The sequence below is a fragment of the Streptomyces sp. 2-1 genome (genome assembly GCF_048564895.1).
GTDB lineage: Bacteria > Actinomycetota > Actinomycetes > Streptomycetales > Streptomycetaceae > Streptomyces > Streptomyces phaeochromogenes.
On record NZ_CP183383.1, the window covers coordinates 1,252,708 to 1,309,216 of the forward strand.

At 70.2% G+C, this 56,509-nt stretch carries 51 protein-coding genes and 1 pseudogene (2 of these 52 running past the window's edge); 23 read left to right on the forward strand and 29 right to left on the reverse strand.

The genetic code is table 11. The features are described 5' to 3' along the window. The 7 genes from ACN20J_RS05650 to ACN20J_RS05680 form a co-directional block, all read left to right on the forward strand. Positions 1-691: the final stretch of a xanthine dehydrogenase family protein molybdopterin-binding subunit gene (locus ACN20J_RS05650; protein ID WP_419665393.1), read on the forward strand. It extends 1,673 nt beyond the left edge of the window; only the last 691 of its 2,364 coding nucleotides appear in the window; the start codon falls outside the window, past its left edge; it ends in the stop codon at positions 689-691. Further along, complete coding sequence (locus tag ACN20J_RS05655; RefSeq protein ID WP_419665394.1) at positions 688-1,233, forward strand: (2Fe-2S)-binding protein; 546 nt, start codon at positions 688-690, stop codon at positions 1,231-1,233. Before ACN20J_RS05650 ends, ACN20J_RS05655 begins: the two co-directional genes overlap by 4 nt. Positions 1,234-1,236: 3 nt before the next feature. Beyond that, positions 1,237-1,926: an SRPBCC family protein gene (locus tag ACN20J_RS05660; RefSeq protein ID WP_419665395.1), complete on the forward strand. Its 690-nt coding sequence runs from the start codon at positions 1,237-1,239 to the stop codon at positions 1,924-1,926. Further along, positions 1,923-2,585, forward strand: a complete 663-nt coding sequence (locus ACN20J_RS05665; RefSeq protein ID WP_419665396.1) for an isochorismatase family protein — start codon at positions 1,923-1,925, stop codon at positions 2,583-2,585. Before ACN20J_RS05660 ends, ACN20J_RS05665 begins: the two co-directional genes overlap by 4 nt. Positions 2,586-2,616: 31 nt before the next feature. Continuing rightward, positions 2,617-3,471 (forward strand): alpha/beta fold hydrolase, encoded by an 855-nt coding sequence (locus tag ACN20J_RS05670; RefSeq protein WP_419665397.1) that lies wholly within the window; start codon positions 2,617-2,619, stop codon positions 3,469-3,471. 92 nt (positions 3,472-3,563) lie between these two features. After that, positions 3,564-4,046, forward strand: a complete 483-nt coding sequence (locus ACN20J_RS05675; protein ID WP_189838973.1) for a MarR family winged helix-turn-helix transcriptional regulator — start codon at positions 3,564-3,566, stop codon at positions 4,044-4,046. 119 nt (positions 4,047-4,165) lie between these two features. Next, on the forward strand, positions 4,166-4,915 hold the full coding sequence (locus ACN20J_RS05680; RefSeq protein ID WP_419668835.1) for an Asp/Glu racemase: 750 nt from the start codon (positions 4,166-4,168) through the stop codon (positions 4,913-4,915). 376 nt (positions 4,916-5,291) lie between these two features. Here ACN20J_RS05680 and ACN20J_RS05685 read toward each other — a convergent pair whose 3' ends face one another. The 8 genes from ACN20J_RS05685 to ACN20J_RS05720 all read right to left on the reverse strand — a co-directional run bounded on the left by ACN20J_RS05685 (position 5,292) and on the right by ACN20J_RS05720 (position 14,243). After that, entirely contained in the window at positions 5,292-7,673 is a 2,382-nt protein-coding gene (locus ACN20J_RS05685) for a glycoside hydrolase family 65 protein (RefSeq protein ID WP_189838972.1), read from the reverse strand. After that, positions 7,670-8,446 carry an HAD family hydrolase gene (locus ACN20J_RS05690; protein WP_419665398.1) on the reverse strand — a complete coding sequence of 259 codons (777 nt, stop codon included), beginning with the start codon at positions 8,444-8,446 and terminating at the stop codon, positions 7,670-7,672. Before ACN20J_RS05690 ends, ACN20J_RS05685 begins: the two co-directional genes overlap by 4 nt. Further along, positions 8,443-8,757, reverse strand: a complete 315-nt coding sequence (locus ACN20J_RS05695) for an aldehyde dehydrogenase (RefSeq protein ID WP_189838971.1) — start codon at positions 8,755-8,757, stop codon at positions 8,443-8,445. Before ACN20J_RS05695 ends, ACN20J_RS05690 begins: the two co-directional genes overlap by 4 nt. 53 nt (positions 8,758-8,810) lie before the next feature. After that, complete coding sequence (locus tag ACN20J_RS05700) at positions 8,811-9,719, reverse strand: universal stress protein (RefSeq protein WP_419665399.1); 909 nt, start codon at positions 9,717-9,719, stop codon at positions 8,811-8,813. Between the two features lie 25 nt (positions 9,720-9,744). Then, complete coding sequence (locus ACN20J_RS05705) at positions 9,745-9,966, reverse strand: hypothetical protein (protein WP_189838970.1); 222 nt, start codon at positions 9,964-9,966, stop codon at positions 9,745-9,747. Positions 9,967-10,279: 313 nt separating this feature from the next. After that, positions 10,280-10,798, reverse strand: coding sequence for a flavodoxin domain-containing protein (locus ACN20J_RS05710; protein WP_419665400.1), 519 nt, complete (start codon positions 10,796-10,798; stop codon positions 10,280-10,282). A 16-nt stretch (positions 10,799-10,814) separates the two neighbouring features. Next, positions 10,815-11,537 (reverse strand): CBS domain-containing protein, encoded by a 723-nt coding sequence (locus ACN20J_RS05715; protein WP_419665401.1) that lies wholly within the window; start codon positions 11,535-11,537, stop codon positions 10,815-10,817. Positions 11,538-11,549: 12 nt separating this feature from the next. Next, a complete protein-coding gene (locus ACN20J_RS05720; RefSeq protein ID WP_419665402.1) occupies positions 11,550-14,243 on the reverse strand; it encodes a GNAT family N-acetyltransferase in 2,694 nt (897 codons plus the stop codon). A 227-nt stretch (positions 14,244-14,470) separates the two neighbouring features. Between ACN20J_RS05720 and ACN20J_RS05725 the strand changes: the two genes are divergently transcribed. Continuing rightward, on the forward strand, positions 14,471-15,301 hold the full coding sequence (locus ACN20J_RS05725) for a universal stress protein (RefSeq protein WP_361913276.1): 831 nt from the start codon (positions 14,471-14,473) through the stop codon (positions 15,299-15,301). A gap of 121 nt (positions 15,302-15,422) precedes the next feature. After that, positions 15,423-15,641: pseudogene (locus tag ACN20J_RS05730) on the forward strand (polyphosphate kinase 2); the annotation flags it as partial. A gap of 19 nt (positions 15,642-15,660) precedes the next feature. On the opposite strand, the gene ACN20J_RS05735 reads toward ACN20J_RS05730, so the two are convergent. The 13 genes from ACN20J_RS05735 to ACN20J_RS05795 all read right to left on the reverse strand — a co-directional run bounded on the left by ACN20J_RS05735 (position 15,661) and on the right by ACN20J_RS05795 (position 30,211). Next, entirely contained in the window at positions 15,661-16,542 is an 882-nt protein-coding gene (locus tag ACN20J_RS05735) for a universal stress protein (protein WP_189838965.1), read from the reverse strand. A gap of 5 nt (positions 16,543-16,547) precedes the next feature. Then, positions 16,548-17,570 (reverse strand): alcohol dehydrogenase AdhP, encoded by a 1,023-nt coding sequence (adhP, locus tag ACN20J_RS05740; protein WP_361915955.1) that lies wholly within the window; start codon positions 17,568-17,570, stop codon positions 16,548-16,550. 22 nt (positions 17,571-17,592) lie between these two features. Next, positions 17,593-18,498, reverse strand: a complete 906-nt coding sequence (locus ACN20J_RS05745) for a universal stress protein (RefSeq protein WP_361915958.1) — start codon at positions 18,496-18,498, stop codon at positions 17,593-17,595. A gap of 162 nt (positions 18,499-18,660) precedes the next feature. After that, positions 18,661-19,290: a DoxX family protein gene (locus ACN20J_RS05750; RefSeq protein WP_190228452.1), complete on the reverse strand. Its 630-nt coding sequence runs from the start codon at positions 19,288-19,290 to the stop codon at positions 18,661-18,663. Between the two features lie 207 nt (positions 19,291-19,497). Continuing rightward, entirely contained in the window at positions 19,498-20,226 is a 729-nt protein-coding gene (gene pflA / locus ACN20J_RS05755) for a pyruvate formate-lyase-activating protein (RefSeq protein ID WP_419668836.1), read from the reverse strand. A 14-nt stretch (positions 20,227-20,240) separates the two neighbouring features. Next, positions 20,241-22,502: a formate C-acetyltransferase gene (pflB, locus tag ACN20J_RS05760; protein WP_419665403.1), complete on the reverse strand. Its 2,262-nt coding sequence runs from the start codon at positions 22,500-22,502 to the stop codon at positions 20,241-20,243. Between the two features lie 298 nt (positions 22,503-22,800). Continuing rightward, entirely contained in the window at positions 22,801-23,724 is a 924-nt protein-coding gene (locus ACN20J_RS05765; protein ID WP_361915964.1) for a carbamate kinase, read from the reverse strand. A gap of 3 nt (positions 23,725-23,727) precedes the next feature. Continuing rightward, complete coding sequence (gene argF, locus ACN20J_RS05770) at positions 23,728-24,729, reverse strand: ornithine carbamoyltransferase (protein ID WP_190228455.1); 1,002 nt, start codon at positions 24,727-24,729, stop codon at positions 23,728-23,730. A gap of 36 nt (positions 24,730-24,765) precedes the next feature. Beyond that, positions 24,766-25,995 (reverse strand): arginine deiminase, encoded by a 1,230-nt coding sequence (locus ACN20J_RS05775; RefSeq protein WP_419665404.1) that lies wholly within the window; start codon positions 25,993-25,995, stop codon positions 24,766-24,768. 43 nt (positions 25,996-26,038) lie between these two features. Continuing rightward, positions 26,039-27,472, reverse strand: a complete 1,434-nt coding sequence (locus ACN20J_RS05780; RefSeq protein ID WP_419668837.1) for an APC family permease — start codon at positions 27,470-27,472, stop codon at positions 26,039-26,041. Between the two features lie 302 nt (positions 27,473-27,774). Continuing rightward, positions 27,775-28,215, reverse strand: coding sequence for a pyridoxamine 5'-phosphate oxidase family protein (locus ACN20J_RS05785; RefSeq protein WP_419665405.1), 441 nt, complete (start codon positions 28,213-28,215; stop codon positions 27,775-27,777). Between the two features lie 222 nt (positions 28,216-28,437). Beyond that, positions 28,438-29,124, reverse strand: a complete 687-nt coding sequence (locus tag ACN20J_RS05790; protein ID WP_419665406.1) for a helix-turn-helix domain-containing protein — start codon at positions 29,122-29,124, stop codon at positions 28,438-28,440. A 19-nt stretch (positions 29,125-29,143) separates the two neighbouring features. Continuing rightward, positions 29,144-30,211: a zinc-dependent alcohol dehydrogenase family protein gene (locus ACN20J_RS05795; RefSeq protein WP_361915977.1), complete on the reverse strand. Its 1,068-nt coding sequence runs from the start codon at positions 30,209-30,211 to the stop codon at positions 29,144-29,146. 273 nt (positions 30,212-30,484) lie between these two features. On the opposite strand from ACN20J_RS05795, the gene ACN20J_RS05800 reads away from it, so the two are divergent. The 3 genes from ACN20J_RS05800 to ACN20J_RS05810 all read left to right on the forward strand — a co-directional run bounded on the left by ACN20J_RS05800 (position 30,485) and on the right by ACN20J_RS05810 (position 32,843). Continuing rightward, positions 30,485-31,186, forward strand: coding sequence for a CBS domain-containing protein (locus ACN20J_RS05800; protein ID WP_419665407.1), 702 nt, complete (start codon positions 30,485-30,487; stop codon positions 31,184-31,186). Positions 31,187-31,327: 141 nt separating this feature from the next. Further along, entirely contained in the window at positions 31,328-31,723 is a 396-nt protein-coding gene (locus ACN20J_RS05805) for an STAS domain-containing protein (protein ID WP_419665408.1), read from the forward strand. A 484-nt stretch (positions 31,724-32,207) separates the two neighbouring features. Next, complete coding sequence (locus ACN20J_RS05810) at positions 32,208-32,843, forward strand: N-acetyltransferase family protein (protein WP_419665409.1); 636 nt, start codon at positions 32,208-32,210, stop codon at positions 32,841-32,843. 537 nt (positions 32,844-33,380) lie between these two features. Here the strand turns inward: ACN20J_RS05810 and gap are convergent. Further along, positions 33,381-34,409, reverse strand: a complete 1,029-nt coding sequence (gene gap, locus ACN20J_RS05815; protein WP_190228464.1) for a type I glyceraldehyde-3-phosphate dehydrogenase — start codon at positions 34,407-34,409, stop codon at positions 33,381-33,383. A 337-nt stretch (positions 34,410-34,746) separates the two neighbouring features. On the opposite strand from gap, the gene ACN20J_RS05820 reads away from it, so the two are divergent. The 7 genes from ACN20J_RS05820 to ACN20J_RS05850 all read left to right on the forward strand — a co-directional run bounded on the left by ACN20J_RS05820 (position 34,747) and on the right by ACN20J_RS05850 (position 44,206). Beyond that, positions 34,747-35,619 (forward strand): universal stress protein, encoded by an 873-nt coding sequence (locus tag ACN20J_RS05820; protein ID WP_419665410.1) that lies wholly within the window; start codon positions 34,747-34,749, stop codon positions 35,617-35,619. Between the two features lie 160 nt (positions 35,620-35,779). Next, a complete protein-coding gene (gene ppdK, locus ACN20J_RS05825; RefSeq protein ID WP_419665411.1) occupies positions 35,780-38,467 on the forward strand; it encodes a pyruvate, phosphate dikinase in 2,688 nt (895 codons plus the stop codon). 281 nt (positions 38,468-38,748) lie between these two features. Continuing rightward, entirely contained in the window at positions 38,749-39,474 is a 726-nt protein-coding gene (locus tag ACN20J_RS05830; protein WP_361915998.1) for a CBS domain-containing protein, read from the forward strand. Between the two features lie 214 nt (positions 39,475-39,688). Then, positions 39,689-42,391 carry a bifunctional acetaldehyde-CoA/alcohol dehydrogenase gene (gene adhE / locus ACN20J_RS05835; protein WP_419665412.1) on the forward strand — a complete coding sequence of 901 codons (2,703 nt, stop codon included), beginning with the start codon at positions 39,689-39,691 and terminating at the stop codon, positions 42,389-42,391. 165 nt (positions 42,392-42,556) lie between these two features. Next, a complete protein-coding gene (locus ACN20J_RS05840; protein WP_361916004.1) occupies positions 42,557-43,033 on the forward strand; it encodes a pyridoxamine 5'-phosphate oxidase family protein in 477 nt (158 codons plus the stop codon). A 130-nt stretch (positions 43,034-43,163) separates the two neighbouring features. Continuing rightward, a complete protein-coding gene (locus tag ACN20J_RS05845; protein ID WP_361916007.1) occupies positions 43,164-43,829 on the forward strand; it encodes a DUF4389 domain-containing protein in 666 nt (221 codons plus the stop codon). Then, positions 43,826-44,206: a hypothetical protein gene (locus tag ACN20J_RS05850; RefSeq protein ID WP_361916010.1), complete on the forward strand. Its 381-nt coding sequence runs from the start codon at positions 43,826-43,828 to the stop codon at positions 44,204-44,206. Before ACN20J_RS05845 ends, ACN20J_RS05850 begins: the two co-directional genes overlap by 4 nt. 44 nt (positions 44,207-44,250) lie before the next feature. Here the strand turns inward: ACN20J_RS05850 and ACN20J_RS05855 are convergent, their stop codons facing one another. From ACN20J_RS05855 to ACN20J_RS05880, 6 genes are all read right to left on the reverse strand, one after another. Continuing rightward, the gene (locus tag ACN20J_RS05855) at positions 44,251-46,041 is read right to left on the reverse strand and encodes a PAS domain S-box protein (protein ID WP_419665413.1); all 1,791 of its coding nucleotides are present in this window, start codon (positions 46,039-46,041) and stop codon (positions 44,251-44,253) included. A gap of 344 nt (positions 46,042-46,385) precedes the next feature. Further along, entirely contained in the window at positions 46,386-47,309 is a 924-nt protein-coding gene (locus ACN20J_RS05860) for a universal stress protein (RefSeq protein WP_419665414.1), read from the reverse strand. A gap of 161 nt (positions 47,310-47,470) precedes the next feature. Beyond that, entirely contained in the window at positions 47,471-48,088 is a 618-nt protein-coding gene (locus tag ACN20J_RS05865) for a DoxX family membrane protein (RefSeq protein ID WP_189838899.1), read from the reverse strand. Positions 48,089-48,229: 141 nt separating this feature from the next. Further along, positions 48,230-50,614, reverse strand: coding sequence for a phosphoketolase (locus ACN20J_RS05870; protein WP_419665415.1), 2,385 nt, complete (start codon positions 50,612-50,614; stop codon positions 48,230-48,232). A gap of 249 nt (positions 50,615-50,863) precedes the next feature. Continuing rightward, entirely contained in the window at positions 50,864-51,715 is an 852-nt protein-coding gene (locus tag ACN20J_RS05875; RefSeq protein WP_190228476.1) for a universal stress protein, read from the reverse strand. An 87-nt stretch (positions 51,716-51,802) separates the two neighbouring features. After that, positions 51,803-52,711 carry a universal stress protein gene (locus ACN20J_RS05880; protein WP_190228477.1) on the reverse strand — a complete coding sequence of 303 codons (909 nt, stop codon included), beginning with the start codon at positions 52,709-52,711 and terminating at the stop codon, positions 51,803-51,805. Between the two features lie 440 nt (positions 52,712-53,151). Between ACN20J_RS05880 and ACN20J_RS05885 the strand changes: the two genes are divergently transcribed. Next, positions 53,152-53,616 (forward strand): Crp/Fnr family transcriptional regulator, encoded by a 465-nt coding sequence (locus ACN20J_RS05885; protein WP_190228478.1) that lies wholly within the window; start codon positions 53,152-53,154, stop codon positions 53,614-53,616. A gap of 37 nt (positions 53,617-53,653) precedes the next feature. Then, complete coding sequence (locus tag ACN20J_RS05890; protein ID WP_419665416.1) at positions 53,654-54,328, forward strand: CBS domain-containing protein; 675 nt, start codon at positions 53,654-53,656, stop codon at positions 54,326-54,328. A gap of 116 nt (positions 54,329-54,444) precedes the next feature. Here ACN20J_RS05890 and ACN20J_RS05895 read toward each other — a convergent pair whose 3' ends face one another. Continuing rightward, positions 54,445-54,957, reverse strand: a complete 513-nt coding sequence (locus tag ACN20J_RS05895) for a hypothetical protein (RefSeq protein WP_246575066.1) — start codon at positions 54,955-54,957, stop codon at positions 54,445-54,447. A gap of 300 nt (positions 54,958-55,257) precedes the next feature. Between ACN20J_RS05895 and ACN20J_RS05900 the strand changes: the two genes are divergently transcribed. Then, positions 55,258-55,959, forward strand: coding sequence for a response regulator (locus ACN20J_RS05900; RefSeq protein WP_190228481.1), 702 nt, complete (start codon positions 55,258-55,260; stop codon positions 55,957-55,959). 133 nt (positions 55,960-56,092) lie between these two features. After that, positions 56,093-56,509, forward strand: the beginning of a protein-coding gene (locus ACN20J_RS05905) for an Acg family FMN-binding oxidoreductase (protein ID WP_190228482.1). The gene runs 579 nt beyond the window's last position; 417 of the gene's 996 nt are visible here — the first part of the coding sequence; its start codon is at positions 56,093-56,095; its stop codon lies off the right edge, out of view.

Sequence of the window (56,509 nt, forward strand, 5' to 3'; positions counted from 1 at the left end):
GCTCGGTGACAAGCTGCGGGCAATCGCCGCTTCCCGGTGGGGAGTTGCCCCGGACGGGGTGGAGTTGGCGGCAGGCGCCGCCCGTCGCCGTGACTCCCAAGACGTCCTCGGTTACGAGGAGATCGCCGACATCGCCTATCTCCAGGCGCACTTGCTGCCCAAGGACATCGAACCGGGGCTGTCGGCCACCGCCACCTTCGACGTCTTCAACGACGGCACGTTCTCCAACGCCACGCACGCCTGCGTCGTCGAACTCAACGCGGGCACCGGGCAGGTGGAGATCCTGCGGTACATGTGCGTCGAGGACTGCGGGGTCGCGATCAACCCGCAGATCGTGGAGGGGCAGTGCCGGGGCGGTATCGCACAGGGCATCGCGGGCGCACTGTTCGAGCAGGTGACGTACGACGCCCAGGGCGAACCGTCGGCGACCGGCTTCATGGACTACAAGGTGCCGACCGCGCACGAGATCCCCGACGTGCTGATCCATCACCTGGAGACGCCCTGCACGTTCACCGAGACCGGCGCCAAGGGTGCCGGCGAGGGCGGCACGATCGGGGCGCCCGCCGCCGTACTCAACGCCGTCAACGACGCCCTGCGCCCGACCGGCGTCGAACTCGACCACACCCCGATCACCCCCGAGACCGTGCACCGCGCGCTGAACGGCGCCCCGAGCCTGGAGTTGTCCTCATGAACACCGACCCCGTGGCGACGCATCCGGACCTCCAGCTCATCGCCCTCGATGTCAACGGCGAGCGGTACGACGTCGTCACCGAGCCCCGCCGCACCCTCGTCGACGTACTGCGCCACGAACTGGGGCTGACCGGTACGCACGTCGGGTGCGAGCACGGCATCTGCGGGGCCTGCACTGTGCTGGTCGACGAACAGCCCGTACGCGCCTGCCTGATGTTCGCGGCGCAGGCGGAAGGGGCGCGGATCCGCACTGTCGAGTCGCTGTCGGACGGCGACAGCGGGCTGAACGATCTGCAACGGGCGTTCACCGAGCACCACGCGCTGCAGTGCGGATTCTGTACGCCCGGGTTCCTGATGCTCGCCGAAGGGTTCCTCGGCGAGCGGCACGAGGCGAGCAAGGAGGAGATCCGCGAGGTGGTCGCCTCGAACCTGTGCCGGTGCACCGGCTACCAGACCATCGTCGAGGCGATCGACGCCTGCGCGACGGCTCGGCGCGGGGCGTGCGCCAACCCCTGCAACAGCCCTGCCGGCAAGGAGCACTGACTCATGCAACTCACCAACACCGTGCCGATCAAGGCCTCCCCCGACGACGTCTTCGCCCTGATGAACGATGTCGAACGGGTCGCCTCCTGCATGCCGGGCGCCGCGCTCGACGGGCAGGACGGTGACACCTGGCGGGGCCGGGTGAAGATCCGGGTGGGACCCATCAGCGCCTCCTACGCGGGCACCGTCCGCTTCCTGGAGATCGACGCCGAGAAGCGGCGCCTGCGGGTGCACGCGCGCGGTACCGACACCCACGGCAGCGGGGACGCGGAGGCGGAAGTCGCTCTCGAAATCCTCGCAGCGCCGGAGGGAGCGCTGCTCCAGCTCTCCACGGACCTGGTGATCCGGGGCAAGATCGTCCAGTTCGGCAAGGGCGCGATCGTCACGGTGTCGGACCGGATCCTCCAGCAGTTCGCGCGGAACCTGGGGAGCCTGCTGGACCAGGACCGGGGCGTCGGAGCCGCCTCACCAAGCGCCCCGCCCACGAATACATCTGCATCCGCTCCCGCCGCCGCACAGCCGGCCCTCGCGCAGGGTTCCGATCTCGACGGCCTGGCGATGCTGCTCGGCCCGCAGGCCGCCAAATACGGCCTGGTGGCAGGGGCGTTCGCCTTCGGTGTCCTGGAGGGCTGGCTGCTCGGCCGACTCACCGCCCAGGCACGGGAGTTGCGAACCCTTCGGAGGACGTCATGAGCGACGCTCAGTACGGGCGGGAGACCGAACGGACCTACGAGCAGGCCGGGTTCGGAGCACCCGTGCGTCGCGGGAGCCGTCCCGCGATCATCGTCGTCGACCTCACGCGCGGCTTCACCGAACCGGGGTTCCCCTCGGGAGCCGACCTCACCGAAGTCGTCGACTCCACGGGCGAGTTGATCGCGGCGGCGCGCCCTGCCGAGGTACCGGTGGTGTTCACCGCGATCTCCTACACACCGGCCGAGGCGACGGGCGACGCCGTCACCTGGCTGCAGAAGGCGCAGGGCATGCGGAGCCTCGTCGAAGGCAGCGAGGAGGTCGCGCTCGACCCGAGGCTGCCACGCGCACCGCAGGACCATCTGATCGTGAAGAAGGGCGCCTCCGCGTTCTTCGGTACGTCCCTGGCCGCCCTGCTGACCGGACTCGGCTGCGACACGGTACTGGTCTGCGGGGCGACAACCAGCGGCTGCGTACGGGCCACCGCCGTGGACGCCGTGCAGTCCGGTTTCTCGGTGCTGGTGCCGAGGGAGTGCGTCGGCGACCGCGCGCCGGGCCCGCACGAGGCGAACCTCTTCGACATCCAGGCCAAGTACGGCGACGTGATCGGCGTCAAGGAGGCCGTCGGGTACCTCGACGGCCTACCGAGGACAGCCCCGTAGCCCCATCCGCTCCGCACCATTGGAGAACCCCATGCCCCCACCCCCGCCCACCCGCCTGCTGGCGCAGTCCGCGCTGGCCGATCTCGCGGACGTTCCCGCCATCAGCCGCTGGGTCCGCTCCGGCGGCACGCGCCTGCACGTCCTGGACTACGGGGGTGACGGCGTGCCCCTCGTCGTGCTGCCCGGCATCACCAGCCCGGCCGTCACGATGGACTTCGTGGCCCGTGAACTGACCCCCCTGGTCCGGCCGTTGGTCGTCGACGTCCGCGGGCGCGGGCTGTCCGACGGCGGCGGATCGTACGGTCTTGAGGACTACGCCGAGGACACCGAGGCCGTCGTCGCGGGCCTCGGTCTCCACCGCCCGGTGCTCTTCGGGCACTCCATGGGCGCGCGGATCGCGGCCGTGACCGCCGTCCGGGCCAAGGTGGGACTGCGGGGCATCGTGCTGGGCGACCCGCCGATGAGCGGCCCGGGCCGCGGGCCCTACCCCACCCCCCTGGACGCCTTCCTCGACCAGCTGGCGCAGTCGCGGCGCGGCACCGACGCGGACGAGGTGGCCCGGTCCTGGCCTCGCTGGCCGCGCCGTGAGCAGGAGCTGCGGGCCCGCTGGCTGGCGAGTTGTGACACGGAGGCCGTCACGGCTACGCACCGCGGCTTCGAGAGCGAGGACTTCTTCGACTGGTGGCCGTCCGTTCCCGGGCCCACGGCACTCTTGTACGGCGCGGACAGCCCCGTAGTCACCACCGAGGGCGCGGCGGAGGCGGCCCGGCTGCTGCCGTCGGCCGTGCTTGCCGAGATCCCGGACGCCGGCCACATGCTGTTCTGGGACAACCCGCCCGCCGCGCTCAAGGCCCTGCGCGAGGCACTGCGTCCGATGCCGGCGTGACATCGGCGTGCGGGTTCACATCTGTGCGCGGCTTCCCGGAGATCGCCGGTCCGGCTGACGACACGATCAAGTGCCGTGCTTAAGTGGGCTCCATGGGTGACGAAACCTCAACCCCGACGTCCACGCCTCCTGGCCCGCCCCCCGCGCTCACCGCCGCGCCCGGCTACCAGGTCCGCCGGCTCTACCAGGCGTATCTCGCGGCCTGGATCCGTGCCGTCGACCCGACGCTCACGGGCCCGCAGTTCGCGGTGCTCCAGGCCGTCGAAGCGGCACCGGGGAGCGACCAGCGCTCCATGGCGTCCGCGGTGTCCCTGGACACGTCGACGATGGCGGACGTCGCGCGGCGGCTGGAGAACCGGGGCCTGATCGTACGCAGGACGGCCGCGGACGACGGTCGCCGCAAGCTGCTCCATCTGACGGAGGAGGGCGAGCTGGCCCTCCAGGGCGCGAACCGCCGCGCGCGCGAACTCGACGAACGGCTGCTCGGACCGTTCGACCCCGAGCGGCGCGAAGAAGTCATGCATCTGCTCACGTCCCTCGCCGACCACTGGGAGGGACTGGCCGAGGACTCGTAACCCACCGCGGAAGCGGATCCCCGGCCGCCGACCACCGTACGTATCCCACGTACGCCGGACACCCGGAGGATCCCGTGACCGAGACCGTGAACGCGACCACGACCGATCACCACATCGGCATGATCGTGCCCAGCTCGAACCTGACCATGGAGACGGAGCTGCCCCGCATGATGCGGCAGCGCGAGTCCCTGCTTCCGGAGGACCGGTTCGTCTTCCACAGCAGCCGCATGCGGATGCGGCACGTTACGCCCGAGCAGCTGCGCGCCATGAACGCGCAGACCGGGCGTGCGGCGCTGGAGCTCGCCGACGCCCGGCCCGACGTGGTCGCCACGGCCTGCCTCGTGGCGATCATGGCGCAGGGGCCTGGGTACCACTGCACCGCCGAGGACGAGATCACCGGTGTGCTGCGCGCCGAGGGCTCCCGGGCGCCCGTGATCTCGAGCGCCGGCGCCCTGCTCGACGGCATCAGGGCCCTGGGCGCCGGGCGGGTCGCGATCGTCACGCCGTACATGAAGCCGCTCACCCGGCTGGTCGCGGACTACATCGAGGACACAGGTGTCGAGGTCGTGGACGCGCTGAGTCTGGAGGTGCCGGACAACCTGGCCGTCGCCCGCCTCGACCCGGCCGATCTGCGCGAGCACTGGAAGCGGCTCGACCTGTCACGGGCCGACGCGCTCGTCCTGTCCGCCTGTGTCCAGATGCCTTCGCTGCCGTCGATCCAGCCGGTGGAGGAGGCGGCGGGGCTGCCGGTGCTCTCGGCGGCCACCGCCACGGCGTACCGCATCCTCGTCGAGCTGGGCCTGCCCACGGTCGTTCCCGGCGCGGGCAGCCTGCTCGGCGGCCAGGTCCCCAGCCCGGTGGGCGCCTGAGCCGATGCGGGACATCGTCCTCGCTCCTACTTGACCGCACCGGCCAGCCCGTTGATGAAGAACCGCTGGAGTGCGACGAAGATCAGGACGATGAACAGCCCGCCGATCGAAGCATTGCGCGAAGCTCAGCAAAGTCCCAAGCCCTTGGTCGCCGCCATCGGACAGTTGCAGACCCCCAGCAACCACAGAGGAGCCGGACTCCGTTTCCTTCAACGCATCAACGAATACGCCGATGGACTCCTAGCTTGGAGCAGATGTCTTTTCAGAAATCAGAGCGGCAGACCAGAAGAAGGAACCAGCGCTGACACCATCGTCAGTCCTGATGAGCCTGACCAAGGCTCTGGCCGGGTCTCCTGCAACTCTTCCCGCACAGCTGTCAGTCGGGCAGTACCAGTTGGCACGTCTCCCCCGGCTGCACGGAAACCACACGATCGCGCAGCCGGACATCGATGGCCGACAGGTCGGACGAGGGCACCTCGATCTCCAGGCTCCCTTGCACCATTCGCAGCCGCACTCCCCAGTGCCCCTGGTAGCGAAGGGCGAACCCGTAGGAGGACAGCTCGGGCAGGGGCACCGGGTCCAGCCACAGGGCACCCTGGCGCGTTTCCAGTCCGGTCAGTCCGCGCTGGACCAGATCGAGAGTGCCGGCCATGGCGCCCAGGTGGATTCCCTCTCCGGTGGTCCCGCCCTGGAGATCGGCGATGTCGCCCTTGAGCGCCTCCTGGCAGAACGTCCACGCCTCGGCGCGCCGGGCCCGGGCCAGCACCCAGCCGTGGACCAGTCCGCTCAAGGTGGAGCCGTGGCTGGTGCGGCGCATGTAGTAGTCGACGGTGCGCCGCCAGGTGGCTTCGTCGAGGCGGTGGCCGAGTCTGCTGAACAGACCCTGGAGTTCGGCGGGTGAGAAGAGGTAGCCGAGCATGAGGACATCGGCCTGCTTGGACGCCTGGTAGCGGTTGACGGTATCGCCTTCCGCCTCCAGGATCCGGTCCAGCCGACGGATGTCGCCGTACCGGTCGCGGTAGGCGTCCCAGTCGAGTTCCTCCAGGTCGCCGTAGCCCTCGAACTGGCTGATGACGTCGTCGTGGAAGGGCACATGGAGCGTGCGGGACACGTCCTCCCAGAGTTCGAGTTCGCCGCCGTCCAGAGCCGTCCGTTCGACGAGTTCCCGTCGGCGCGGTTCGGGAAGTGCCTGGAGTACTTCGAGCGTGCGGGTCAGCACCCATGCGGCCGTGACGTTCGTGTAGGCGTTGTCGTCCAGGCCGGGCTTCTCGGCACCGGGGTAGGCGTCGTGGTACTCGTCGGGGCCGACCACGCCACGGATGCGGTGTCGTCCGAGGCTCTCGTCGTACGTGGCCGAGTCCGCCCAGAAGCGGGCGATCTGCAGGAGCATCTCGGCGCCCTTGGTGTGCAGGAACTCGGCGTCCCCGCTCGCCTCGCAGTACTGCCACACGTTGTAGGCGACGGCCGAGCCGACGTGGTGCTGAAGGCGTGAGTGGTCGGGCAGCCAGCGCCCGGAGCGTGGGTTGAGATGCAGCTCCTGTGTCTCCTCGCGGCCGTCGCTGCCGCTCTGCCATGGGTAGAGCGCACCTGTCCGGCCGACGGAACGGGCCGCGGAACGGGCCTGTTCGAGCCGACGGTGGCGGTAGCCCAGCATGGCGCGGGACACCTCGGGGAAGTGCAGGTTGAGATAGGGGAGGACGAACAGCTCGTCCCAGAAGACGTGACCCCGGTACGCCTCACCGTGCAGACCTCGGGCCGGTACGCCCACGTCGAGGTCGGCGGTGTGCGGGGAGAGGGTCTGCAGGACGTGGAAGAGGTGCAGCCGCAGGATGCTGCCCGCCTCGCCCGGCACGTCCAGTTCGGCCCGGCGCCACAGCTGGTCCCATGCCGTGATGTGCGACTCCAGCAGGTCGTCGAAGCCGGGTGCGGCGCTCACGCGGTCGATCGCCGCGCGCAGCGGGTCGCTGATCGCCGAGTCCCGCGAGGTGTGCAGAGTGACGGTCTTGTCGACGGTGACGGTGCGATCGGGGGCGAGGGGCAGGCGCGTGTGCTGGACGGCGCGCAGGGCCCCGTGATGGGTGGATACAGGTTCGTGCGCGGTGAGGCGGGCCGCCATGCCGACGCGGATGTCCGACGTACGGGTGCGGCAGCGCAGCCACACCGTGTCCGGGGCGGCGGTGTCGGTGTGCACGTGGGTCAGATGGCGGCCGTCCAGGTCCCGGTAGCGCGCCACGCCCGCGTTCGTGACGGCGCCGTCGAGGACCGCCTCGACGTCGAGTTCACCGGAGAAGTTCTCCGCCGTGAACTCGGTGCGCAGCGCGGCCAGATGGGGGTCGGCCATGTGCACGAGGCGCAGTTGGCGTACGGCCAGGGTGCGGCCCCCGTCGTCGGCGTACCGCGTCCGGCGCTCCAGCAGACCGGTGGACAGATGGAGAGTCTGGTGGTGTTCGAGGACGGTCGCGGTGTCCGGGGTGAGCCACGGTCCCGGGCCGTCATCGCCGTGCAGACGGAATCGGAGCGGCAGCCAGTTGGGCAGGTTGACCATGTCCTCGTTCTCGACCCGGCGTCCCGCCACGTCGGAGGTGAGCCGGTTGTAGCAACCCGCCGCGTACGTCCCGGGGTAGTGCACGTCGTCCGACGCGCACTCGGGGATCGACCCTCGGGTGGCGAAGTAGCCGTTGCCCAGCGTGCACAGGGACTCCCTGAGCCGCTCGTCCGCGGGCTCGTAGCCCTCGTAGTCCCAGGTCCAGCCCGTCACGTCGGTGCTCCTGCCTCGATCAGTTCACCCAGGTCGTGTACGACCAGGTGGGCGCCGTGCCGCAGGAGTCTGTCCCCGGTACCCGGACCGGCAGTGCGATCCACACCGATGACCAGGGCGAACCCGCCCCGACGGCCCGCCTCCACGCCTGCCAGGGCATCCTCGACGACGGCGGTGCGGTCGGCGGGGACACCGAGCCGGCGGGCCGCTTCCAGGAAGAGGTCGGGCTGCGGTTTGCCCGGCAGGCCGAGCCTGGCCGCCTCGCCGCCGTCGACCAGCGCGTCGAAGAGGTCGAGGACGCCGGCCCTGGTGAGGAGTTCACGGGCGTGGCGGGACGCGGAGGCGGCTGCAAGGGGCATCGCCTCGCGTCGCAGGGCGCGCAGCAGCCGTACCGTGCCCGGGTAGGCGTCGATGCCCTTCTCACGCAGCCGCTCGGTGAACAGCCGCTCCTTGTCGGCGGCGACGTCGCGGACCGTCCCGGCGGGCAGGTCGAGGCCGCGTGAGGCGAGGAAGGCCGCGGCGCCGTCGAGGCGGGACCTGCCGTCCACGTACTTCAGATAGTCGTCGCGTGTGTCGAACGGACGCCGCTGGTGGGGGTCCTCGGGCGGATGGTCGCGCAGGAACGCGTCGAAGGCCGTCTTCCAGGCGGCGGCGTGCACCCTGGCCGAGTCGGTGATCACTCCGTCGGTGTCGAGGACGACGGCGCGAACGCCCCGCAGCACGGGTGCAATACCGTCGCGGGAGTTCCCGGGCCGGGCGGGCGGCCGGTTCACAGCTGCTCCGCCACGTGGCCGGTGAGATCGAGCAGCCGTTTGCTGTAGCCCCACTCGTTGTCGTATCGGCCGAAGACCTTCACCAGGTCGCCGTGCGCCCAGGCCGGGGCCGCGTCGAAGACGCAGGAGGCGGAATCGCCGATCACGTCACGGAAGACGACCGGCGCGGTGGTCACCCGCAGGATGCCGTGCAACCGCCCGTCGGCCGCCTCGGCGGACGCCGACCTGCCGGATTCGGCACGCTCCGGTGCCCGGAGCAGGTGGGCGCGACCGATGCGGCCGGATCCGTTGATACCCACTCGGACGGTCATGGACAGCTCCTGAGCGAGAAGGAATGAGGGGCGTACGGGGCGTTTTTCCACGGTCACACCGGTTGCGGCACGATCGCCACCGGGCAGCCCGCGTGGTGCAGCAGGGTGTGGCCCACCCGGCCGAGCTGGAGGCCGAAGTTGCCGTGCCTGCGCCGGGCTCCGACAACCACCAGGTCGGCGGCGGCGGAGCGGTGCAGCAGGACCTTGCGGGCCGACCCCTCGACCGTCGTTCGGCGCATCCGCACGTCCGGGTGGTCCGCGACGGCGTCGTGGACCACCGCGTCCAGCAGGGCCGAAGCCCGCTCCTCGTGGTACCGCGCCGGTTCGTTCGCCGATGCCGGATGATCGGCGGTCTCGTGCGCGGGGCAGCGCCAGGCACGTACGACATCGAGCGTGCTCGCGCGGGCAGCGGCCTCACGGAACGCGAAACGCACCGCCTCACCGCTCACGGCGGGGTCCCCGGCTCCGAGCAGGATCCGCTCGTGCGTGCCCTCCATGGCGACCTTGTCGCCGCGCACCACGATCACCGGGCAGTGGGCCCGGGCCGCCACACCCAGGCCGACCGAACCCAGGAGCAGTCCCGCCAGCTCGCCGCGGCCACGCGAGCCCGTCACCAGCGCCGCGGCATTGCGGCCCTCCAGCAACAGCGCGGAGACCGCCTCTTCGGGCACCAGCTCGGTGGAGACCCTCACGGCAGGGTTGCGCCGCCAGGCGCGTTCCACCGCGGATCCGACGATGTTCTCGGCAAGCACCCGCCCGGAGGGCCGACCGAGGTCGCTCCCGAGGTCGATGTCCTCGTAGCGCTCCCATAGGAAAGCGTGCACCAGGCGGAGCGGCAGGCCGTGGAGGGCCGCCTCGTCCACCGCCCAGTCCATCGCGCGGAGGCTGGACTCCGATCCGTCGACACCCACAACCAGGGGCAGCTCCATCATCGTCACCGCCTTCGGTACGGCCTTGGACATCCCGCCACGGTCGGGGGGACCACGTTCACCGTCCCACCGGCGTCCGGTCGGCAGTAGGGGCGGTTCGGCCCTTGTCTGGGACGTTCGGCACTGTTCCGAGGCGCGGCTGCCGGCGAGTGGACAGCCGGCGCAACAGCCACACGAGGGCCCCGTCGGCCACCGCTGCTACGACAAACGTCACGGCCATGGCCGCGACCAGCAGCACGGCGAACAGCTGGTAGAACTCCGGCGTGAGAGTCGTACGCACTGCTCTCACCTCCTGTCGGGAAACGCATCGGGAAGTTCCTTCACTCATATCCAACTCCCCTTTGAAGCAGGGCACTTGAGCCGAACGGTGCGCAATCCCGTGCCGGACGGCCCTAGTGGCCGGACAGAGCCGGGCCGATCCTCGGCAGAGGTCGAAGGACCTCTGCCGAGGATCGGCCCGGTATCGCCGCACAGTGACAGAGACGAGGTCACGTGCAGGCATCGCTGTCGTCGGCGTCGGGGCCGAGCCCCGGCGGGAAGACGGAGTGGGGTGGGTGGGCGTCGCCCGCTGTGGGAGCGGGCCGAGGCCGCGTCTACTGAGGTTCCTTTCCTAGAGAGGGCGTGATCAGCTGTGCGGCGATGCCCGTGGCCCAGGCCTCGATCTGCTCGAAGTCGCGGAAGTCTCCGCCCTTTCCGGAGGAGACGATCATCCGGGCGATACGCCCCTTCGCGCCCTCTTCGAGGCAGCCGCCGAAGGTGATGTGTCCCTTGGCGCCGAGCCGGGCCATGGCCCGGCGGACACCGGGCACAGGTGGGATGTCCCGTTCCGAGGCCGTGGCGTCGAGCGGGCCGCTGCTGAAGAACCACAGCGGGCGCCCGGTCAGCGCGCGGCGGTGGCGACGGACGAACCGTCGTGCGTCACGGTGCCACCGTCCCGCGTAGAGCCCGCCGCCGACCACCACTGCGTCGTACGCCTCCACGCTGTCGACGGACCGGGCGGGCAGTGCCTCGACCGCCAGCCCTTCCTTTCGCAGGACGTCGGCGACCGTCTCGGCGATCCGGGCGGTTGATCCGTTCGTCGTTCCATAGGCGACCAGTACCTTGCTGAGCATGGCGGTCCGCCTCCTCTCACAGCCGGCGCAGCCAGTCGTCGGTGACTCCGTGCATTGCCTGCTCGTCCGGCCTGATGCGCGCGTCGTCGAGCCGGTAGGTGAGCATGTCGACCACCGCCACCACTCCGTCGATGTGTTTTGTCATGGAGACGGCGATCTCCGTCTCGCTCTTGCGCTCCATGTGACCCGCGAGCGTGACGACGCCCTCCCTCACGGTGATCGTCACGCTCCGGGGCGCCAGCCACAGCGTGCGGACCAGGACCTCCTCGATCACCTCGTGGCGGATGTCGGCGTCCGGGCGCAGGAAGACCTGGAGCAGGTCGCGCCGGGTGACGATGCCCACGAGCCGGTCCTCCTCGTCCACGACGGGCAGCCGCTCCACGCGATGCCGCGCCATGGTCCGGGCGGCCTCGGCGATGGTGTCCTCGGCGTGCACGGTGACGGGTGGCTGGGACATCAGCCGGCCGGCCGTTCGGGCATGGGCCTTCGCCGCCTGCTTCCGGGCACCGCGGCTCAGAGCAGCGAGCCGGAAGCGGCGCCTTGGACCGGGGTCCTGCGACTGCCGGGCCATCAGGTCGGTCTCGGAGATCACCCCGATGACCTTCTCGTCGTCGTCGACCACGGGCAGTCCGCTGATGCGGTGGTCTGCGAGCAGCCGAGCCACCTCCTTGAAAGGGGTGCCGTACTCGGCGCGGACGACGTCGGCCGTCATGACGGTGCCGATCCTGCTGTGCTTCATGTCTGTTCCTCCTCAGCGCAGTCGGCGCAGATAGGGCTCCTGGGCCCTGCGCGGCAGCAGGCGTACCCGCGCGTCGAGCACGGTGACGTGGCCGGGCGTGGCAAGGACGGGGTTGAAGTCGGCCTCGGCGAGCTGCGGCAGGTCGCTCGCCATGCGGGACAGGCGCAGCAGCAGTTGTTCGAGGCCTTCGAGGTCGACGGGCCCGCTCCCGTGCGCACCGAACAGCAGCGGTGCACAGCGCGGCGCGGTGATCAGGTCGTGCACGTCGTGATCCGTCAGCGGGGCGAGACGAGCGGCGTGGTCGGCCAGCACTTCGGTCGCGGTACCGCCCAGCCCGAACAGCACCAGCGGGCCGAAGACCTCGTCCTGCACCACGCCGGCGAACAGCTCGGTGCCGCGTGCCGCGAGCGGCTGGACGACCACTCCGGTCATGAGCCCCGCGAATCGCGTCTCCAAGTCCCGGAAGGCGGCCCGCACTTGGGAGTCTCCCTGGAGGTCGAGATGGAGGGCGTGCTGTTCGCTCTTGTGCAGCAGGCCGGGCCAGTGGGCCTTCATGACCACGCGTCCGTCGGGGCCGCGCAGCCGCTCTGCGGCGATGACCGCGTCGTCCTCGGTCTCCGCCCAGGCCCAGGCCAGTTGCGGGATGTCGTAGCAGGCGAGGAGTTCGGCGCAGGTGCGCGGGTCGAGCCAACCGCCGTCCGGGTGGGCGGCGAGGAAGGTCTCGGCGACCGTGTGCGCGCGGCCGGTGTCGACGCCTGCGAGGTCGGGCATCGTGCCCGCCGGCCGGCTCAGCCATGCCGAACGCCGGGCCGCGTGGGCCAACGCCCTGGCGGCTGCCCCCGGTTCGGCGTACGAGGGGACGGCGCCGCCTTCTGTGGCGGGCAGCAGCTTGACGGGCAGGTCCTGCTCCAGCCGTACGACGGCCACGGTGCGGGGGCGGCGTCCGGGACCGTTCGTGAGGGCCCGGACGAGGTTGTCACCCGTCGCGGCGGCGACGGCCGTGGGGACGAGGGCCAGCAGGACGGCGTCGATGCCGGGGCACCGCACCATCCGCTCCACGCAGTCCTTGAGCTGCTCCTCCGTCACCGCCGCCGTGGCGTCGACGGGGTTGCCGACGGCCGCGCCTTCGGGCAGGACGGCGAGGAGGTCGTCGATCACCTCGGGGGTGAACGAGGGCAGGGACAGTCCTGCCTCCGCGCAGGCATCGGCTGCCAGGACACCCGCGCCGCCCGCGTTGGTGACGATCGCGACACGGGTGCCGGCCGGGAGCGGCTGGGAGTGCAACAGTGCGGCGGTTTCGAGAAGTTCACCGACCGATCCAGTGGCAGTGATGCCCGCCTGGGTGAACAGCGCCTGACGCGTCATGGTCCGGGTCGCGGCGGCCGCGGTGTGCGAGGCGGCGGCACGTCGGCCGGCATCGGTGCGGCCGGCGTCGACGGTGAGCACCGGCATGCGCCGGGTCACTCGCCGGGACGTACGGGAGAACGCTCGCCGGTTGCCGAAGGACTCCAGGTGCAGCAGGGCGAGTTCGGTGCGGCCGTCGCTCTCCCACCACTGGAGCATGTCGTTGCCGCTGACGTCGTACTTGTCACCGAGCGAGACGAAGGTCGAGACACCGACGCCGAGCCGGGAAAGACCGTCGAGCAGGGCGATACCGACGCCGCCGGACTGCACGGCGACACCCGCCGTGCCGGGGCTCGGATGATCGGCGGCGAAGGTCGCGTCGAGGGAGAGCGCCGGATCCGTGTTGGAAACGCCCAGGCAGTTGGGCCCGACGAGACGCATGCCGTAGGTCCGGCACGCGGCCAGCAGCGCATGCGCCTCATTTCTGTCGAGCCCCGCCGACACGACGAGCAGCGCCCGTACGCCGGTCTTGCCGCACTCCTCGGCGGTGGCGGGTACCGCCGCCGCGGGCACCGCGAGAACCGCGAGGTCCGGGGTTTTGGGCAGGGCGCCGACCGACGGATACGACGGCACGCCGAGCAGCGAGGTGACGCTCGGGTTCACGGCGAACAGGCGCCGTGTGAAGCCGCCCGTGCGCAGATGGTGGAGCAGGGCCCGGCCCACCGACCCGGGCCTGCGTCCGGCGCCGATCACGGCGATCGAGTCCGGCCTCAGCAGGGGTTCCAGGCTGGCCACGTCGGCGGCCCGGCCGCGTGCTTCCACCGCCGACAGATATGTCTCGTCCTCTTCGAGTTCGATGGTGCAGCGCACTTCCGGGCCCTCGAAGTGGCGGGACGCGCGCAGCCCGAGGTCGGCGAAGAGCTGGAGCACTTCGTGGTTCTCCGCGAGTGCGTCGGCCGTGAAAGCGGTGATGCCTTCGGCTCGGGCGGCTGAGACCAGATGCTCGAGGAGTAGCGTGCCGACACCCCGGTGGTGCAGTCCCTCGGCCACCGCGATCGAGATCTCCGCGCGGCCCGTGTCCTCGCCGGTCTCGTACTCGGCCAGGCCGATCACCTGGTGCTGCGCCTCGGCGAGGAGCGCACGGTGTCCGGGGCGCGGCGGTGCGCAGGCGTGGTCGGCCGCCACCTCGGCGGACCGGCGGCTGGCTCCGAAGAACCGCAGCCGGAGGTTCTCCGGGGACATCTCCTCGTACAGCCCCTGGAGGGGTTCGTGGTCGCCTGGCTCCACGGGACGTATGCACACCGTGGTCCCGTCCGCGAGCAGTGCGTGAACCGTGTGGGGGCCGTGCTTGTCGTCCGTCATCGTGGTCCTCCAGCCTTTCGTCAGTTCGAGCATCCGGCGGACCGGGGGCTCACCCCAGGGGCTGTCCGGGGTCGGCTTCTGGGCCGGTCAGCCCTGAGTCCTGTCCGGACGGGGCAGACGGAGGGGCCGTTGAGCTCCGTTCGGATCCGTATGGCCCCTATGAACCGGGCAGTGCCCTGGCGGACCGTGGACGCAAGAACTTCCGTATGCCAGAAGGGCGAACCGCCATGGAGCGAACGATCGTTGTCGGCATCGACGGCTCCGCGTGCAGTCGCGTCGCGGTCGACTGGGCGGTGGGCGAGGCGCGGGTGCGTGGCCTGCCGCTGCGGGTCGCGCATGTCTCGTCACTGTCCGCCGAGGAGGCACTCGCGATATGGCCGTACTGCCGTGAACCCGCCCCGGACGCGTTGGTGAAGGCGCTTGCCGAAGATCACCCGGCGCTCCGGATCGAAGGCGTCGACCTCACCGGAGAGACCGTGCCGGCGCTGCTGTCCGCGGGAAGGCGGGCCGACCTCGTGGTTCTCGGTATGCGCGGTGCGGGAGGCTTTGCGGGACTGGCCGTCGGCTCCGTGGCGCACAGTGTCGCCGCGCTCGGGAACCGGCCCGTGGTGCTCGTCCCCGACCGTCCCGCCGTCGGCGGGCGGTCACCCCGCGCAGTGGCAGTCGGCATCGACGCGCGCCGTCCGGCGGCCGCCGCGCTGAGCTTCGCGTTCGACGCCGCGGAGCGGCGCGGGGCACTGCTGCGCGTCGTCCATGCCTGGCGGCTGCCGTCCTCCGCCGAGCAGTGGATGCCGTTCGCCCTTCCCGAGGAGGACCGAGGCGCTTGGGAGGACCAGGAGGTCCAGCAGCTGTCGGACGTGCTGCGACCGTTGCGGGAGAAGCATCCACACGTCCGCGTCCATGAGGACGTGCGCCTGAAGAGTCCGTCTTCCGCCCTGGTCCAGGCATCGGCCCGCGCCGAGCTGCTGGTCGTGGGACGGACCGGCCCGTCGCTCGGCCCCACCCTGCATGCGGTGGTGGATCACACCGAGTGCCCGGTGGCGGTCGTTCCGTCCTGAAGGGGACAGCCGCCATCGGGTACCCATGGGCGGCACGGCCTGCAGGAGGACGGCGAGGGTGCCGCGCGCGGCGTACGAGCAGGAGCTGCCGAGTCTGCAGTCGGAGCTGGTGAAGCTCCAGGAGTGGATGGTGCACACGGACGTCTCGCGGGCCCCGTGGTTCGTCGTGGAGGAACGACAAGCGCCGGGCCGGCCTGAACATGATCGCCCATCTGCTCGGCTCCGTGCCGTAACCACGAGGTGCCGCCGCCGGTGCTGAAGCTGCCGGCGGCGGCACCTCGACCGGCTACCAGCGCCCGCCCGCGATCTGCAGACATACGTCCCCGATCACACGGCGAGCTCTGCGCCGACCCCGGTGTTCACACCCGCTGCGGTACCACGGCGACAGGGCAGGTGGCGTGGTGCAGGACCGCGTGGGCGACCCGCCCGAGTTGGAGGCCGAAGTGTCCCTGCCTCCGGCGTGCGCCGACGACGAGCAGGCCGGCATCGGCCGAGGCGTCGAGGAGCGCCGCGCGCGCCGTGCCTTCGACGACGCGCCGTCGCAGTTCGACGGAGGGGTGATCCGCCACGGCGTCGCGCAGTGCCGCCTCCAGGGTCTCGGTGGCCCGCTGCTCGTGGTGGTGGGCCGGCTCTCCGGCCAGCAGGGGATGGTCGGCGCTCTCGTGCGACGGGCAGCGCCAGGCACGTACAGCCTCCAGGGCGACCCGTCGCTCCTTCGCCTCCTGGAAGGCGAACCGCACGGCCTCCGTGGTGTGCGCCTCCTCGCCGACACCCACCACGACGGGCTGCCGCATCCCGGCGTCGGCCTGAATGCCGTGACTGCCGCGCAGCACGATCACGGGGCAGTCCGCACGGGCGGCGACGGCGAGGCTGACCGAGCCGAGCAACAGCTCGGCGATGCCGCTGCGGCCGCGGGCGCCCAGGACCAGCGCGGAGGCGCTGTGGCCCTCGCGCAGCAGTGCGGGCACCGGCTCCTCGGGCAGCACCTCGGTGGAGATCTTCAGGTCCACCTCGCGGCGGTGCGCACGCTTCGCGGCGGCCTCGACGATGTTGTCGGCCAGCACCTGCTCCGAGGATCTGCCAAGACCCTCGGCGAGCGCGGCGCCCTCGTAGCGCTCCCACAGCGAGGCGTACACCAGCCGCAGCGGTACCCCGCGCAGGGCGGCCTCGTCCGCCGCCCAGTCCACGGCGCGCAGACTGGGCTCGGATCCGTCGACGCCCACGACCAGGGGAAGTTCCATCGCCGTCACTCTCCTTCGGGGAACTCGAAGACGATCCGCGCGTCGACCTGGCCGTGCAGGACGTCTTCGAAGGACTCGTTGACCGAAGCCAGCGGGCGGGAAACAGAGATCACCCGGGTGCGGCCGGCCGCGTGCAGCCGGAACACCTCGTCGAGGTCCTGCCGGGTGCCCACGATGGAACCGATGACGCTGACGCCCTTGAGGACGGTGTCGAAGATCGGCAGCCGGATCGTGCCGCCCGCGGGGAGCGCGACCATGACGAGCTTGCCGCCGCGCCGCAGCCCGCCGTACGCGGCGGCGAACGCGGCCTCGTTGACGGCGCAGACCAGCGCGGTGTGCGCGCCGCCGTGCCGCTGGAGCACCTCGGCCGGGTCCTCCTTGCGGGCGTCGATCAGGATGTCCGCGCCGAGTTCGCGGGCGAGTTCCAGCTTCGCGTCCGTGACGTCAATGGCCGCCACCGTCGCACCGGCGATCTTGGCGTACTGCACGGCGAGATGTCCGAGGCCGCCGACGCCGGAGATCGCCACCAGTTGGGTGGGACGCACCTGCGCGACCTTCAGTGCCTTGTACGTGGTGACGCCCGCGCAGGTCAGCGGGGCGGCGTCGAGCGCGGAGATCCCCTCGGGCACCGGCTGCGCGAAGTCGGCCCAGGCCACCATCTTCTCCGCGTAGCCGCCGTCACATCCGTAACCGGTGTTGATCTGCTGCTCGCACAGCGTCTCCCAGCCGGACAGACAGTGCTCGCACCGCCCGCACGCCTTGCCCAGCCAGGGAACGGCGACCCTCTGCCCCACGGAGAGGTGGGCGACCCCGTCACCGAGGGCCTCGACGAGACCGACGCCCTCGTGACCCGGGACGAACGGCGGACTCGGCTTGACCGGCCAGTCGCCATGGGCGGCGTGGATGTCGGTGTGGCACAGCCCGGAGGCCTCGATCCTGACGCGGACCTGCCCGGGACCGGGTTCGGGATCGGGGCGCTCCTCGATGACGAGGGGCTCACCGAACGCTCGTACGACTGCTGCCTTCATGGTCTGTCTCTCCTCGGGGTGGTCAGTCGTGCGGGACGACGGCAACTGGGGCGGTGGCGTGATGCAGCACCGCGTGGGCGACCGGCCCGATGCGGGCGCCTATCGGGGAGCGGCGGATCCGACGTCCGACGACGACCAGGGAGGCCTCGTGCGAGGCGTCCACCAGGTGACTGGCGGGCTTGCCTGACCGGGACGCCTCGACGACCTCGACAGCCGGGAACTTCCGCCGCCAGGGCCGCAGCACCTCGGCCAGGGAGGCGGCGTCCTGCTTGGCCAGGTGGGCGTCGAACTCGGGGTCCACCGACATGCCGTAGGCGAAGTAGGGCGGCACGTTCCAGCCGTGGACGACGCGCAGGGAGGTGGCACGGAGTACCGCGGCCTCGAAGGCGAACTCGATCACCGAGTCGTCGGGACTCTCGATGTCCAGCCCCAGCACGACGGGCCGGTACGGCGCCGAGGCGGAGGGAATCCCCGCCGGATCCGGCATGTGCTCGTCGGCAGCCTGCTCCCCTGCCCGTACGAGGACGACAGGACGCTCGGCGTGGCCGACGACAGCCAGTCCGACGGAGCCGACCAGGAAGCCACCGAGCCCGCTGAGGCCCCGGGACCCGAGGACCAACAGCTCGGTGTCCTTCGCCATCTCGGACAGCACCTCGCCGGGCCGGCCCGGAGGCTGCTCCACGGTGACGTCCAGGCCGGGGTGGCGCAGCCGGATGCCGTCGGCCGCCTCGCGGGGAATCCGCTCGGTCCAGTGCTGCTGCGTCTCTGCGCCGAGCAGCGGGGCCTGAGCCATGGGCTCCGGTACCGGCTCCCAGACGTTGACGATCTTCAGCGGCAGGCCGCGGAGGTTCGACTCCCGGGCCGCCCATTCGGCGGCGGCCTGGCTCTCGGGGGAACCGTCGAGGCCTACGGTGACGGTGCGGGACATGATGCGTACCTCCTGAACAGGGGATCTGATTCCAGACTCGTGGTCGGGGCGGTCATGGTGCAGGGGCCGCAGGTCCCCGAAGGGGGCCGACCGGCCCTATGCGCGGGCGGGCTCGACGCGTGGGTGCGGGGTTCCGATCCGGACCCCGCACCCCTCCCGTGGTCAGCGCAGCCAGCTGTTGTGGCGCACGAACGGCAGCTTCGCCCAGAGCCTGCCGGCACCCCAGGTGTCACCGGCCGAGGCCACGGCCAGGGCGATCAGGACGACGGCGTAGATGAGGTGGTAGTCGACGAACGGGTTCGTGGACATGCTCGGCGATCCGTCGGAGAGGTGCTTTGCGGGCGGCCATTCGGCGATCCACATCAGCGCCATCATCGCGGTGCCCGCGACGGCCGCGAGCCGCAGCGCGAAGCCTCCGACCAGGGCGAGCCCCACGCCGAGCAGACCGGCCATGAACAGCCAGTCGGCCCAGGTACCACCGGCCCAGGAGTGGAAGGTGGACTCCATGGGCCCCGCGGCGACACCGCTCAGGAACCCCACGGTCGGCGAACCGCCGTCGATCCACCCCTTGCCGGAAGGGGTCGCGTAGCCGAAGCCGAAGGTCTTGTCGAGGAAGGCCCACAGGAAGGCGAAGCCGGTCAGCAGCCGCAACGACGCGAAAGCGTAAGCCCGCAGCGAGTACGTGCCGGTGCTCGCCGACACGACGGACTCGGAGGTGGTCGCGGTCCGGTGCCCACGCCAGGTGGGCAGGTGGAACCCCGGGCGCCGGTGAGAGTGCTCGTGCAGGGCCATGATGGTGATCCCTTCGGGAAGTAACGATGCCGGGCCTGTGCCCTGACACCACTCACTCTCGTGGTGCGGGAGGGGGCGCCGCCGGATGCCGAAGGTCCACTGCCGTTGGGCTGAACGGCCCCTTCCACAGGGCCGGTTGGGAACGGTGCCGGCGCCGCCGACCGCCGTGGCCGCATACCGGCACTGGTTCCGTACTCGGGACGAAGCTCAGTAGGTGACGAGACCGCGTTCCCTGAACTGCTCTCGGACCCGTTCGGTCAATGCCGGTTCGGGGACGGGGTTGTCGCGCAGCGGGAAGGGGATGTCCAGGGCTTCGTACTTCGAGGCGCCCAGCTTGTGGAACGGCAGGACGTCCACGCGGTCGACGTTGCCGAGGCCGGCGACGAAGCGAGCCAGTCCGTCGACCGCTGCGGGGTCGTCGGTCCAGCCGGGGACGAGGACGTAGCGGATCCACACCGGGATGCCCAGGCGGTCCAGGCGGGTGGCGAAGCTGAGCGTGGGGGCGAGTTCGCCTCCGGTCAGCTTCCGGTACCTGGCGATCTCGAATGCCTTGATGTCGAGCAGCACCAGGTCGGTGTCGGCAAGGAGTTCGTCGGTGGCCCGGGCGCCGAGGAAGCCGGAGGTGTCCACGGCGGTGTGCAGTCCGGCCTCCTTGCAGCGGCGCAGGACCGAGGCGGTGAAGGCGGGCTGGAGCAGTGGCTCACCGCCGGTGATCGTCACCCCTCCCCCGGCCGTCGTGATGAACCCTCGGTACTTCTCGATCTCAGCCATCACCTCGTCGACGGTGGCCTCCCGGCCGTCCCTCATGTGCCAGGTGTCGGGGTTGGCGCAGTACAGACAGCGCAGCGGGCAGCCGTTGACGAAGAGGACGAACCGGGTCCCGGGGCCGTCCACGCCGGTGGACAGGTCCCAGGAGTGGATCCGGCCGGTCGTCATCGCCTTCACGGTGCTCACAGCGTTCCGTGGAAGGTGCGGCTGATCACGTCGAGCTGCTGCTCGCGGGTGAGGCGTACGAAGTTGACGGCGTATCCGGAGACCCGGATGGTCAGCTCCGGGTACTTCTCCGGGTGTTCCATGGCGTCCTCGAGCGTCGCCCGATCGAGGACGTTGACGTTCATGTGGAAGCCGCCGGAGGCCGTGTACGCGTCGAGAATGCCGACCAGATGGCCCGCGCGCTCGGCGGGCGCGTGCCCCAGCCCCTCCGGTGTGATCGTCGTGGTCAGCGAGATCCCGTCACGTGCCTGCTCGTAGGGGAGCTTGGCGACCGAGAGCGCGGAGGCGGCCACCCCGTGCCGGTCACGGCCGTTCATGGGGTTGGCACCGGGTGCGAAGGGCTGTCCGGCTCGCCGACCGTCGGGGGTGTTGCCCGTGTGTTTGCCGTAGACGACGTTCGAGGTGATCGTCAGTACCGACTGGGTGTGCTCGGCATCGCGGTAGGCGGGGTGTGCGCGCACCTTCGCCATGAAGGACTTCACCAGCTCGACGGCGATGGCGTCGACGCGGTCGTCGTTGTTGCCGTACGCCGGGTAGTCGCCCTCGGTCTCGTAGTCCACGGCCAGCCCGGCGCCGTCGCGGATCACCTTCACCCGTGCGTACTTGACGGCCGAGAGGCTGTCGGCCGCGACCGAGAGCCCGGCGATGCCGCACGCCATGAAGCGATGCACGGGGTGGTCGTGCAGCGCCATCTCGATGCGCTCGTAGGCGTACTTGTCGTGCATGAAGTGGATGACGTTGAGCGTGTTGACGTAGGTGGCGGCCAGCCAGTCCAGCATCCCGTCGTACGCCTTCGACAGTTCCTCGTACTCCAGGTACTCGCCGGTCAGTGCGGGCGCCTCGGGGCCGATCCGCTCGCCGGTCATCTCGTCCCGGCCGCCATTGATCGCGTACAGCAGGGCCTTGGCCAGGTTCACCCGGGCCCCGAAGAACTGCATCTGCCGGCCGACCGCCATCGCCGAGACGCAGCAGGCGATCGCCGTGTCGTCACCGGTGCACGGGCGCATCAGCTCGTCGGACTCGTACTGGACCGCGCTGGTGTCGATGGACACCTGGGCGCAGAACCGCTTGAAGGCGTCGGGCAGCCGGGGCGACCACAGCACTGTCAGGTTGGGCTCCGGGGCGGGGCCGAGGTTGTAGAGCGTCTGGAGGAAGCGGAAGGAGGTACGGGTGACCAGCGGACGTCCGTCGGTGCCGATGCCGCCGATGGACTCGGTGACCCAGGTCGGGTCGCCGGAGAACAGCGCGTCGTACTCGGGGGTGCGCAGGAACCGTACGATCCGCAGCTTGATCACGAAGTCGTCGATCAGCTCCTGGGCCCGGGCCTCGTCGATGCGGCCCTCGGTCAGATCGCGTTGGAGGTAGACGTCCAGGAAGGTCGAGGTGCGGCCCAGCGACATCGCCGCGCCGTTCTGCTCCTTCACCGCGGCCAGATAGCCGAGGTAGAGCCACTGGACGGCCTCGTGCGCGGTGGCGGCGGGTCGGGTGACGTCGCAGCCGTACGAGGCGGCCATCTCTGCCAGCTCGCCCAACGCCCTTGTCTGCTCGGCCAGTTCCTCACGGTCCCGGATGACGTCCGGTGTGGAGGGCCGTGCGTCCAGCAAGGCGCGCTCGGCCCGCTTGTCCTCCGCGAGCCGGTTGGTGCCGTAGAGCGCCACCCTGCGGTAGTCGCCGATGATCCGGCCGCGGCCGTAGGCGTCGGGCAGACCGGTGATGATCCCGGCCTTGCGCGCGGCGCGCATCTCGGGGGTGTACGCGTCGAAGACTCCGTCGTTGTGGGTCTTGCGGTAGGTGCCGAAAACCCTGGTGACGAAGGGGTCGGCCTCGTAGCCGTACGCCTTGAGTCCGTTCTCGACCATGCGCAGGCCGCCGTTCGGCATGATCGCGCGCTTCAGCGGGGCGTCGGTCTGCAGGCCGACGATCAGCTCCCGCTCGCGGTCGATGTATCCAGGCGCGTGCGAGGTGATCGTGGAAGGGGTCGCGGTGTCGACGTCCAGGATGCCCCTGCGCCGCTCCTCCGGGAACAGCGCGACGATCTTCTGCCACACGGCGCGGGTGCGCTCCGTGGGACCGGCGAGGAAGGCCGCGTCGCCTTCGTACGGCGTGTAGTTGGCCTGGATGAAGTCGCGCACGTCCACGTGGTCGCGCCAGTGCCCGCCCGCGAAACCATGCCACGCGGACCCGGGTGCCTGCACGCTGGTTGGTGCCACCGTCGCCATCACTGCCTCCGCATACCTTCATGACGCGTCCGCGGAATCCCGTGGACGTCTCTGCTGTCGATACTCGTCCGCGCGACAGGCGCGGAACAGGGCCGTCGGGAGCCCTCAGCGGCGCCGATCGGCCCAGGACAAAGCAGGTCGTCCGGGCCGGTGTTCCCGCCTCGATGGGGCCGATCGGCCTTCTCCCACCAGACACCCGGCACCCCGCGCGGCGACACGACGTCGCTGTGCCACCGACAGCTGCCCCGTGGTTCCCGCGCCCGGGCCCATGGGTGTCCCATCTCATGAGACGGGACACCTAGACGATGGGCAGTTCGGGTCGGATGAGGGTGCCGGCATTTCCGTGGATGATCTCGTCCGCCGCGTCGAGGGCTCCGATCGCGGCCAGGCCTCCTGTGCGTTCGACGAACCGGGCGGCCGCCTCCGTCTTGGGCTTCATCGAACCGTCCGGAAAGCCGCCCTGGCGCAGTTCGTCGGGGGTGGCGTCGAGGACGGGCCGCTGCTGCGGAGTGCCGAAGTCGGTGTACACGTTCGGGACGTCGGTGAGAATGAGGAGGAAGTCGGCCTTCAGCTCTTCGGCGAGCAGGGCCGCGGTGAGGTCCTTGTCGATGACGGCTTCGGCCCCGCTCAGAGCGCTGGTGTCGTTGTCGGCCGTGACAGGGATGCCCCCGCCGCCGGCGCAGATGACGAGGGTGCCGCAGGTGAGCAGATCGTGGATGGTGTCGCTCTCCACGATCCTCTGGGGAGCCGGAGAAGCCACGACGCGGCGCCAGCCGGTGGTGTCCTCGGCGATGTGCCAGCCGCGTGCCCGGGCAAGTGTCCGGGCCAGGTTCTGGGGGTACACCTGGCCGACGAACTTGGTGGGACGGCCGAAGGCGGGGTCGTCGGCCCTGACCACGGTGTGGGTGACCAGTGCGGCGACCCGCCGTCCGGGCAGAACGCCACGCAGGGTGCGGGCCAGCAGTGACCCGATCATCCCCTGGGTCTGGGCACCGAGAACGTCCAGTGGGTACGGGACGGTCAGGGCGGGGTCGGCGGCGCTTTCGACGGCGAGCAGACCGATCTGGGGCCCGTTGCCGTGGGTGATGACGAGATCGTGCTCATGCGCGAGCGTCGCGAGTGCGGTGACCGCCCGGTCGATGTTGGCCCGCTGGATCTCCGCATCGGGGCGTTCTCCCCTGCGCAGAAGGGCGTTGCCGCCCAGGGCGACGACGATCCGCATGGTTCAGTCCTCCAGGGTGGCGACGAGTACGGCCTTGATGGTGTGCAGCCGGTTCTCGGCCTGGTCGAAGACGAGGGAGGCGGGTGAGGAGAAGACCTCGTCGGTGACTTCGAGTCCGTCCAGGCCGTAGGTGTCGAACAGTTCGTGGCCCAGCCGGGTGCGCCGGTCGTGCAGGGCCGGCAGGCAGTGCATGAACTGCACGTCGGGGTTGCCGGTCGTCGCCAGCGTCTTGTCGTTGACCTGGTAGGGGATCAGCATCTCGATCCGCTCCCGCCAGGTCTCGGCCGGTTCGCCCATGGAGACCCAGACGTCGGTGTGCAGGAAGTCGGCGTGCCGTACGGCCGTTTCGACGTCCTCGGTGAGAGTGACACGAGCTCCGCTGCGTGCGGCGAGTTCGTGGCAGGCGGTGACCAGCCCGGGCTCGGGCCACAGCGCCCGGGGAGCCGCGATGCGTACGTCCATGCCGAGCAGGGCGCCCATCGAGAGCAGCGAGTTGCCCATGTTGTTGCGGGCGTCTCCGAGATAGCAGTAGCTGATCTCCGTCACGGGTTTGGGGCTGTGCTCGCGCATGGTGAGGATGTCGCACAGGCTCTGCGTGGGATGGGCCGTGTCGGTCAGGCCGTTGAAGACTGGAACGCCGGCGTATTCGGCGAGTTCGGCGACGACGGACTGGGCGGAGCCGCGGTACTCGATGCCGTCGAACATCCGGCCGAGGACGCGCGCGGTGTCGCGTACGGACTCCTTGGTGCCCAAGTGGGTGTCGCCGGGGCCGAGATAGGTGGTGGCGGCGCCCTGGTCGGCTGCGGCGATCTCGAACGCGCAGCGGGTGCGTGTGGAGGTCTTCTCGAAGACCAGCGCAAGGTTCCTGCCGACGAGGCGGGGTCGCTCGGTGCCTGAGCGCTTGGCTGCCTTGAGGTCGGCGGCGAGGTCCAGCAGGTGGTGGATCTCGCGTGCGGTGAAGTCGAGTTCGCCCAGGTATGAGCGGCCTCGCAGATCGACGGCCATGACGGGTCCTTGTCAGCGTGTCGTGTGTCGGTGTGGTCAGATGACCGGATCACGTTCGACAGGGCAGCTCATGCAGCGGGGGCCGCCGCGGCCCCGGCCGAGTTCGGCCCCGGCGACGGTGATCACCTCGATGCCCTGTTTGCGCAGGTAGGTGTTGGTCGTGACGTTCCGCTCGTAGCCGACGACGACTCCGGGGGCGACGGCGAGGAAGTTGCTTCCGTCGTCCCACTGTTCGCGTTCGGCGGCCCGGACGTCCTGCGGCGCGGAGAGCATGCGGACCTTGTCCAGGTCGAGGGCCTCGGCCAGGGCGGTGGCGAGGTCCGAGTCGGGTACGACGTCGAAGCCGGTCCCACGTTCGGCGCTCGGCAGGAGTGTCCAGGAGCGGAGGGAGTCGGCGAGGCCCGGGTAGATGGCGAAGGCGTCGCGGTCCACCATCGTGAGCACGGTATCCAGGTGCATGTAGGCGCGGCTGGACGGGAGTTGGACTGCGATCAGCCGACGGGCCGTGCCGTCCGCGAAGAGGCGGGCGGCCAGGATCTCCACGGCCTGGGTGGTGGTGCGTTCACCCATGCCCACCATGACTGCCCCGTTGCCGAGGACGTGTACGTCGCCGCCTTCGAGGGTGGCCGATCCTCCCGATGTCGAAATCCCCTCCAGGACCGGGGCGTTGGCGTTCGCTGCGAACATCGGGTGGAAGCGGTAGATCGCCGCGGCGTGCAGGCTCTCGCGCCGCCGGGCCGGTTTGGCCATGGGGTTCACGGCCAGCCGGTCGTAGATCCAGCAGGAGTTGTCCCGTGGGAACAGGTGGTTGGGCAGCGGTGCGAGGGCGAAGTCCTCCGAGTCCAGTGCGTTCCAGACCAGGCTGTGCGGGGCGGCGAGCGGAAGGTCGTGCTTGAGCAGGCCGCCGATCAGGTAGCCCGCCAGGGTTTCCCCGTCCAGTTGGGTGCACAGTTCCCGTACCGGCTCGGCCAGCGCCGGGCCGACGGTCGCCGAGGTGACCACCTGGTCCAGCAGCCAGGTGCGGGCTTGCGGGATGTCCAGGGTCCGGGCGAGCAGTTCGGCGAAGTAGTGCACGCGAACGCCCTGGTCGCGCAGGGCCTGGGCGAAGGCGTCGTGCTCCTCGCGGGCTCGCTTGGCCCACAGGATGTCGTCGAAGAGTAGTGCGTCGACGTTGCGGGGGGTCAGCCGGGACAGTTCGAGTCCGGGCCGGTGCAGGATCACCTGTCGGAGTCGGCCGACCTCGGAGTCGACGTGGAAGCCGGTCATGGCGGAGTGCTCCTCAGGGAGTTGGGGGATACGAAACGGGGGGTCAGTCATGGTGACGGCGGTTGATCCGGTTGAGCTCCATGACGGGCGCCGAGTGGTCGCCGCGAGGTGCGCGGTGAGGACCCGCCACGGTCTCTGGCGCCCGCCCCCCGGACTCGGTCTCGGGAGCCGGAGCCGACGGGTCGACGGAGGCCGAAGCCTCTGCTGTTTCCCCGAACTCACCGCGGGCGCGCTTCAGCCAGACGTAGACCGGCAGCCCCAGCAGGAGCACGAACAGCCCGTAGTAGACGGTCTGGTAGCCGCTGCCCTGGATCGACCAGTAGGAGAAGGCCATCGCCAGCGCGGAAACGGTGACGTCCCGCGCGAGCCGCCGCTTGCTGAGGCTTTCCCGACCGCGCACCAGCAGCCAGTACAGCTGGGCGGCGGCGGAGAACAGATACGGGATCACCGCGGTGAGCACACTCAGCAGCACGATCTTGGTGAAGACGTCCTCGAAACGCGTGTAGCTGAACACCGTGATCAGCGAGGCGAGGACGGTGGACGCCACGATGCCGAAGACCGGGACGCCGGCGGCACCGCGCAGCTTCGCGAAGGCCCCGGGAAAGAGTCCGTCGCGGGCCGCCGCGTACGGCATCTCGGCGCAGATCATGGTCCAGCCGTTCAGCGCGCCGATACCGGAGATGATCGCGGCCACGGCCACGGCGTCGCCCGCCCAGGTCCCGCCGAAGATGTTGTTCGCGGCGTCGGTGAACGGTGCGGTGGATGCGCCCAGTTCGCCGTGCGAGACCGTGCCGAAGACGGCGAGGGTGCCCAGGATGTAGATGACGGCGCAGGCCAGGGTGCCGTACACGGTGGCGCGCGGCACATTGCGTCCCGGCTCGCGGACCCGCCCGGCGACCACGGAGGCGGCTTCCAGGCCCAGGTAGCTGAACAGGGCGATGGCCGCGGCCGCCGAGATCGCGCCCAACGCGGACTGCCCACTGGCATTGAAGGTGCCGAAGTTGTCCGGGTCGATGAACAACAGACCGATCGAGGCCATGAAGACCAGCGGAATGAACTTCAGGACGGTGGTGACCACTTGGAAGGCACCCGTGTTCTTCGCGCCGGTGAGGTTGATCGCGGCGGGGATCCACAGGCCGATCAGGGCGATGAACACCGAAGTCCCGGTGCGGTGACCGGTGTTGACGAAGACCTCGACGTACCCGACCCAGGCCACCACGATGGCGGCGTTGCCCGCCCAGGCGGTGATCCAGTACGACCAGGCGTTGAGGAACCCGGCGAACTCACCGAAGGCCTCTCGGGCGTACACGTACGGACCTCCGCTGCCCGAGGCCCGCTTGGACAACGACCCGAAGGTCACCGCCAGCGCCAGAGCTCCGAGGGTCACGGCGACGAAAGCCACCAGCGAGATCGGCCCGTACGGTGCGAGAGCCGACGGGAGCGCGAAGACTCCGGTGCCGATGATGCTGCCGATCACCAGCGCGGTCGCCGCCGGAAGTCCGAGCGCCTGTTTTCTGTCGGGGGGTTGGGCCACCGCCCCCGTGCCGTCGGCATGTTCGGGTCCTCGCTCGGTCGCGGACATGGCTGCGCTCCTTCATCTGACCGTTCCAGCAGGGGAGTTGATCTGGGACTGATCCTGCTGCGCGGGGAGCATCCGCGGTCAGTGGCCACTTGTCCCCCAGCGGGACCGTTGGTCCCTACGCCCTCGTCCCGATCGGCCCATCGGTGACAGAGGTGCGCCCCGCACCAGCCAGGTGCGGGGCGCGTGGCGCAGTTGGTTCAGGAGGAGAGGTCCACCCCGTAGATCGTGGGTCCGCCGACGAGTTCACGACCGGTGACCAGCTCGGCCTCGATGCGCACGAAGACCTCCTCGGGCACGGCGACCCAGGAGCGCGGGCCGGTCAGGGACAACCGCGTGTGCTCGGCGGCATCGGTGACCACGGTGGCGTGTCCGGTGACGACGACGCTCCAGCCGGAGTGCGCAACGGTGTCGACATCGTCCGCCTCGAAGGCGACCACCGCACCGTCGACGGCGCGGGACAGTTCCGAATCCGCCGCGGTGCGCAGCAGCACGGCGGAATCGCTGTCCAGGCCGAAGTTGACCGGCAGGACCGCGGGCAGGGCGTGACGGGTGTGGACAATACGGCCGACGGGCGCCCCGGCCAACAGACGCAGGCACTCCTGCCGGTCGAGTTCGCGGAATCCGTCGTTGGGATGCATCAGGCGCTCCAGCTCTCACGTGGTGCAGCGGTATCTGTCCCATGCTGTGCGCCGGTGGCGGCGGGGACGAGAGCCCACCGGTCCACGACTGCCGGAGAGTGGCCCCGGCGGTGTCGCCCACGGGCGCGCGCCTGAGCATTCCGCCGTTTCGTCGTGGGCGGGCCGGGCCCCCCGACGAAACGGCTGTACCGGCCGCGTCTCCGCGCACACCGCGCGCGGGTCTCAGCGCACCGTGATCGAACGCCCGGTGATATCGGCGAGGTCGACACACACCCATGTGTTCCGCTCGCCGCCCGCCCATGGGCCGCTGTACGCCCGCTCCTCCAGCCGACGTACGGCGTCGGGCTCGGTCACCTCGCGTGCGCGTCCGCGCACGAGCACGCTCCAGCCTCGGCTGAGCGCCTCGTCGATGTGGTCGACCTCGAAGGCGACCTGGTGCCCGGCGGCGGACGCGGGCGCCGAGCCGGGAGCGGTCCGGAATACGACCGCATCGTCGACGACGCTGTAGTTCACGGGGACTACGACTGGGCCGGTGGGCGTGGACGTGGCGAGTCTTCCGACACCGTGCGTCGACATCCGTGCGCGGCACTCCTCAGTGCTCATCTCCACGAGCTCCGGGTGACCGGCGGCCCGGCCGACACCCGGCGGCAGGTCGGCGTCACCACCGCGCAGAGCGGTGACCGTGGTCTCCAGGGCGTCGGCGAGCCGGATGAGGACGCCGGTGCCGGGCGTGGCGGTGGACTGTTCCTCCAGGTACTGGAGGTAGCTGGGGACCGTACCCGCCCGCTCGGCGGTCTCCTGCCGGGTCAGGCCCAGTTCCCCGCGGCGCTGGGCGATGCGCCGCCCGATGTCGCCCCGTGCGGCGCCCGCCGCCGCGGACGCCGTGTTCGGTGGTGTGTGTTCCGGCATTACCGGTCACTTCCTCCTGTCAGGACGCCCTGACCGTCAGGACGTCGTGCGGCTGCCCGCCGAGGACGACTTTGAGCGCGCCGGTGTCGGCGGCCCGGGAGAAGACGTCGTACGCCTCTTCCATCTGCTCCAGCGGGAAGGTGTGAGTGACCATCGACGAGGCGGGCAGGCGGCCCCCCGCCATCATGCGCAGCAGGGTCGGCGTGGAGGACGTGTCGACCAGCCCGGTGGTGATCGTCACGTTCTTGATCCACAGGTCTTCGAGGTGCAGCACGGCGGACTTGCCGTGCACACCGACGTTGGCCACGTGTCCGCCCGGCCGCACCATGCGCGTGCACATCTCGAAGGTCTCCGGGACTCCGACCGCTTCGACGACGACATCGGCCCCGAGGCCTTCGGTGAGGTCGGCGACCAGCGATTCGGCCTCGTCGGCGACGGCCACGGCGTCGGCACCGAGGCGCTTGGCCGCGTCCAGCCGAGCCGGGGCGAGGTCCACCGCGATGATCTTCTCTGGCGTGTACAGCCGGGCAGTGGCGATCGCGGCGAGACCGATGGGACCGGCACCCACGACGGCGACGGTGTCTCCGGGCCGTACGCGGCCGTTCAGCACACCCACTTCGTAGGCCGTGGGGAAGATGTCTGCCAGCAGCACGGCGTCCTTGCTTTCCAAGGCGCCTGGAAGCAGGTGTGTGGACAGGTCAGCGTGGGGCACGCGGACATACTCGGCCTGCGTGCCGTTGATCAGGTGGCCGAGGATCCAGCCTCCTCCGCCGCGGCACTGCCCGTACGATCCCTCCCGGCAGAAGCGGCAGCGGCCGCACGCCGTGATGCACGAGACGAGCACCCGGTCGCCGGGACGAACGGTGCGTACGTCGCTGCCGACCTCGACGATCTCGCCGACGGCCTCGTGACCGAGGACCGTTCCCGGACGTACCTCGGGTACGTCGCCCTTGAGGATGTGCAGGTCCGTTCCACAGATGGTGACGGTGTCGACGCGGACGACCGCGTCGGTGGCGTCCTGGATACCGGGGTCCGCGACATCCTCCCAGGCGGACTGTCCGGGGCCGTGGAAGACGAGTGCCTTCATGACGATCCCTTTCCTCGGTGTGCCGGCCGGCCGTGGTGACCGCTTCGATGCGAGGCCCCGGTTGCGGCCAACCGGTACCGCCCCACATGTCCAGCCTGACCGGGATGGCTGCCGCCCGCATGGGCTGGTCGGCCCCCACCTCAGGAAGACCGGCAGGGCCGGTTCGGGCCGTTCGGCAGCAGGCGGGGCCGATCAGCCCCTGCAGAACCGTGCCGGGGCACCGGACAGTGGGCAGCGAGAACGCTGAGAACCATGTCGAAGGAGGCAGGAGCCATGAGGCACCGCATCGTGAGCGAACTGATGACAACCGAGGTCGTGAGCGTGCGGCAGGACGCGTCTTTCACGGAGATCGCCAAACTGCTCGCTGAGCACGACATCACCGCGGTTCCGGTCGTGGACGACGGCGACCGCCCCGTCGGAGTGGTGTCCGAGGCGGACCTGCTGCGCAGGGAGGCAGGCCGACTCGACACGGCGGCGGGGCCCGGCCTCGACCCCTGGCCCGCCGAACCGGCCAGGGCCGAAGCGACCACGGCCAGTGGGCTGATGACCAGCCCGGCCGTCACCGGCCGTCCGGAATGGACGGCGGCCGAGGCAGCCCGGACGATGGAACGGAACCGTGTCAAGCGACTGCCGGTGGTGGACGCGAGCGGCCGGCTGATCGGCTTGGTAAGCCGTGGCGACCTGCTGCGGGTGTTCCTGCGCGGGGACCGTGCCATCCGTGAGGAGATCACCGGGGACATACTGGTGCACACGCTGGGTATCCCGCCCACAGCGGTGACCGCTCACGTCGTGGACGGCCGGGTCACACTGCGCGGAACCGTTGAGCGCATGACCACCATTCCCGTGGTTGTACGGCTGTGCCGCAGCGTGGACGGCGTGGTCGAGGTCTCGGAACACCTGGATCACCGGGTCGACGACACGGACGACCTGGCATCGGGCATCGACTCCTCGCGACGCGACCAGTTGTCGCCCTGACGAACCGCGAGACCGGCACGGCTGCGCTGCGACGGCCCTCCCCATCTGCACGCGTCCCCTCCGAGAAAAGTCCCCCAAAGGGCAGGAAAGGGTACCGAACGGCCCTACCTACCGCGTAGCCGTCCGGGATCTCCTGAGCGCATGAACGAACTCGGACCCCAGCCGGTGCCCTGCCTGAGCACACACGTCGTCGACGGCGTCACTGTCGTACGGCTGCGCGGCGAGATCGACATTCTGACCGCGACACCCTTGTCGGTGCGTCTCGATGTCCTGACCGCCGGTCCGAGTCCCGAGCTGGTGCTGGACCTGCGATCCATAACATTCATCGACTGCAGTGGTCTGGCGGCGTTGTGCCGCGCCCGGAACCGCACGAAGATCCGGGGCGGACGGCTCCGCCTCGTGACCAGCCGCCCGAGCATTCTGCGCTTGCTGCGCCTGACCGATCTGGCCCACGCCTTCGAGGTGTACCCGCGCCTTTCCGACGCTCTCGCCCGTACTCCGCGCAAGGGCGGCACCCTTCCCGCCACCGCCGGATGATCATGTAACGGATCTCGCCGAACGGGTCGGGGTGAGCACGGTCCGACCCACCCTGCCGGCAGAAGACAATTCGGCGACCCTTCGGACTTTTGCCGCCGGTCACAGCGATCAGCCGGCCCGCAACGGAGCCTTACGCATCACATCCGCCCCGCAGTCCGGACTGTCCGGGGAGCCGCGGCCCTGCCAGCTGCGCCCCCGCGCTGCACCGTCCACTCCACGCTTCCACCAGCCACCGGGGATCAGACCCGAGCTGGCGTCCTGAGCGCGCGGCTCTCGGCTTCCAAACGACATCCGGCGATGCCTCACCGACGACGATTCCCCATCGCCGCCCGGCGGGCCGAGGCGTCACAGCAACGTCGGCACGTTCGGCATCGAGCACACCAAAACAGAGCCCCTCGGCCCCTCCGCCTTCCCTTTCAGCCCATGCCGTCCGTGCCCCGTCCCGATGGACGATGAAACACGAGCCCCGGAAGGAAGGTGTGCGATGACCGGCCTCCAACACGTGCCCACGCACGACCTGCTGTCGGACGGCACCTCGATTCGGATACGGCAGGCCGGTCCCGACGACCGTGAAGCAGTGCGGCGGCTCTACGAAGGGATGTCGCCGGAGCACCTACGGCTGCGGTTCTTCTCGAACTGTGATGGCTCCGCCCGGCAGGCCACCGACCGCGTGACACAGCCGGGCCGCCCGGGCAGCTTCGCCCTGGTCGCCGAGCACGCCGGAGTGATCGTCGGTCTGGCCGAGTACGAGCCCACGGCCAGGTCCTGCGCCGCGGAGATCGCGCTGACGGTCGCAGACGCATGGCAGCGCCGCGGCATCGGCACCCTGCTGCTGGAACACCTTTCGGATGCCGCCCGCATGGCGGGCATTTCCGTTTTCACTGCGAAGACCCTCGCGGAGAACCATGGCATGAGAAAGGTCTTCACCAATCTGGGCCCGCGCGTCAGGTGGCGCCTCGACGGCCCTCAGGCGTACTACAAGGTCGACCTCTACGAGAACGAGGACTGCTTGAGCGCCGTCGGCATCCGCACTGCGTCGTCGGCGCCCTGCGACCGCTGCGAGATCCAGATCGCTTCTGCGGCCCCTGAGCCACTGCCAAGGGCCAACGCACGACGTTGAGCAACGTCGAGATGGGCCTCGGCGTCACACACGCGGCGTTGTACCGGAACTACCCCGACCAGACCCAGTGGTTCGAGGAGCACGTCGCTGACCGGGGCGAGGCAACGGTCACCGGACACCTCGAAGCGAGAAGGCGGCCTTGCCCGGATCCGAGGCGAGAACACCGACCTCTGCAAGCAAGTGAGCAGCCCCGAGGAGCGCCGCCACTACCGCTCGTGGCGTTCCTCTGTTCCGTAGGGCGGACGACATCAGTGCGGGAGCACAGCAGGCGCGTCGTCAGGACCGGCCCGCGGCACCGCTGCATCCTCGGCTGTCCCACCGTCCTGGTCGATGAAGTACGCGGCAACGCAGTCCGACAGAGGCCCTCCGTCGGCTATCGGTGTCTTGGGCAGCGATAGGGACCCATGAAAAACCCGGCGTCCGAGCAGAGGAGGCCGTGTCGCCTGTGTGTGGGCCGACCGGCCCTCAGGGGACCCGGTCGGCCCTGTCGGCCGGCCGTCCGGCCACTCCTCGCGCTGGTGCGGTCGCGGCCGCAACTCAGCTCTGCGGGAGTCGGGCGGCGACGTACTCGGTGAGGTCGAGCAGGCGGTTGGTGTAGCCCCACTCGTTGTCGTACCACCCGAAGACCTTCACCAGGTCGCCGTGCGCCTGCGTCAGCGGAGCGTCGAGCACACACGAGGCGGGGTCACCGACGATGTCCCGGGAGACGATCGGGGCGTCCGAGACGCGCAGGATTCCCTTCAGCGGGCCGTCGGCGGCCTCGCGGAACGCGGCGTTGACCTCGTCCGCGGTCACGGGACGCTCGAGCACCACGCTCAGGTCCGTCAGCGAGCCGTCCTCGACCGGCACCCGAACAGCGATGCCGTCCAGAGTGCCTGCGAGCTTCGGCAGGACGAGCCCCACGGCACGGGCGGCTCCCGTGCTGGTCGGGATGATGTTCACGGCGGCGGTGCGACCGCGACGCGGGTCCTTGTGCGGGCCGTCCAGGACCACCTGGTCGTTGGTGTAGCCGTGGATGGTGGTCATCAGGCCCTTGACGAGGCCGAAGTGCTCGTCCAGCACCTTCACCATCGGTGCCACACAGTTGGTCGTGCACGAGGCGTTGGAGATCACGTGGTCCCGCTCGGGGTCGTAGACGCCCTCATTGACGCCCATCACAACGGTGGCGTCGACTTCCTTGCCCGGTACGGACAACAGCACCTTGCGTGCGCCGGCCTTCAGGTGCAGTCCGGCATCCTCACGGCTGCGGAAGCGGCCGGTGGACTCGATGACGACGTCCACGCCCAGCTCACCCCATGCCAGGGCCGCGGGGTCGCTCTCGGCCGTCACCGCGATGCGGTGACCGTCCACCGTCAGCGACGTGTCGTCGTGCTCGACGCTGCGGCGCAGCCGCCCGAAGGTCGAGTCGTACTCCAGCAGATGGGCCAGCGCCGCCGGCGAGGTGAGGTCGTTGACCGCCACCACCTCGACGGCGGTACCAGTCCCCGCCTCCGCACGCTCCAGCACGCAGCGAAGGTAGTTGCGCCCGATACGGCCGAAGCCGTTGATTCCTATGCGCACGGTCATGTCCGTCGTCCTCCCCGGTCGGTGTCTGGTGTGCGCTGCCAGCCTGCGCAGCCCGTACCGAAAGCGGCATGGGCCGTACGGGGACGAAGCGAGGGACGTTCGGCCCCGTGTACGGGGCCGGGTCGTAGCCGTCTCATCGCCTGGGTGGTGGCACGGGAACCGAGCAGGAACCGGCCCACCGCCGCAGTGCGTACGGACCGTCGCGAGAGCGGGACCAGATGGCCGCAGCTCGGGACCTCTGGCCCATGGAGGAGGTGACCGCGTCGGAGCGAGGCTCGGAGCGAGTACCGGCGGCCGCTGCCGCCCACCCGTCGTACCGGACCCGGAGGTATCTCCCATGCTTCGCCCCATCACCGTCGGCCTGGACGGTTCTCCCGAGAGTCTGGCCGCAGCCGACTGGGCCGCCGGCGAGGCTCAGCGCCGCGGCCTGCCGCTGCACTTGGTCAACGCCTGGCTCTGGCAGCCGCACGACGTGCCCGTCGCCGACGACCGGAAGACCCAGAAACGCTGGGCCCTACGCCTGCTGCTCGAGTCCGAGGAGGATCTGCGTGCCCGGTACCCGCAGCTGACGATCGACACCGAGCAGGTCTCCGAGTCGGCCACCGAGGTTCTGCTGAGCCAGGCGGAGAAGGCCGAGATGCTGGTGCTGGGCTCCAGCGGGCACGGCGCCATCGCCGGGTTCCTCCTCGGCTCCGTCGGCCAGCACGTGCTCGCCAAGGCGAAGTGCCCGGTGGTGATGGTACGAGCGAAAACGCAATCCGCGGCCGAGGCGAACACCGGGGAAGTGGTGGTCGGGCTCCAGGATCTGGGCACACAGTCCGGCCCCCTTCTGGAGTTCGCGTTCCGTGCGGCGGCCACCCGCGGAGCGACGCTCCGTGCCGTACACGCCTGGGATTTGCCTCCGCTGTACGGACGCGGCCCCGAGGCCGGACAGGCGGCGGTCAAACCGGGTGGCCTGGCCGAACAGCAGGAGAAGGCACTGTCCAAGGCCCTGCAGCCGTGGCGGGAGAGGTTCCCGCAGGTCACAGTGGTTGAGACAGTCGACCTCGCCTTCGCCTCCGGAGTCGTGCTGCAGGCCGCAGCGGATGCCGCCCTCGTGGTCGTGGGCCGCCGCGTACACCGGCCCGCGCTCGGCATGCGCATCGGCCCGGTCGCGCATGCCGTGCTCCACCACGTGGCCGCCCCCGTCGTCATCGTCCCGCACGACTGACGGACAGGTCCACCGGCCTCGGGAACGTCCATGGCACGGGCGCCCTGCAAGAGCCCGTACGAGCGGTACCGAGCGGAAGACCCCAGCACCTCATATCCCTCCCGGAGAGCCGGCTCCACGTCCAGCGACTCCCCCGAATCCGAAGGAAGAGCACACCGCCATGGCCCACTACGTGTACGAATTCACCGAGGGCGGCCGTGACATGGCCGACCTGCTCGGCGGCAAGGGCGCCAACCTGGCCGAGATGACCCGGATGGGTCTGCCCGTGCCGCCCGGGTTCACCGTCAGCACCGAGGCCTGCCGTGCTTTTCTCGCGACCGGCAGTGAGCCGGACGGGCTGTTCCGCGAGGTCTCCCGCCACCTGACCGCCCTGGAGCAGGCCGCTGGGCGGCTTCTGGGGCAGCCGGACGACCCGTTGCTCCTGTCAGTCCGCTCCGGCGGCCGTTTCTCCATGCCCGGCATGATGGAGACGATCCTCGACATCGGCCTCAACGACGACTCCGTACTCGGTCTGGCGAAGTCCTCAGGGAACGAGCGCTTCGCCTGGGACTCCTACCGCCGCCTCGTGCAGATGTTCGGCAGTACCGTCATGGGAGTCGAGAGTGCGCTGTTCGAAGGCACCTTGGCCCGCCTCAAGGACATGCGCGGCGCGGCCGACGACCTGCATCTGGACGCCACCGACCTCGCCGGGCTCGTCGAGGCCTACAAGGACCTGATCCACCACGAGACCGGCGAGGACTTCCCGCAGCTCCCCGCCGAGCAACTGCGGCGTGCGATCCTCGCCGTCTTCGAGTCCTGGAACGGCGAACGCGCCCGGCTCTACCGCCGCCGCGAGCACATCCCGGACGACCTCGGCACCGCGGTCAACGTCCAGACCATGGTCTTCGGCAACCTCGGGCCCGACTCCGGCAGCGGCGTCGCCTTCACCCGGGACCCGGCCACCGGCGCCCCGGGCGTGTACGGCGACTACCTGCCCAACGCCCAGGGAGAGGACGTCGTCGCGGGCATCCGCAACACCATCCCGCTGGACGGGCTGAGGGACCTGGACCCGACCTCGTACGCGCAACTGCGCGACCACATGCGGACGTTGGAGACCCACTACCGCGACCTGTGCGACATCGAGTTCACCATCGAGCGCGGCAGGCTGTGGATGCTGCAGACGCGGGTCGGAAAGCGCACCGCCGAGGCAGCGTTCGCCATCGCCGCCGCGCTGGTCGACGAGGAACTGATCACCGCGGACGAGGGCCTGGCACGGGTCGGCGGGGACGGACTGTCCCGGTTGATGTTCCCCCGCTTCGACACCTCGAAGGTCGGGCAGGCACTCGCGCACGGCATCCCGGCCTCACCGGGCGCCGCCGTGGGCGCCGCGGTCTTCGACTCCGCCGAGGCCGTCCGCCGCGCCGCGGCCGGGGAGAAGGTGGTCCTCGTACGCCAGGAGACCACCCCCGACGACCTGCCGGGCATGATCGCCGCCCAGGCCGTGCTGACCAGCCGCGGCGGCAAGACCAGCCATGCCGCCGTGGTCGCCCGCGGCATGGGCAAGGTCTGCGTCTGCGGCGCCGAGGAACTCGCTGTCGACACCGGCGCGCGGCGCTTCACCACCGACGGCACCACGGTCGAGGAAGGCACGGTCATCTCGGTGGACGGCTCCGAAGGCGCCGTGTACCTGGGCGCCGCCCCGCTCGTCGACTCCTCCGTGATGCGCTACTTCGAGACCGGCGAACACTCCGTAGGACTGGTCGAGGCCGTGGCCCGCGCCATGAACCGGGCCGACGGAGTACGACGGCTTGGCGTGCGGGCGAACGCCGACACCCCCGAGGACGCGGCCCGGGCCCGACGGTTCGGTGCCGAGGGCATCGGCCTGTGCCGCACCGAGCACATGTTCCTCGGCGAGCGCCGGCAGTTGGTCGAGGCGATGATCCTCGCCCGCACGGACGCCGAACGCGAACGGGCCCTCGACGGGCTGCTGCCCCTGCAGCGAGAGGACTTCGTCGGCATCCTGGAGGCGATGGACGGCCTGCCCGTCACCATCCGCCTCCTCGACCCGCCCCTGCACGAGTTCCTGCCCGACCGCACGGAACTCGCCGTACGGCTGGCCGCCGCCGAGGCCCACGGCAACCCGCCGAGCGCACACGACTTCGAGCTGCTCGAGGCCGTGAACCGTATGCACGAGGAGAACCCGATGCTCGGCCTGCGCGGAGTACGCCTGGGCCTGGTGGCGCCGGGCCTGGTCGCCATGCAGGTACGGGCCATCGCCGAGGCGGTCGTGGAGCGCAAGCGCGCGGGCGGAGATCCCCAGGCGGAGATCATGGTGCCGCTGATCGACACCGTCGAGGAACTGCGGCTCGTGCGCGAGGAAGTGGAGCAGGTGCTCGCCGAGGTCTCCAGTGCGTCGGGCGTCCCCGTCCAGTGCCCCGTGGGCACGATGATCGAGCTGCCGAGGGCCGCGCTGACTGCGGGCCCGATCGCGCGGGAGGCGGAGTTCTTCTCCTTCGGCACCAACGATCTGACCCAGACCACCTGGGGCTTCTCCCGCGACGACGTGGAGGCGGCGTTCTTCTCCGCCTACCTCGACAAGGGCATCTTCAAGGTGTCCCCGTTCGAGACGATCGACCGGGAAGGTGTCGGCCGCCTGGTCGAGATCGCGATCACGGAGGGCCGCGCCGCGCACCCCGGACTGAAGATCGGCGTCTGCGGCGAGCACGGAGGCGACCCCGAGTCGGTCCACTTCTTCCACACAGTGGGGCTCGACTACGTCTCCTGCTCCCCGTTCCGCGTCCCGGTCGCCCGACTGGAGGCCGGACGGGCCGCGCTCCACGGGCCCGCGGACAACGACGACAGCAAGTGACGAAGAGCCGGGCTCCGCTCCGGCAGGGAGGTTCGACCCCGGTCGCGGGACACTCGGCCCCTGCCCCGGCCGGCAGCCGGGCGAGAGGCTGAACAGGCACCGGAAGCCGGGCTGCCGGAGCCGTCCGCAGGGGCGGCCCCGGCCGGTCCCACCGCTCGGGCCCGCGCTTCCGGCCCCCGGACACCCGCCGCGGGCGACAGCTCCCGCCGGAGTCCGACGCCGCCCACAGGTGCGCGACTCGGAATCAGCCGCTCTCCTGTACCCGTAGAGGAGGAAATGCCGTGAAGACCCGCACCGTCGGCGAGGTGATGACCAGCGAGGTCGTCGAAGCCCGCCCGGAGACGTCGTTCAAGGACGTGGCACGGCTGCTGGACGGGCATCGCATCAGTGGGCTGCCCGTCGTGGATCACGACGACAAGGTCCTGGGAGTGATCTCCGAGACCGACCTGATACACCAGCAGGCATTCCGCGCCGACCACGGCCGGGAGCGCCGCTTCCGGATGCCCGCGCTGCGGCGCGCGGCCCGCGCGGCGGCCACCAAGGCGACTGCCGTGACCGCGGAGGAGCTGATGTCCACGCCCGCGATCACCGTGCACCCGGAACAACGCGTCGCGGACGCCGCACGTGTGATGGAGCGCCACCACATCGAGCGACTCCCGGTGGTGGACGAGGAGGACCGCCTCATCGGCATCGCCACGCGCCGCGACCTCCTGCTCGTCTTCCTCCGCACGGACGACGAGATACGGCAGGAGGTGATCGACGAAGTCCTGACCCAGGCCATGCTCCTGCCGCACCAGAGCGTATTCGTCTCGGTCAACGACGGGCTGGTCACACTGGAAGGCCGGCTGGAGCGCCGCAGCGACATTCCACTGACGATCCGGCTGACCTGGCGGGTGGACGGAGTCATCGGCGTGATGAACAGCCTCACGTTCCGCCTCGACGACACCCGCCCGCCCGAGAATCACCCCTCACCCACGATCGACCACCACTGGCTTCCGGAGCGGTGACACCCGGCACTCACGGACCGGGGCCGGTCGGCCCCTCAAGGGGACCATCGGCATCTGCGGAACGGCACGGGGCCGGGGAGACCGTAGTGGTGGGAGCGGTACCGATCCCCCGCGGTGCCGCTCCCACCATCGCTCCCCACACGCCGCGCACGCACCGGCCTCGCTCGAATCGCTGGCCTTGCGCAACAGACTTCAACAACGGAGGCAGATCCCCATGACCCGGCATGACGACAACCGGCCCCGGCCCGCTTCGGACGACGGTGCGCCGTCGGACATCGCCATCGCCGTCGACCGGTTGGTCACGGACGGGCTCAAGGCGCTCGCCGACTACGAGTCCATGGACCAGGAGCAGATCGACCACATCGTCAAGAAGGCCTCGGTCGCCGCCCTGGACCAGCACACCGAGCTGGCCCGCCTCGCCGTGCAGGAGACCGGACGCGGAGTCTTCGAGGACAAGGCCGCCAAGAACATGTTCGCGTGCGAGCACGTCACCCACAGCATGGACCGCATGAAGACGGTCGGGGTCATCGCCCGCGACGACATCGACGACATGGTCGAGATCGCCGAACCGGTCGGTGTCCTGTGCGCGATCACACCGGTCACCAACCCGACCTCCACCACGCTCTTCAAGGCCCTCATGGCACTGAAGACCCGCAATCCGGTCGTCTTCGCCTTCCACCCCTCCGCACAGCGCTGCAGCGCCGAGGCGGCCCGCATCGTCCGGGACGCGGCCGTCGCCGCGGGAGCCCCCGAGCATTGCGTGCAGTGGATCGAGTCCCCCTCCATCGACGCGACCGGCGCACTGATGCACCACCCAGGTGTCTCGCTGATCCTCGCGACGGGCGGGAATTCAATGGTCAAGGCCGCCTACTCGGCCGGGAAGCCCGCGCTCGGGGTGGGCGCCGGCAACGTCCCCGCCTACGTCCACAAGAGCGCCCGCCTGCGCCGCGCCGTCAACGACCTCGTCCTGTCCAAGGCGTTCGACAACGGCATGATCTGCGCCTCCGAGCAGGCCGTCATCCTGGACACGGAGATCTACGACGCGGCCCTGGCCGAGTTCCGCATCCTGCACGCCCACCTGGCCACCGCCGAGGAGAAGCGGAAGCTGGAGGCGTACCTCTTCCCCACGGACTCCTCGAACCGGGGGCACCCCCGGCCTTCGGCCGGCGGCGGCTGTGAGCCCAAGGTCAACTCCGCGGCCGTCGGGCGGAGCCCGGCATGGATCGCCGAACAGGCCGGCTTCACCGTGCCCGTAGACACCTCGCTCATCCTCGTCGAGGCCGACCATATCGGCCCGGACGAACCCCTGACCCGCGAGAAGCTGTGCCCCGTTCTGACCGTGCTGCGTGCCAGTACTCAGCGACACGGCTTCGATCTGGCCGCCGACATGGTCGCCTTCCACGGCCAGGGCCACAGCGCCGTCATCCACACCCAGGACGCGGCACTGGCCGAGGCGTACGGCACACGCATGAAGACGGTACGGGTCATCGTCAACGCCCCGTCCTCGCAGGGCGCGATAGGCGGCATCTACAACAGCCTGCTCCCCTCGCTGACCCTGGGCTGCGGCTCCTGGGGCAGTACCTCGGTGTCCAACAACGTGTCCGCCGCCAACCTGCTGAACATCAAGCGCGTCACCGGTCGCCACAACAACCTCCAGTGGTTCAAGGTGCCGCCGAAGATCTACTTCGAACCGGGATCCATCAGCTACCTCGCCTCCATGCCGGAGGTCCACCGCGTCACGATCGTCACCGACGCGACCATGACCCGGCTCGGCTTCGTGGACCGTGTCGGCCGCGTCCTGCAGCGCCGCGCCCAGCCCGTGACGGTGCAGATCATCGACAACGTCGAGCCCGAACCGAGCATCGACTCCGTGCGGCGCGGCGCCCGTCTCATGCACGACTTCCGCCCGGACACCATCATCGCTCTGGGCGGCGGCTCACCCATGGACGCCGCCAAGGTGATGTGGCTGCTCTACGAGCAGCAGGCCGTCGGCAGGGAAATGGACTTCGCCGACATGCGGCAGAAGTTCTCCGACATCCGCAAACGGGCCTTCCGCTTCCCGGTCCTGGGCGAGCGCGCCCGCCTGGTGTGCATTCCGACCACCTCCGGCACCGGCGCCGAGGTCACCCCGTTCGCCGTGATCTCCGACCCCGCGACCGGCAAGAAGTACCCCCTTGCCGACTACGCGCTCACCCCCAGTGTGGCCATCGTCGACCCGCTGCTCACCGCCGACCTGCCCCCGGCCCTCGCGGCCGACAGCGGCTTCGACGCCCTCACTCACGCCATCGAGGCGTACGTGTCCGTCTACGCGAACGACTTCACCGACGGCCCTGCCCTGCACGCCATCAGGCTCGTCTTCGACAACCTCGAACCGGCCGTGAACGACCGCGACGCCCGGCCCGACGCGCGGGAGAAGATGCACAACGCGGGCACCATCGCCGGCATGGCCTTCGGCAACGCCTTCCTCGGCATCGTCCACGCCATGTCCCACACGCTCGGCGCGACCTTCCACATCGCCCACGGCCGCACCAACGCCGTCCTGCTGCCGCACGTCATCCGCTACAACGGCACCGTCCCGACGAAGCTCACCGGCTGGCCCAAGTACGAGCACTACCGCGCCCCCGAGCGGTTCCAGGACATCGCCCGCACCCTCGGCCTGCCCGCGGCCACCCCGGCCGAGGGCGTCGAGTCGCTGGCCGCCGCCGTGGAACGGCTGCGCGACGGCGTGCACATAGAACCGTCGTTCCACGCCCTCGGCATCGACGAGCAGACCTTCCTCGACGCGCTGCCCCAGCAGGCTCTCAACGCCTACGAGGACCAGTGCGCGCCCGCAAACCCGCGCATGCCCATGCTCGACGACATGCAACGGCTCATGCGCACGGCCTACTACGGCGAGGCGGGCGCTCCCGGCGAATAGGGTCGACCGGTCGGCGACATGGACCGAACGGCCCTAGTACGGCGGGATCAACCGCCGTTCCATTTAGATCCACTGCCCGCACCCGGAATCGCTCCGTGGCTGTGGCAACCGTTCCTCAACCCGCCGAGACACGTAGTGAGCGACGAATCCGTACGGAAGTTCATCATGGCAACCGAGAACGCCCAGCAGCCCGCCGCAGGACCGCGGCAGAGCGTCGAGCTCGACAGCGCCGAAGCCCTGAAACTGCTGGGCAGCGTGTCGCTGGGCAGGGTCGTCTTCACCCAGCACGCGCTGCCGACCATCCGTCCGGTCAACCACGTCCTGGAGGACGGCGACATCATCATCCGCACCCACGAGGGCGCGGCCCTGACCTCGCACACGCGGCACGCGGGAGGTGAGGGCGTCGTCGTCGCCTACGAAGCCGACACCATCGACCCGAACACGCACCTCGGCTGGAGCGTCGTGGTCACCGGATACGCCCACCTGGTCACCGACGCCGCGGAGGTGGCCCGCTATCGGGCGATGCTCCGCCCCTGGATGAACCGGGCCATGGACTACACGGTCCGCATCCGTCCCGACCTGGTCACCGGAATCCGTCTCACGTCCGCGCCCGGGCCGGACGGCGGGCACGAAGCGAGCTGAGCCGTCGAAGGGCCGACAGGCCCAACGGGACAACCCCACTCAGCCCTCGCGGCCGCGACCGTGCGCGGCGGACGCTGGTCATGTGCCGGTGGTGTACTTCGGCCGGCGCGGGACGAAGGAGCTGATCTCCATGACGACCCTCGTGGGATTCCCGGACCGCCCGGTCCGGGTGAACGCGGACCTGGACGCGCCGCTGTCCCGGTGGCTGTGGCTGGTGAAGTGGATCCTGGTCATTCCGCACTACGTGGTGCTGTTCTTCCTCTGGATCGCCTTCGCCGTGGTGAGCGTGATCGCGTTCTTCGCCATCCTCTTCACCGCGCACTATCCGCGCGCACTGTTCGACTTCAACCTGGGTGTGCTGCGCTGGAGTTGGCGAGTCGCCTACTACTCGTACGGCGCCCTGGCCACCGACCGCTACCCGCCCTTCAGTCTGCGTGCGGAACCCGACTACCCGGCGCGGCTGGACATCGCCTACCCGGAACGGCTCTCCCGGGGCCTGGTGCTGGTGAAGTGGTGGCTCCTGGCCGTCCCGCACCTCATCGTCGTCGGCTTCTTCCTCGGCGGCTACCACCTCGGGTGGTGGTCGGGCGGACTCGTCGCCCTGCTGACCGTCATCGCCGGCGTGACCATGGCCTTCACCGAGAAGTACCCGAAGGACCTGTTCGACCTGATCCTCGGTCTCAACCGCTGGGTGCTGCGCGTCGCCGCGTACGTCGCCCTGATGACCGACTCGTACCCGCCGTTCCGGCTGGATCTGGGCGGCACCGAACCGGCCGATGCGGAGGAGTTGTCGTGACCACCATGCTGGTGACCTTGTTCCTGATCGCGCACGGGCTGCTGCACCCGGGCGTCTGGACGGCGCCGGCGCAGCCCGGCAATCAGCTCGCCTTCGACCCCGGGCACTCGTGGGTTCTCGAAGCGGCGCACGTCTCCGCCGCCCCGGCCAGGGCCACGTCGCTGGCGCTTGCCTGGTACGTGGCCCTGGTCTACGTCGTCGCCGGGGCCGGGGTGGCTGCCGGAAGCGGCTGGTGGCCCACCGCAGCGATCGTGGCGGCCTCTACCGGGCTTGCCCTCAAGGCGATCTGGTTCGATCCGTGGCTCAGCGTCGGAGTACTGCTCGACGTGAGTGTCATCGTCGCCGTGGCCGGCACCTGGCCCGCGTCCCTCTACTGAACCGACCACGCCACCCGCCGGCCCGGGCCCGTCGGCGACAGGCACTACAACACGAGGGTGAACCACGTGGTCTTGCCCTCGTCGGTGGGACGGACGCCCCAGGTGTCGGCGAGGGCCCGGACGAGGATCAGTCCTCGTCCGGATTCATCGTCCTCGGCCGCGAGCCGTGGCTGGGGCAGATGCGGGCTGTGATCACTGACCTCGACGGTGAGTTCGGTGGCGGTGCGGCACAGGTGCAGACCGAGGGGGCCCTGGGCATGCTGAACGGCGTTGGTCAGGATCTCGGAGAGCAGGAGTCGTGCGTCGTCCGCGGTCGTGGTGCAGTCCCAGGAGGTGAGGGCCTTGGTGAGGAAGGCGCGGCCCTCGGGTACTGATTCGGGGACGGCCGGCAGGTCGGTGGTGACCGCGGCCAGGGGCGCGTCGGGGAGCTGGGTCAGCAGCAGGGTGACGTCGTCGTTGTGGCCCTCCGCGTCGGGCAGCAGGGCGGCCAGGACGCGATCGGCGGCGACTTCCAGGTCGGGGGCGGTGGTGAAGAGGTCACTCAGTACGTCGGTGAGCTGCGCGAGTTGGTCCTCGATGTCACTGCCCGGGGTTTCGATCAGGCCGTCCGTGTAGAGCACGAGTGTGGCACCGGCCGGGATCTCCGCGCTGGTCTGCTCGTAGAGGACTCCGCCGACACCGAGGGGTGCGTTCACGGGTGCCGACAGCGCCCGGGCGCCTTCACCGGGTGCGGCGATGAGGGTGGGCAGGTGTCCGGCCGAGCAGATGGTCACCTCACCCGCGTCGGCCGCGATCACCAGGTAGCAGCAGGTGACCAGCTGGTCGGGCACGTCCAGATCGGCGACGACCGTCTCCAGGGCCTGCATGAGCTGTCGGGGCTGCATGCCGGTCTTGGCCAGGGCATGCGCGGCGGAGCGCAACTGGCCCATGACGGCGGCGGCTTCCAGGCCGCGGCCCATCACATCACCGATCAGGACGCCGACCCGGCCGGCTCCCAGCGGAACGAGGTCGAACCAGTCGCCGCCCACCCCGGCCCCCTGAGTGGCGGGCCGGTAGCGGCTGGCGGTGGCCAGCCCCGGGATGGCGGGCGGTGTGCCCATCAGACTGCGCTGCAGGGTGAGGGCGATGTGGCGTTGCTGTTCGTACAGGACGGTCAGTTCCGCTTCGGCCCGCTTGCGGTCGCTGATGTCGCGGACGATGGCGCACGCCCCGATGACCGTTCCGTCCGGGGAGCGGGTGGGCCACAGCGTGATATCGACGTCCAGGAGGCAACCGGAACGCGTCAGCCGCAGGGTCTCGAAGTGCTCGATCCTCTCGCCGTCGCGCAGTTGGTCCATGAGCGCGTCGATCTCGTGTCGGCGTTCGGACGGGGCGAGCAGGGACACATGGCGGCTCATGACGTCGTCCCGGGTGTACCCGTACAGCCGTTGGGCGGCGGCGTTCCAGTAGGTGATGTGACCGTCGAGGGTCTTGGCGAGGATCGCGTCCTGGGAGGACTCGACGAGTGCGGCCAGCTCGTTGATACGTTCCTCGGCCCGTCTGCGGTCGCTGACGTCACGGACGGCGGCGGAGACGAGCAGGCCGTCGGCGGTCTCCAGCGGGCTGAGGCTGATCTCGACCGGGAACTCGGTGCCGTCCCTGCGCAGCCCGTGCAACTCCAGGCCCGCTCCCATCGGGCGCACCTGACGGTTGGCGGCATAGCCGTCGCGGTGCTGGACGTGGTGGGCACGGAAACGGCCGGGGATGAGCAACTCGACGGGTTGGCCGAGGAGTTCTTCGCGTCGGTAGCCGAAGAGCGCCTCGGTCTGCGCGTTGACGAGTCTCATGGTTCCCATGTCGTCGACGATGACCATCGCGTCCGGCGCCGCCTCCAGCAATCCCCGGAACCGCTCCTCGGCGCCTTCTGAACCGCCCTTGAGCGCTCCCGCACAGCATTCGCGCCCTCCGCGGCAGGCCACTGGGGCTGCCGGGATTGACGCCGGTCCGACCGTGTCACGCATGTCCGCCCCCAACGACCCGCATCTCGATATCAGTTGGGCCATCCCAGCGTGTTTCGGTCACAGCGACTCCGGCATGTTCCTTACTGTCCGTACAACGGCCGAACCTGTTCCCTGTGAGAGCACGCAATGCCCGTCTGCCGACGCCTCCGCCCCTGCTGTGAGCGGTGCCGCCCTCGTGGTCAGTCGTGCGGGACCACCGCTACCGGCGCGGTGGCGTGATGCAGGACCGCATGGGCCACAGGGCCTATGTGAGTGCCGAACTGCGCGTTCCGGGTACGGCGGCCGACGACCACCAGTGCCGCGTCCCGTGAGGCATCCACCAGGTGCGCGCCCGCTCCGCCGATCACAGTCTGCTCGTTCACCTCGACGCCGGGGAACTTTGTCCGCCACGGTCGCAGTACGTCGCTCAGCTCGTGCCGTACCCGGGCGGTCAGTTCGGCGTCGTACTCGGGGTCGACGATTCCTCCGTAGCCGCGGGAGGAGACCGGCAGGCTCCAGCCATGGAGAACGCGCAGGTTCGCGGCACGGCGTGAGGCGGCGTCGAACGCGAACTCGATCACTTTGTCGTCGGGGTTGCGCAGGTCCAGCCCGAGCACGACGTCGCGGTACGGAGTGACCGTGGACGCGACTCCGGCGCCGTCCGGCAGGTGCTCGTCCTCGGCGCGCCCACCGGCCCGTACGAGGACGACGGGCCGGGTCGTCCTGCCCACGACGGCCAGTGCGACGGAACCGAGCAGGAACCCGGTGACTCCGTTCAGGCCCCGGGACCCGAGCACCAGCACGTCGGCGTCCTCGGCGGCGGCGAGCAGCACGGGTACGGGCTTCTCCGCCATGCTGTCAGTGCCGATCCGCAGGCCGGGGTACCGACGCGCAAGTCGGCTCTCGGCCTCACGCGGCATGTGCGCGGCCCAGTCGCGGTGCGCGTCGCTCACGGACCGCGGCACACTGACTCCGCCCAGCGGTGCGTATGCGTACGGCTCCCATTCTCGGGCGTGCACGAGCCGCAGAGGCATGTCACGGAGCAGGGCTTCACGGGCGGCCCAGTCGACGGCGGCAAGGCTCTCGGGCGAGCCGTCCAGACCGGCGGTTACATTGCGGGGCATGTCAGAACCTCCTTGAGGGGGATGTGGATTCAGTTTCCGGGCCGGGCAGTTGCGCCAGGAGGGGCCGCTGGTCCCTGGTGGGACCCATTGGTCCCGGGTGGCATCACGATCGCGGGGCGCCACCGCGTCGTCGCGGTGGCGCCCCGGGCCGAGCCGAGTGGTCAGAGCAGCCAGCGGTTGCGGCTGACGAACGGCAGGCGTGCCCACGCCTTGCCCAGGCCCCACGTGGCGCCGGCGCCTGCGGCCGCGAGGGCGATGAGGACGACGGCGTAGATCAGGTGGTAGTCGGCGAAGGGGTTGGTGGACATGCTCAGCGAACCGTCGGACAGGTGCTTGGCCGGGGGCCACTCCGCGATCCACATCAGCGCCATCATTACGGTGCCCGCGACCGCGGCGAGCCGCAGCGCGATGCCGGAGACCAGAGCGAGACCGATGCCGAGCAGGCCGAGCATGAACAGCCAGTCGGCCCAGCCGGCCCCGGCCCAGTCGTGGAACGTGGACTCCATCGGTCCCACGGCGACGCCGCCGAGGAAACCCTTGGTCGGCGAGCCGCCGTCGATCCAGGCCTTGCCGGAGCCGGTCGCGTAGCCGAAGCCGAAGGTCTTGTCGAGGAAGGCCCACAGGAAGACGAACCCGGTCAGCAGGCGCAGCCCGGCGAAGACGTACGAACGGGTCGCCGTGACCGTCGCGGTCTCGGCGTCGCCGGACGCGGTCCTGGTCCGGCGCACCGACGGGAGGTGGAACCCCGTGTGCCGGTGGGGGTGCTCGTGGACTGCCATGATGCTCATCCCTTCCAAGGGCCGGTGGACGAGGCCTTGGTGGCTCTCGTTGCGCCTTCAATGTCCCGCTGCGGCAAGGGAGTTCGGAGGGGCTGCAGGGCCCCTGACGACGGGCCGAAGGTCCCTCGTCCAAGGGGCCGGTCAGCCGCTCCAGGTCCAGTCGGCGACCTCGGGCAGATCGGTGCCGTGTTCGCGGATCCAGTCGTAGTGGCGCAGCCGGGTGTCCTCCATCAACTGCCGGACGGGGGCGGCGCGTACGGCCAGTCCGGGGACCCGGTCGATGACGTCCATCACCAGGCGGTAGCGGTCGAGGTCGTTGCGGACGACCATGTCGAAGGGCGTGGTGGTGGTGCCGATCTCCTTGTAGCCGCGGACGTGGAGGTTGGCGTGGCCGGTGCGCCGGTAGGCAAGCCTGTGGATCAGCCAGGGATAGCCGTGGTAGGCGAAGATCACCGGCCTGTCGCGGGTGAACAGTGCGTCGTACTCCGATCCCGGCATGCCGTGCGGGTGTTCCTCCTGCGGCAGCAGCCGGGCCAGGTCGACGACGTTGACCACACGGACGGCAAGGTCCGGCAGGTGCTGTCGCAGCAACTGCGCGGCGGCCAGCGTCTCCAGGGTGGGGACGTCGCCGGCGGCTGCGAGCACCACGTCGGGCTCACGGATGCCGTCCTCGGTACCCGCCCACTCCCAGATCCCGGCGCCACGGGCGCAGTGGGCCCGCGCCTGGTCCATGGTGAGCCAGTCGAAGCTGGGCTGCTTGCCGGCCACCACGACGTTGACGTAGTCGCGGCTGCGCAGCACGTGGTCGGCCACCGACAGCAGGGTGTTGGTGTCCGGCGGCAGATAGACCCGTACGACCTCGGGGCTCTTGTTGAGTACGTGGTCGACGAAGCCGGGGTCCTGGTGCGAGAAGCCGTTGTGGTCCTGGCGCCAGACGTGTGAGGTCAGCAGGTAGTTGAGGGAGGCGATGGGGGCGCGCCAGGGCAGCCGGCGAGTGACGCGCAGCCACTTGATGTGCTGGTTGACCATGGAGTCGACGATGTGCACGAAGGCTTCGTAACAGGAGAACAGACCGTGCCGTCCAGTCAGCAGATAGCCCTCCAGCCAGCCCTGGCAGGTGTGTTCGGAGAGGATCTCCATGACCCGGCCGTGCCGGTCCAGGTGCTCGTCGACGGGCAGGGTCTCGGCCTGCCATGCCTTGCCGCTGGCGTTGTAGACGGCCTGGAGCCGGTTTGACTCGGTCTCGTCGGGACCGACGATCCGGAAGTCGCGGCGGCCGCTGGTGTGGTGCATGACGTTCTCCAGCAGGTCGCCGAGGACCCTGGTGGGTTCGTGCAGCGTGCCGCCGGGCTTGTCGACCTGGACGGCGTACCGGTCCAGCTCCGGCAGCGGCAGCTCGCGCAACAGCAGACCGCCGTTGGCGTGCGGGGTGGCGCCCAGGCGCCGGGTGCCCTCGGGGATACAGGCAAGCACCTGCTCGCGGGGGCGGCCGTGCTCGTCGAAGAGCTCTTCGGGCTTGTACGAGCGCAGCCAGGTCTCCAGCTGTCGCAGGTGCTCCGGGTTGTCGCGGACCGCCGACAGCGGGACCTGGTGGGCGCGCCAAGTGCCCTCCACGGGAAGGCCGTCGACTTCGGCCGGCCCGGTCCAGCCCTTCGGGGTGCGCAGCACGATCACCGGCCAGTGAGGCCGCTGGGTGACGCCTTCCTCGCGTGCGGTGCGCTGCAGGAGTTCGATCCGCTCCATGGCGTCGTCCATGGCGGCGGCCATGGCACGGTGGACGGTCATCGGGTCGTCACCGGTGACATGGATCGGGGCGTGGCCGTATCCCCGGAGAAGTGCGTCGAGTTCGGACTCGGGCAGCCGGGCCAGCACCGACGGGTTGGCGATCTTGTAACCGTTCAGGTGCAGGATCGGCAGCACCGCCCCGTCGTGAACCGGGTCGAGGAACTTGTTCGAGTGCCAGGAGGCCGCCAGCGGCCCGGTCTCGGCCTCACCGTCGCCGATCACGCAGGCGACCAGCAGATCCGGGTTGTCCAGTGCGGCGCCGTACGCGTGCGAGAGCGAGTAGCCGAGTTCGCCTCCCTCGTGGATGGAGCCGGGTGTCTCGGGCGCGACGTGGCTGGGCACCCCGCCGGGGAAGGAGAACTGCCTGAAGAGCCTGGCCATGCCCGCGGCGTCCCGGCTCACATCCGGGTACGTCTCCGAATAGGTGCCCTCCAGCCAGGAGTTGGCCAGTACCGCGGGTCCGCCGTGTCCGGGGCCCCAGATGCACAGGGCGTCCTGGCCACGGGCCCTGATGACGCGGTTGAGGTGGGTGTGGACCAGGTTCAGGCCCGGGGAGGTGCCCCAGTGGCCGAGCAGGCGGGGCTTGACGTGCTCGGGGCGCAGGGGCTCGGTGAGCAGCGGGTTGGACATGAGGTAGATCTGGCCGACGGCCAGGTAGTTGGCGGCACGCCAGTGGGCGTCCAGAGCCCGCAGTTCGTCGTCCGTGATCTGGGCGGGCGCCTGCTGTGGGACGTCGCGCATGGTGGATTCCCTTCCGGTGGAAGTCACGTGCCGGTGCGTGCTGCCTCCCACCCTCGGCCCCCCGATGGGCCGTCAACAGGGCCGGTCGGCCCATACCGACGCTGGATCAGGCCCTTTCGGCCGGTCCGAGCGGCGGCGGTGGATGGTCCGGGGTTCGAGGTCCTGGCGGCTTGGGGTCCGACGGCATCCGGCAGCCCCGGCGGCAAGTTCCCTCAGCGCCGTCGCGGACTGCCGCCGTGCGCCTGTGGTTCAGCGAGTGATCGCGGTGGCCTGTCCCGTGGGGACGACCAGCACAGAGCAGTGGGAACGGTGCAACAGGGCGTGGGTGACGGGGCCCAGTTGTGGGCCGAGCCGGTTCGGGTGACGGTGGGCGCCGATGACCACGACGTCAGCGTCGCGGGTGGCCTCCAGCAGCGCGTACGCCGGACTCGAACGGACCGCGCGGGTCTCCACCCCGACCCCGGGGTGCTGCTCCCGAAGGCCGGCCACCGCGAAGCGGGGCACCGCCTGTTCGGTCCGTGCCTGCCGGACGAGGTCGTCCTGCAATCGGTGTGTGGGCAGCGGGTCCGGTTGCTCGGGTGTGAGGTGCCGATAGGTCCACGCGCGCAGGATGCGCAGCCCGGATCCTCGGCGTTCGGCCTCTGCGAAGGCGTATGCGGCCGCGTCCGTGTCGGCTTCGCTCTCCAGGCCGAGCACCAGCACCCCGCCACGGCGTGCCGGCTGATGATCCCCTCGTACGACGAGCAGCGGGGTGTGTGAGCGGGCGGCCAGGCGCAGGCTCACCGAACCGAACAGCCGACCGGCGACGCCTCCGAGGCCGCGGGTGCCGACCACAATGAGGGCCGCGTCCTGCCCGTGGCGCAACAGGGCCTGTACGGGACTGCCCTGGGCCGCTGAGGTGGTGACCATCAGGCCGGGGTGGCGGGCGCGGGCGCGTAACGCCGAGGACGCCAGGATGGGTCCGGCCTCGTCGATGTCGTGAACGGCGTACACGATCTCCAGAGCGGTGCCTCGCAGTGCCGCCTCGTCGGCGGCCTGGTCCAGCGCCCGTACGGCGATGAGTGAGCCGTCCACTCCGACGGTCACATGGGGTGTGGTCATGTCCGTCCCTTCCTGTGGGTCGATGGCCACCGGGCAGGCACGGATATGGCGTCCCTGCCCGGTTCGCGAGGTCGGCGCGACGCTGCTTCAGGCATGCGGGATCACGGCGACGGGGCACCCGGCGTGGTGCAGCACCGCGTGCGCGACGGAACCGATGTGCGTACCGAGCCGAGCCTCCCGCGTCCGCCGTCCCACGACGGCGAGGGCCGCTCCGGAGGCGGCCCGCACCAACTCATTGGCCGCACGCCCTTCGACAACCGTCTCGGCAACGGCGACCTCGGGGAACTTCTCGCACCACGGTCGCAGTGCCGCGACCACGGCGTGTTCGTGCTCCGCCAGCAGTTCGGGTCCGGACTGCGGAACGAGCCGGTCGGCCGCCGTGTGGGCCGAGGGGGCGCTGAAGACGTGAACAACCCGCAGAGCCGCTTCGCAGCGCCGGGCCGTCTCAAAGGCGAACTCGATCAGCTGGTCACAGGGCCGGCCGGTGTCGAGCCCGAGAACGATGTCGCGATACGGGGTCTCGGAGATCTCGTCCGGCGAGACTCCTCCAGGGGCCGCGAAGTGCTCGTCCGCGGAACTCTCCCCCACCCGTACGAGCACGACGGGACACGTCGACCTGGCGACGACCCGCTGGGACACGGAACCGACCAGGAAGCCCGCGACACCGCTGAGTCCACGGGAGCCGAGGACCAGCAGCTCGGCTTGCTCGGCGGCCGCGAGCAAGGCGGCGACCGGCGACTGCGGCACCGGCTCGTCGATGATGCTCAGCCCGGGGTGAGCGGCGCGGACGCTGTTCGACGCCTGCGTCAGGGTCTGCTCTGCCCACTCACGCTGGGACACGCCCATCGGTACCGACGGGGCGGGGCGCGGACGCCATTCCCAGGCATGCACCAGATGTAGCGCGACGCCGCGCCGAAGCGCGTCCCGGGCCGCCCAGTGCGCGGCGGCGAGGCTCTCGGGCGAGCCGTCGATCCCCGCGGCGACGTGTCGAAGCATGATCCGCACCTCCTGCGTTTGTACGTACCTGTCCTTGTAGAACTTCGTACGAAAAGGGCACGGCGAGTAGGGGCCGACCAGGTCCTCCCGGGGGCCCTTCGGCTCAACCTCGGTGGGCCCGTCGCTCCGAGGCCGGAGCGACGGGCGCAAAGCACGACGGTCCGCGCGATGCCGCGCGGCTCCGGGCGCCTGCCCCATACCGGTCCGGTGCCGTACGGCCCGGTCTCTGGGCCGGGTGGCCCCTGGTGAGAGCGGGCCCGCCGAAAGAGGCTGGAGTCGACAGGTCCGTACTCCCCTCCCGGGCAGGAAAGACACACTCCACCCAGCGCGGCGCACTAGTGGTCCCGGCCGCCTTCACCACGGCTGCGGCTCCGGCCCGGCGTCGTAGCGCTCGTCGATCTCACGAAGCGGTCCACGTCCTCCAGGAAGAAGCCAGGGTCATGAACACTTCCACCACACTCAGCATGCTTCGTGCACTGCCCGCCGAGCACCGCGAACGGCTGATGCGCACCGCACGCGAGGTGTCCTTCCCTCAGGGAACCCGCCTTTTCGAAGAGGGCACACGCGCGGACCGGTTCTGGATCATCCGGACCGGCACAGTGACCCTCGACATACATGTCCCAGGACGCCGGGCGGCCGTGATCGAGACCATCGGGCACAACGAACTCATCGGCTGGTCCTGGCTGTTCGCGCCACACGCGTGGCATCTGGGCGCCGAGGCGACGAGCCCGGTCAGCGCCTACGAGTTCGACGCCACGGCGGTCCGGGCGATGTGCCAGGACGACCACGCCCTGGGCCACGCCGTCACCCAGTGGGTGGGCGACGTCCTCGCCCACCGGCTGCGGTCGGCCCGGACCAGGCTGCTGGACCTGTACGCGCCGTACGGCAGCGGCAGCACCCTGTGACCGGGCCTCGAATCCGACGCGACCAAGGAGAGTCACCATGCACGGCACACCGCACATCGTGAGCGACGTCATGACCCACACGGTCGCCGCCATCGGCCGAGGGGCGCGCTTCAAGGAGATCGTGCAGATGATGCAGGAGTGGAAGGTCAGCGCCCTGCCCGTCATGGAGGGCGAGGGCCGCGTCGTCGGCGTCGTCTCCGAGGCGGACCTCCTGCCCAAGGAGGAGTTCCGCGACAGCGACCCCGACCGGTACACGCAACTGCGGCGCCTCTCCGACCTCGCCAAGGCCGGCGCGGTGACCGCCGGCGAGCTGATGACCACTCCCGCCCTCACCACGCGCCCGAACGCGACGCTCGCCCAGGCCGCACGGACCATGGCTCGCGCCAAGGTCAAACGGCTCCCCGTCGTCAACGAACTGGGCAATCTGGAGGGCATCGTCAGCCGCGCCGACCTGCTGAAGGTGTTCCTGCGGGACGACGAGGAGATCGCGGAGGAGGTCCGCAGGGAGGTCGTGGCGTACCTCTTCCCCACGCCGGCATCCACTGTCCGGGTAGAGGTCCGGGACGGAATCGTGAAGCTCGGCGGGCACGTCCGGGACACGTCCTTGGTCCCCGTGGCCGCGCGCCTGGTCCGGGCCGTCGAGGGTGTCGTGGACGTGGAGTTCGAGCTCAAGGGGCATGGCCGCTCCTCAGAGGCGACGCCTGCCACGTAGGGACAGTGACAGGGGGAAGCCCTTAGTCCGCTGCACCAGGCGCTCCAGGTGACAGTGTGGGCGCGTTTCTACAGCGTTCCGAGAGGGACGAAGCGGAACCTGACCGCATCAGCTCCTCAACCGGCCTTGCGCCCCCACTGCGGCCCCACCAGATCCCACTCCTCGCCCCACCGCTCGGTGGCGCGACGCTCCACACGCAGGCGCACCGTAAGCCCGCCCACGAGGATCACGAGGCATCCGGCCATGGCGACCCCCGTGCCGGCCAGTGCCACGCGTGCCGTCGCCTCCGCGGAACTGACAGGTTCGGACACCACACGTCCTTGTCCGTCGGTCCACACCGTCACCTCGGTGTCCGCCTTGGCACCTGGCTTCACGCCTGCCTTGGCCGTGTGGGTGACTCCGTTGCCGTCGGTCCAGCGCACCTTCGCCTTCACGTGGTCGTACTTGATTCCGGTGGCCACATCACGCACACCGGTCGGCGCGGTCTCCAGCAGTACGGCGGCGACCGGTTGCCGACCCGCTCGTTGCCGCTCGACCGCGCTCTCCATGGCCTGCGCGCCGATTACACCGACAGCGGCACCCCCGGCCATCGCGGTCGCCCAAGTGGCCAGCACGACCCATGCCTCCACGGCATCACTGTGGCGCCGCAGGGGATTGTTCCGCCACCGCCACCCCCGGACCTTCGTGCGCCTGACCTTCCGCATCGGTCACACCCCCTCATGGGCACAACAAGCACGAGCAATGCAAGGACGGTGTCACCGCGTGATCGCCGCCGGGAGGGGCCGCTGGTCCGTGGCCAGTAGGCCGGTCAGGGCGCATTGTGGGTTGGAGTGGGGCCGGTCGGCCCTAGTGCATCCGGTCCCCGCGAGTGATGATCGTCGCCGCGGGCAACCCGCAGTCCATCAGTCGCCGGAAAACAAGGGGTCGTCATGACCGAGGCACGCACCTTCACGGAGCAGGACCCGATCCGTGTCTTCCTGCTGGACGACCACGAGGTCGTACGACGCGGCCTGTCCGACCTCCTGGACGCCGAACCGGACATCTCGGTGGTCGGCGACGCCGAGAACGTCGAGCACGCGCTCGCCCGCGGCCCTGCCCTCCGCCCGGACGTCGCCGTCCTCGACGTACGCCTGCCCGACGGCGACGGGATCACCGTCTGCCGTGAGCTGCGCAGCCAGATGCCGGAGCTGGCCGTTCTGATGCTGACCTCGTTCGACGACGAGGAGGCCCTGCTCGACGCGATCATGGCCGGGGCTTCGGGCTACGTACTCAAGCAGATCAAGGGCTCCGACCTCGTCTCGGCGGTACGCACCGTCGCCTCGGGCCAGTCCATGCTCGACCCCGCGACCACCGCCCGGCTGATGCGCTCCCTGCGGGCGGAGCCGGCCGACACCCCGGCCATGGCCCCCGAACTGGCCAGCCTGTCGCCGCGCGAGCGGGACATCCTCGCGCTCATCGGTGACGGACTCACCAACCGCGAGATCGGCAAGAACCTCTTCCTCTCGGAGAAGACCGTCAAGAACCACATCTCCCGGCTCCTGGCCAAGCTGGGCGTCCAGCGCCGGGTCCAGGCCGCGGTCCTCGCCTCCCACCTCGAACAGCCCGAGTCCGGTGAGCGTCCCACCAGGTGACAGACATCAGGGCCGTCCGGCGTCGCAGGAGGCCGTACGGCCCCTCCTCCCGCCTCCACCGGTAACCGCACGCTGGGAACGGTTACCGAGAAGCCCCGCCGACCCGTCGGCTCAGGGCGGTGAGGAGTTCCCCATGAGGTCTGCGACGCTCGACGTCCCGACGCTGGAGACGCTCGTCTCCGCAGCCGTGGCCGCCCCCTCGATCCACAACACCCAGCCCTGGCGCTTCCGCCTCGACCCGGACACCGTCACCCTGGAGATCCGCGCCGCCGCAGACCGCGGTTTGCGCCACACCGATCCGACCGGACGCGCCCTGCACCTCTCGGTCGGCTGCGCGCTCCTCAACCTGCGAGTGGCGGTGGCGCACTTCGGCTGGGAACCGGTGCCCCGTCTGCTGCCCCGGCCCGACCAGCCGGATCTGCTCGCCGCCGTACGCCTCGGCGGCACCGCCAGAACCGCCTCTTCGCCCCGCCTGTACGACGCGGTGTGGCGCCGGCACAGCAGCCGCTTCCCCTTCTCCGAGCGACCGCTGCCCGCGCCCGTGCTCACG

What these genes read in the sequence shown, in the direction of transcription:
- ACN20J_RS05655 (WP_419665394.1), top strand. Translation starts at nt 688, where the DNA reads ATGAACACCGACCCCGTGGCGACGCATCCGGACCTCCAGCTCATCGCC.
- ACN20J_RS05660 (WP_419665395.1), top strand. Translation starts at nt 1,237, where the DNA reads ATGCAACTCACCAACACCGTGCCGATCAAGGCCTCCCCCGACGACGTC.
- ACN20J_RS05665 (WP_419665396.1), top strand. Translation starts at nt 1,923, where the DNA reads ATGAGCGACGCTCAGTACGGGCGGGAGACCGAACGGACCTACGAGCAG.
- ACN20J_RS05670 (WP_419665397.1), top strand. Translation starts at nt 2,617, where the DNA reads ATGCCCCCACCCCCGCCCACCCGCCTGCTGGCGCAGTCCGCGCTGGCC.
- ACN20J_RS05675 (WP_189838973.1), top strand. Translation starts at nt 3,564, where the DNA reads ATGGGTGACGAAACCTCAACCCCGACGTCCACGCCTCCTGGCCCGCCC.
- ACN20J_RS05680 (WP_419668835.1), top strand. Translation starts at nt 4,166, where the DNA reads ATGATCGTGCCCAGCTCGAACCTGACCATGGAGACGGAGCTGCCCCGC.
- ACN20J_RS05695 (WP_189838971.1), bottom strand. Translation starts at nt 8,757, where the DNA reads ATGACCGTCCGAGTGGGTATCAACGGATCCGGCCGCATCGGTCGCGCC.
- ACN20J_RS05700 (WP_419665399.1), bottom strand. Translation starts at nt 9,719, where the DNA reads ATGTCCAAGGCCGTACCGAAGGCGGTGACGATGATGGAGCTGCCCCTG.
- ACN20J_RS05710 (WP_419665400.1), bottom strand. Translation starts at nt 10,798, where the DNA reads ATGCTCAGCAAGGTACTGGTCGCCTATGGAACGACGAACGGATCAACC.
- ACN20J_RS05715 (WP_419665401.1), bottom strand. Translation starts at nt 11,537, where the DNA reads ATGAAGCACAGCAGGATCGGCACCGTCATGACGGCCGACGTCGTCCGC.
- ACN20J_RS05720 (WP_419665402.1), bottom strand. Translation starts at nt 14,243, where the DNA reads ATGACGGACGACAAGCACGGCCCCCACACGGTTCACGCACTGCTCGCG.
- ACN20J_RS05725 (WP_361913276.1), top strand. Translation starts at nt 14,471, where the DNA reads ATGGAGCGAACGATCGTTGTCGGCATCGACGGCTCCGCGTGCAGTCGC.
- ACN20J_RS05735 (WP_189838965.1), bottom strand. Translation starts at nt 16,542, where the DNA reads ATGGAACTTCCCCTGGTCGTGGGCGTCGACGGATCCGAGCCCAGTCTG.
- adhP (WP_361915955.1), bottom strand. Translation starts at nt 17,570, where the DNA reads ATGAAGGCAGCAGTCGTACGAGCGTTCGGTGAGCCCCTCGTCATCGAG.
- ACN20J_RS05745 (WP_361915958.1), bottom strand. Translation starts at nt 18,498, where the DNA reads ATGTCCCGCACCGTCACCGTAGGCCTCGACGGTTCCCCCGAGAGCCAG.
- ACN20J_RS05750 (WP_190228452.1), bottom strand. Translation starts at nt 19,290, where the DNA reads ATGGCCCTGCACGAGCACTCTCACCGGCGCCCGGGGTTCCACCTGCCC.
- pflA (WP_419668836.1), bottom strand. Translation starts at nt 20,226, where the DNA reads ATGACGACCGGCCGGATCCACTCCTGGGACCTGTCCACCGGCGTGGAC.
- pflB (WP_419665403.1), bottom strand. Translation starts at nt 22,502, where the DNA reads ATGGCGACGGTGGCACCAACCAGCGTGCAGGCACCCGGGTCCGCGTGG.
- ACN20J_RS05765 (WP_361915964.1), bottom strand. Translation starts at nt 23,724, where the DNA reads ATGCGGATCGTCGTCGCCCTGGGCGGCAACGCCCTTCTGCGCAGGGGA.
- argF (WP_190228455.1), bottom strand. Translation starts at nt 24,729, where the DNA reads ATGGCCGTCGATCTGCGAGGCCGCTCATACCTGGGCGAACTCGACTTC.
- ACN20J_RS05775 (WP_419665404.1), bottom strand. Translation starts at nt 25,995, where the DNA reads ATGACCGGCTTCCACGTCGACTCCGAGGTCGGCCGACTCCGACAGGTG.
- ACN20J_RS05785 (WP_419665405.1), bottom strand. Translation starts at nt 28,215, where the DNA reads ATGCATCCCAACGACGGATTCCGCGAACTCGACCGGCAGGAGTGCCTG.
- ACN20J_RS05790 (WP_419665406.1), bottom strand. Translation starts at nt 29,124, where the DNA reads ATGCCGGAACACACACCACCGAACACGGCGTCCGCGGCGGCGGGCGCC.
- ACN20J_RS05795 (WP_361915977.1), bottom strand. Translation starts at nt 30,211, where the DNA reads ATGAAGGCACTCGTCTTCCACGGCCCCGGACAGTCCGCCTGGGAGGAT.
- ACN20J_RS05800 (WP_419665407.1), top strand. Translation starts at nt 30,485, where the DNA reads ATGAGGCACCGCATCGTGAGCGAACTGATGACAACCGAGGTCGTGAGC.
- ACN20J_RS05805 (WP_419665408.1), top strand. Translation starts at nt 31,328, where the DNA reads ATGAACGAACTCGGACCCCAGCCGGTGCCCTGCCTGAGCACACACGTC.
- ACN20J_RS05810 (WP_419665409.1), top strand. Translation starts at nt 32,208, where the DNA reads ATGACCGGCCTCCAACACGTGCCCACGCACGACCTGCTGTCGGACGGC.
- gap (WP_190228464.1), bottom strand. Translation starts at nt 34,409, where the DNA reads ATGACCGTGCGCATAGGAATCAACGGCTTCGGCCGTATCGGGCGCAAC.
- ACN20J_RS05820 (WP_419665410.1), top strand. Translation starts at nt 34,747, where the DNA reads ATGCTTCGCCCCATCACCGTCGGCCTGGACGGTTCTCCCGAGAGTCTG.
- ppdK (WP_419665411.1), top strand. Translation starts at nt 35,780, where the DNA reads ATGGCCCACTACGTGTACGAATTCACCGAGGGCGGCCGTGACATGGCC.
- adhE (WP_419665412.1), top strand. Translation starts at nt 39,689, where the DNA reads ATGACCCGGCATGACGACAACCGGCCCCGGCCCGCTTCGGACGACGGT.
- ACN20J_RS05840 (WP_361916004.1), top strand. Translation starts at nt 42,557, where the DNA reads ATGGCAACCGAGAACGCCCAGCAGCCCGCCGCAGGACCGCGGCAGAGC.
- ACN20J_RS05845 (WP_361916007.1), top strand. Translation starts at nt 43,164, where the DNA reads ATGACGACCCTCGTGGGATTCCCGGACCGCCCGGTCCGGGTGAACGCG.
- ACN20J_RS05855 (WP_419665413.1), bottom strand. Translation starts at nt 46,041, where the DNA reads ATGGGAACCATGAGACTCGTCAACGCGCAGACCGAGGCGCTCTTCGGC.
- ACN20J_RS05860 (WP_419665414.1), bottom strand. Translation starts at nt 47,309, where the DNA reads ATGCCCCGCAATGTAACCGCCGGTCTGGACGGCTCGCCCGAGAGCCTT.
- ACN20J_RS05865 (WP_189838899.1), bottom strand. Translation starts at nt 48,088, where the DNA reads ATGGCAGTCCACGAGCACCCCCACCGGCACACGGGGTTCCACCTCCCG.
- ACN20J_RS05870 (WP_419665415.1), bottom strand. Translation starts at nt 50,614, where the DNA reads ATGCGCGACGTCCCACAGCAGGCGCCCGCCCAGATCACGGACGACGAA.
- ACN20J_RS05875 (WP_190228476.1), bottom strand. Translation starts at nt 51,715, where the DNA reads ATGACCACACCCCATGTGACCGTCGGAGTGGACGGCTCACTCATCGCC.
- ACN20J_RS05880 (WP_190228477.1), bottom strand. Translation starts at nt 52,711, where the DNA reads ATGCTTCGACACGTCGCCGCGGGGATCGACGGCTCGCCCGAGAGCCTC.
- ACN20J_RS05885 (WP_190228478.1), top strand. Translation starts at nt 53,152, where the DNA reads ATGAACACTTCCACCACACTCAGCATGCTTCGTGCACTGCCCGCCGAG.
- ACN20J_RS05890 (WP_419665416.1), top strand. Translation starts at nt 53,654, where the DNA reads ATGCACGGCACACCGCACATCGTGAGCGACGTCATGACCCACACGGTC.
- ACN20J_RS05900 (WP_190228481.1), top strand. Translation starts at nt 55,258, where the DNA reads ATGACCGAGGCACGCACCTTCACGGAGCAGGACCCGATCCGTGTCTTC.